General features: G+C 61.7%; 53 protein-coding genes and 2 tRNA genes (2 of these 55 only partly in view). 36 read left to right on the forward strand and 19 right to left on the reverse strand.

From position 1 onward, the window contains the following. The 3 genes in view from FBX99_RS14635 to FBX99_RS14645 are tightly spaced (each overlapping or abutting the next) and all read left to right on the forward strand, a layout consistent with a single transcriptional unit that may run on beyond the window. Window positions 1-344, forward strand: the end of a protein-coding gene (locus FBX99_RS14635; RefSeq protein WP_144928684.1) for a DUF692 domain-containing protein. 526 nt of this gene lie to the left of the window's left edge; 344 of the gene's 870 nt are visible here — the last part of the coding sequence; its start codon lies off the left edge, out of view; its stop codon occupies window positions 342-344. Then, on the forward strand, window positions 341-1099 hold the full coding sequence (locus FBX99_RS14640; RefSeq protein ID WP_145131866.1) for a DUF2063 domain-containing protein: 759 nt from the start codon (window positions 341-343) through the stop codon (window positions 1097-1099). Before FBX99_RS14635 ends, FBX99_RS14640 begins: the two co-directional genes overlap by 4 nt. Further along, the gene (locus FBX99_RS14645; RefSeq protein ID WP_144928680.1) at window positions 1096-1596 is read left to right on the forward strand and encodes a DoxX family protein; all 501 of its coding nucleotides are present in this window, start codon (window positions 1096-1098) and stop codon (window positions 1594-1596) included. The genes FBX99_RS14640 and FBX99_RS14645 overlap by 4 nt, the downstream gene beginning before the upstream one ends. Window positions 1597-1603: 7 nt before the next feature. Here FBX99_RS14645 and FBX99_RS14650 read toward each other — a convergent pair whose 3' ends face one another. Then, window positions 1604-2518: a LysR family transcriptional regulator gene (locus tag FBX99_RS14650; protein WP_144928678.1), complete on the reverse strand. Its 915-nt coding sequence runs from the start codon at window positions 2516-2518 to the stop codon at window positions 1604-1606. Window positions 2519-2622: 104 nt separating this feature from the next. Here FBX99_RS14650 and FBX99_RS14655 point away from each other — a divergent pair, with 104 nt between their 5' ends. From FBX99_RS14655 to FBX99_RS14665, 3 genes are all read left to right on the forward strand, one after another. Then, the gene (locus FBX99_RS14655; RefSeq protein WP_144928676.1) at window positions 2623-3222 is read left to right on the forward strand and encodes a short chain dehydrogenase; all 600 of its coding nucleotides are present in this window, start codon (window positions 2623-2625) and stop codon (window positions 3220-3222) included. Window positions 3223-3301: 79 nt separating this feature from the next. Further along, a complete protein-coding gene (locus FBX99_RS14660) occupies window positions 3302-3976 on the forward strand; it encodes a COG3650 family protein (RefSeq protein ID WP_144928777.1) in 675 nt (224 codons plus the stop codon). 217 nt (window positions 3977-4193) lie between these two features. Further along, complete coding sequence (locus FBX99_RS14665; RefSeq protein ID WP_144928674.1) at window positions 4194-5807, forward strand: NAD(P)/FAD-dependent oxidoreductase; 1614 nt, start codon at window positions 4194-4196, stop codon at window positions 5805-5807. A gap of 123 nt (window positions 5808-5930) precedes the next feature. Here the strand turns inward: FBX99_RS14665 and FBX99_RS14675 are convergent, their stop codons facing one another. Beyond that, window positions 5931-7025 (reverse strand): PLP-dependent cysteine synthase family protein, encoded by a 1095-nt coding sequence (locus FBX99_RS14675; protein WP_145131868.1) that lies wholly within the window; start codon window positions 7023-7025, stop codon window positions 5931-5933. Between the two features lie 256 nt (window positions 7026-7281). Between FBX99_RS14675 and nhaA the strand changes: the two genes are divergently transcribed. Next, window positions 7282-8469 (forward strand): Na+/H+ antiporter NhaA, encoded by a 1188-nt coding sequence (nhaA, locus tag FBX99_RS14680; RefSeq protein ID WP_144928670.1) that lies wholly within the window; start codon window positions 7282-7284, stop codon window positions 8467-8469. Window positions 8470-8724: 255 nt separating this feature from the next. Here the strand turns inward: nhaA and FBX99_RS14685 are convergent, their stop codons facing one another. Further along, complete coding sequence (locus tag FBX99_RS14685; protein ID WP_024776354.1) at window positions 8725-9189, reverse strand: glycine zipper 2TM domain-containing protein; 465 nt, start codon at window positions 9187-9189, stop codon at window positions 8725-8727. A 171-nt stretch (window positions 9190-9360) separates the two neighbouring features. Here FBX99_RS14685 and FBX99_RS14690 point away from each other — a divergent pair, with 171 nt between their 5' ends. Continuing rightward, window positions 9361-9645, forward strand: a complete 285-nt coding sequence (locus FBX99_RS14690; RefSeq protein WP_052126395.1) for a hypothetical protein — start codon at window positions 9361-9363, stop codon at window positions 9643-9645. Here the strand turns inward: FBX99_RS14690 and pdxH are convergent. The 4 genes from pdxH to dinG form a co-directional block, all read right to left on the reverse strand. Then, window positions 9593-10240 carry a pyridoxamine 5'-phosphate oxidase gene (gene pdxH / locus FBX99_RS14695; RefSeq protein WP_055127019.1) on the reverse strand — a complete coding sequence of 216 codons (648 nt, stop codon included), beginning with the start codon at window positions 10238-10240 and terminating at the stop codon, window positions 9593-9595. The two genes, FBX99_RS14690 and pdxH, sit on opposite strands and share 53 nt — an antisense overlap. A gap of 24 nt (window positions 10241-10264) precedes the next feature. After that, a complete protein-coding gene (locus tag FBX99_RS14700) occupies window positions 10265-11377 on the reverse strand; it encodes an OmpA family protein (protein WP_144928666.1) in 1113 nt (370 codons plus the stop codon). 117 nt (window positions 11378-11494) lie between these two features. Next, the gene (locus FBX99_RS14705; RefSeq protein ID WP_144928664.1) at window positions 11495-12640 is read right to left on the reverse strand and encodes a serine hydrolase domain-containing protein; all 1146 of its coding nucleotides are present in this window, start codon (window positions 12638-12640) and stop codon (window positions 11495-11497) included. Window positions 12641-12749: 109 nt separating this feature from the next. Further along, window positions 12750-14894 (reverse strand): ATP-dependent DNA helicase DinG, encoded by a 2145-nt coding sequence (gene dinG / locus FBX99_RS14710; RefSeq protein WP_145131870.1) that lies wholly within the window; start codon window positions 14892-14894, stop codon window positions 12750-12752. A gap of 98 nt (window positions 14895-14992) precedes the next feature. Between dinG and FBX99_RS14715 the strand changes: the two genes are divergently transcribed. Further along, window positions 14993-15457, forward strand: coding sequence for a CopD family protein (locus FBX99_RS14715; RefSeq protein WP_144928659.1), 465 nt, complete (start codon window positions 14993-14995; stop codon window positions 15455-15457). 119 nt (window positions 15458-15576) lie between these two features. Here FBX99_RS14715 and FBX99_RS14720 read toward each other — a convergent pair whose 3' ends face one another. From FBX99_RS14720 to FBX99_RS14730, 3 genes are all read right to left on the reverse strand, one after another. Next, window positions 15577-16335 carry a collagen-like protein gene (locus FBX99_RS14720; RefSeq protein ID WP_144928657.1) on the reverse strand — a complete coding sequence of 253 codons (759 nt, stop codon included), beginning with the start codon at window positions 16333-16335 and terminating at the stop codon, window positions 15577-15579. Next, the gene (locus FBX99_RS14725) at window positions 16328-16600 is read right to left on the reverse strand and encodes a DUF1145 domain-containing protein (protein WP_144928655.1); all 273 of its coding nucleotides are present in this window, start codon (window positions 16598-16600) and stop codon (window positions 16328-16330) included. Before FBX99_RS14725 ends, FBX99_RS14720 begins: the two co-directional genes overlap by 8 nt. Before the next feature lie 167 nt (window positions 16601-16767). Next, on the reverse strand, window positions 16768-17463 hold the full coding sequence (locus FBX99_RS14730; protein WP_047701917.1) for an OmpA family protein: 696 nt from the start codon (window positions 17461-17463) through the stop codon (window positions 16768-16770). A gap of 191 nt (window positions 17464-17654) precedes the next feature. On the opposite strand from FBX99_RS14730, the gene FBX99_RS14735 reads away from it, so the two are divergent. The 4 genes from FBX99_RS14735 (at window position 17655) to FBX99_RS14750 (ending at window position 19402) form a co-directional block, all read left to right on the forward strand. Next, window positions 17655-18152, forward strand: coding sequence for a DUF6231 family protein (locus FBX99_RS14735; RefSeq protein ID WP_144928653.1), 498 nt, complete (start codon window positions 17655-17657; stop codon window positions 18150-18152). Between the two features lie 14 nt (window positions 18153-18166). After that, complete coding sequence (locus tag FBX99_RS14740) at window positions 18167-18643, forward strand: YchJ family protein (protein WP_144928775.1); 477 nt, start codon at window positions 18167-18169, stop codon at window positions 18641-18643. A gap of 64 nt (window positions 18644-18707) precedes the next feature. Continuing rightward, window positions 18708-19193, forward strand: a complete 486-nt coding sequence (locus FBX99_RS14745; protein ID WP_144928651.1) for an LEA type 2 family protein — start codon at window positions 18708-18710, stop codon at window positions 19191-19193. Window positions 19194-19198: 5 nt separating this feature from the next. Continuing rightward, a complete protein-coding gene (locus tag FBX99_RS14750; protein ID WP_003198420.1) occupies window positions 19199-19402 on the forward strand; it encodes an SEC-C metal-binding domain-containing protein in 204 nt (67 codons plus the stop codon). Between the two features lie 179 nt (window positions 19403-19581). Here FBX99_RS14750 and FBX99_RS14755 read toward each other — a convergent pair whose 3' ends face one another. Next, window positions 19582-20139 carry a cysteine hydrolase family protein gene (locus FBX99_RS14755; protein WP_144928649.1) on the reverse strand — a complete coding sequence of 186 codons (558 nt, stop codon included), beginning with the start codon at window positions 20137-20139 and terminating at the stop codon, window positions 19582-19584. 157 nt (window positions 20140-20296) lie between these two features. Here FBX99_RS14755 and FBX99_RS14760 point away from each other — a divergent pair, with 157 nt between their 5' ends. From FBX99_RS14760 to pdeM, 11 genes are all read left to right on the forward strand, one after another. Then, complete coding sequence (locus tag FBX99_RS14760) at window positions 20297-20941, forward strand: glutathione binding-like protein (RefSeq protein ID WP_144928647.1); 645 nt, start codon at window positions 20297-20299, stop codon at window positions 20939-20941. A 263-nt stretch (window positions 20942-21204) separates the two neighbouring features. Beyond that, window positions 21205-23655, forward strand: coding sequence for a penicillin acylase family protein (locus tag FBX99_RS14765; protein ID WP_145131872.1), 2451 nt, complete (start codon window positions 21205-21207; stop codon window positions 23653-23655). Window positions 23656-23802: 147 nt separating this feature from the next. After that, window positions 23803-24828: a ligase-associated DNA damage response exonuclease gene (locus FBX99_RS14770; RefSeq protein WP_144928643.1), complete on the forward strand. Its 1026-nt coding sequence runs from the start codon at window positions 23803-23805 to the stop codon at window positions 24826-24828. Beyond that, a complete protein-coding gene (locus tag FBX99_RS14775; protein WP_144928641.1) occupies window positions 24825-26513 on the forward strand; it encodes an ATP-dependent DNA ligase in 1689 nt (562 codons plus the stop codon). The genes FBX99_RS14770 and FBX99_RS14775 overlap by 4 nt, the downstream gene beginning before the upstream one ends. Window positions 26514-26795: 282 nt before the next feature. Then, the gene (locus tag FBX99_RS14780; RefSeq protein WP_047701925.1) at window positions 26796-27578 is read left to right on the forward strand and encodes a transporter substrate-binding domain-containing protein; all 783 of its coding nucleotides are present in this window, start codon (window positions 26796-26798) and stop codon (window positions 27576-27578) included. A 57-nt stretch (window positions 27579-27635) separates the two neighbouring features. Continuing rightward, window positions 27636-28364: an ABC transporter permease gene (locus tag FBX99_RS14785; RefSeq protein WP_047701926.1), complete on the forward strand. Its 729-nt coding sequence runs from the start codon at window positions 27636-27638 to the stop codon at window positions 28362-28364. Next, window positions 28361-29071, forward strand: a complete 711-nt coding sequence (locus FBX99_RS14790; RefSeq protein ID WP_047701927.1) for an ABC transporter permease — start codon at window positions 28361-28363, stop codon at window positions 29069-29071. The genes FBX99_RS14785 and FBX99_RS14790 overlap by 4 nt, the downstream gene beginning before the upstream one ends. Before the next feature lie 18 nt (window positions 29072-29089). Continuing rightward, window positions 29090-30208 carry a succinylglutamate desuccinylase/aspartoacylase family protein gene (locus FBX99_RS14795; RefSeq protein ID WP_144928639.1) on the forward strand — a complete coding sequence of 373 codons (1119 nt, stop codon included), beginning with the start codon at window positions 29090-29092 and terminating at the stop codon, window positions 30206-30208. Between the two features lie 13 nt (window positions 30209-30221). After that, window positions 30222-30986 carry an ABC transporter ATP-binding protein gene (locus FBX99_RS14800; protein WP_145131874.1) on the forward strand — a complete coding sequence of 255 codons (765 nt, stop codon included), beginning with the start codon at window positions 30222-30224 and terminating at the stop codon, window positions 30984-30986. 260 nt (window positions 30987-31246) lie between these two features. Next, a complete protein-coding gene (locus FBX99_RS14805) occupies window positions 31247-33733 on the forward strand; it encodes a ligase-associated DNA damage response DEXH box helicase (protein WP_145131876.1) in 2487 nt (828 codons plus the stop codon). Further along, the gene (gene pdeM, locus FBX99_RS14810) at window positions 33733-34389 is read left to right on the forward strand and encodes a ligase-associated DNA damage response endonuclease PdeM (protein ID WP_145131878.1); all 657 of its coding nucleotides are present in this window, start codon (window positions 33733-33735) and stop codon (window positions 34387-34389) included. Before FBX99_RS14805 ends, pdeM begins: the two co-directional genes overlap by 1 nt. A 25-nt stretch (window positions 34390-34414) precedes the next feature. Here pdeM and FBX99_RS14815 read toward each other — a convergent pair whose 3' ends face one another. Together FBX99_RS14815 and dcd are read right to left on the reverse strand one after the other, a co-directional pair. Continuing rightward, window positions 34415-34630, reverse strand: a complete 216-nt coding sequence (locus FBX99_RS14815; protein WP_144928630.1) for a hypothetical protein — start codon at window positions 34628-34630, stop codon at window positions 34415-34417. 101 nt (window positions 34631-34731) lie between these two features. Further along, the gene (gene dcd, locus FBX99_RS14820; RefSeq protein WP_017126297.1) at window positions 34732-35298 is read right to left on the reverse strand and encodes a dCTP deaminase; all 567 of its coding nucleotides are present in this window, start codon (window positions 35296-35298) and stop codon (window positions 34732-34734) included. 341 nt (window positions 35299-35639) lie between these two features. On the opposite strand from dcd, the gene FBX99_RS14825 reads away from it, so the two are divergent. Continuing rightward, window positions 35640-35849: a cold-shock protein gene (locus FBX99_RS14825; protein WP_024780123.1), complete on the forward strand. Its 210-nt coding sequence runs from the start codon at window positions 35640-35642 to the stop codon at window positions 35847-35849. A 191-nt stretch (window positions 35850-36040) separates the two neighbouring features. On the opposite strand, the gene FBX99_RS14830 is transcribed toward FBX99_RS14825, so the two are convergent. Further along, a complete protein-coding gene (locus FBX99_RS14830; RefSeq protein ID WP_144928628.1) occupies window positions 36041-37048 on the reverse strand; it encodes a DUF481 domain-containing protein in 1008 nt (335 codons plus the stop codon). A 138-nt stretch (window positions 37049-37186) separates the two neighbouring features. Between FBX99_RS14830 and FBX99_RS14835 the strand changes: the two genes are divergently transcribed. The 4 genes from FBX99_RS14835 to FBX99_RS14850 all read left to right on the forward strand — a co-directional run bounded on the left by FBX99_RS14835 (window position 37187) and on the right by FBX99_RS14850 (window position 41984). Continuing rightward, a complete protein-coding gene (locus FBX99_RS14835) occupies window positions 37187-37564 on the forward strand; it encodes an MGMT family protein (protein WP_178111944.1) in 378 nt (125 codons plus the stop codon). A 44-nt stretch (window positions 37565-37608) separates the two neighbouring features. Next, complete coding sequence (locus FBX99_RS14840) at window positions 37609-39168, forward strand: AmpG family muropeptide MFS transporter (RefSeq protein WP_144928624.1); 1560 nt, start codon at window positions 37609-37611, stop codon at window positions 39166-39168. Between the two features lie 129 nt (window positions 39169-39297). After that, window positions 39298-41013 (forward strand): proline--tRNA ligase, encoded by a 1716-nt coding sequence (locus tag FBX99_RS14845; RefSeq protein ID WP_047701936.1) that lies wholly within the window; start codon window positions 39298-39300, stop codon window positions 41011-41013. Between the two features lie 17 nt (window positions 41014-41030). Continuing rightward, window positions 41031-41984: a hypothetical protein gene (locus FBX99_RS14850; RefSeq protein WP_144928622.1), complete on the forward strand. Its 954-nt coding sequence runs from the start codon at window positions 41031-41033 to the stop codon at window positions 41982-41984. Window positions 41985-42051: 67 nt separating this feature from the next. Here the strand turns inward: FBX99_RS14850 and dinB are convergent, their stop codons facing one another. Further along, window positions 42052-43113, reverse strand: coding sequence for a DNA polymerase IV (dinB, locus tag FBX99_RS14855; protein WP_145131880.1), 1062 nt, complete (start codon window positions 43111-43113; stop codon window positions 42052-42054). 283 nt (window positions 43114-43396) lie between these two features. On the opposite strand from dinB, the gene FBX99_RS14860 reads away from it, so the two are divergent. The 4 genes from FBX99_RS14860 to FBX99_RS14875 all read left to right on the forward strand — a co-directional run bounded on the left by FBX99_RS14860 (window position 43397) and on the right by FBX99_RS14875 (window position 47962). Continuing rightward, window positions 43397-43473 (forward strand) — tRNA-Met (locus FBX99_RS14860). 316 nt (window positions 43474-43789) lie between these two features. Next, a tRNA-Met gene (locus FBX99_RS14865) sits at window positions 43790-43866 on the forward strand. 167 nt (window positions 43867-44033) lie between these two features. After that, on the forward strand, window positions 44034-46673 hold the full coding sequence (gene mprF / locus FBX99_RS14870) for a bifunctional lysylphosphatidylglycerol flippase/synthetase MprF (protein ID WP_144928618.1): 2640 nt from the start codon (window positions 44034-44036) through the stop codon (window positions 46671-46673). Then, on the forward strand, window positions 46673-47962 hold the full coding sequence (locus FBX99_RS14875; RefSeq protein WP_144928616.1) for a virulence factor family protein: 1290 nt from the start codon (window positions 46673-46675) through the stop codon (window positions 47960-47962). The genes mprF and FBX99_RS14875 overlap by 1 nt, the downstream gene beginning before the upstream one ends. A 108-nt stretch (window positions 47963-48070) precedes the next feature. Here FBX99_RS14875 and FBX99_RS14880 read toward each other — a convergent pair whose 3' ends face one another. The 4 genes from FBX99_RS14880 to FBX99_RS14895 form a co-directional block, all read right to left on the reverse strand. Beyond that, the gene (locus tag FBX99_RS14880; RefSeq protein WP_144928614.1) at window positions 48071-49831 is read right to left on the reverse strand and encodes an L-tyrosine/L-tryptophan isonitrile synthase family protein; all 1761 of its coding nucleotides are present in this window, start codon (window positions 49829-49831) and stop codon (window positions 48071-48073) included. Window positions 49832-49858: 27 nt separating this feature from the next. Further along, window positions 49859-50542, reverse strand: coding sequence for an HAD family hydrolase (locus tag FBX99_RS14885; RefSeq protein ID WP_256664060.1), 684 nt, complete (start codon window positions 50540-50542; stop codon window positions 49859-49861). A 26-nt stretch (window positions 50543-50568) separates the two neighbouring features. Beyond that, window positions 50569-51564 carry an isocyanide synthase family protein gene (locus FBX99_RS14890; protein ID WP_144928610.1) on the reverse strand — a complete coding sequence of 332 codons (996 nt, stop codon included), beginning with the start codon at window positions 51562-51564 and terminating at the stop codon, window positions 50569-50571. 272 nt (window positions 51565-51836) lie between these two features. Then, window positions 51837-53678 carry a potassium transporter Kup gene (locus FBX99_RS14895; RefSeq protein WP_371921421.1) on the reverse strand — a complete coding sequence of 614 codons (1842 nt, stop codon included), beginning with the start codon at window positions 53676-53678 and terminating at the stop codon, window positions 51837-51839. 336 nt (window positions 53679-54014) lie between these two features. Here FBX99_RS14895 and rimO point away from each other — a divergent pair, with 336 nt between their 5' ends. The 3 genes from rimO to FBX99_RS14915 form a co-directional block, all read left to right on the forward strand. Beyond that, a complete protein-coding gene (rimO, locus tag FBX99_RS14900; RefSeq protein ID WP_047701945.1) occupies window positions 54015-55355 on the forward strand; it encodes a 30S ribosomal protein S12 methylthiotransferase RimO in 1341 nt (446 codons plus the stop codon). A gap of 225 nt (window positions 55356-55580) precedes the next feature. After that, a complete protein-coding gene (locus FBX99_RS14910) occupies window positions 55581-56054 on the forward strand; it encodes a GNAT family N-acetyltransferase (protein ID WP_144928606.1) in 474 nt (157 codons plus the stop codon). 75 nt (window positions 56055-56129) lie between these two features. Then, window positions 56130-56617, forward strand: the 5' portion of a protein-coding gene (locus FBX99_RS14915; RefSeq protein ID WP_144928604.1) for an rRNA pseudouridine synthase. The gene runs 223 nt beyond the window's last position; the window shows 488 of its 711 coding nt (coding positions 1-488); the start codon lies at window positions 56130-56132; its stop codon lies off the right edge, out of view.

Below are 56617 nucleotides of genomic sequence, written 5' to 3' on the forward strand. Positions count from 1 at the left end.
GCTGCGGCCTGCTGCTGGATGTGAACAACGTCTACGTTTCGTGCGTCAACCATTGCCGCGATCCATTGGCCTACCTCGACACCCTGCCTCTGCATGCCACCGGCGAAATTCACCTGGCCGGCTTCGCCGAAGATTCCGACAGCCTCGGCGCGCGCCTGTTGATAGACGATCACGGCGCACCCGTCGACCACGCGGTCTGGCAACTGTATCGCCAGGCACTGGAGCGGACCGGGCCGGTCGCGACCTTGATCGAGCGCGACAACCACGTCCCGGCATGGGAGGTACTGCTGGCCGAAGCACGCCAGGCCGATCAACTGTTGAGCGCCACGGGTGCCCGGCCATGAGCAACCAGCACGCCTTTGCCGCCGCCCTGCTAGACCCGCGCAAGGCGTGCCCGCCCGGCCTAGTCAGCGCCAATGGGGCGGCCCCGGAAAGCCGTTTCGCGGTGTACCGCAACAACGTGCTCAGCTCATTGATCAACGCCTTGGCCGACAACTACCCGGTGGTGGCACAACTGGTGGGCGAGGAATTCTTCCGGGCCATGGCCAGGGTCTTTGCCCAATCGACGCCGCCGCGCAGCCCGGTGATGAACGACTACGGCGGCGACTTTGCCGAGTTCATCGAACACTTCGAACCCGCCGCCAGCGTGCCTTACCTGGCGGACGTCGCTCGGTTGGAGCGACTGCACGTGCAAGCCTGGCATGCCGTCGACGCCGAGCCCATGGCGCAAGAGCGAATCGTGGCGGCGCTGTCGTCACCCACGCTGGCGGGACACCTGAAGGTCGGGCTTCACCCGTCATTGCGTCTGCTGCAATCCCCCTACGCCGTGGTGACGATCTGGGCCGCCCATCAGCACCAGGCGCCCGTACCGTTCGAAACGTTTCCCGCGCAAAACGCCTTGGTGTTGCGCAACGGCCTGGACGTGGAAGTGTTTGCGATCAGTCGGGCTGCCCATGGGTTCATCGCCGCCCTGCAACAGGGGTTTTCCCTGACGGCTGCCATTGAGGCCTCAATCGATCTTGACCTGGAACACACCCTGGCGGGGCTCATCCGCCACCAGGCCATCACCCATCTACTAGCCGAACAGGTATCCCCATGAACGCCCTGATTGCCGGTTTCATTCAATGGCTGGAGAAAATCCCCCACAGCCTGATCGCCTTCGTCGCACGCTTCTCGATTGCCGCCGTGTTCTGGAAATCCGGCCAGACGAAAATCGAAGGCCTGGCCATCGACCTGATCGATGGCACCTTCCAGCTCGGCTGGCCGCACCTGGCCGACTCAACCATTCCGTTATTCAAAAGCGAATACGCCCTGCCGCTGCTGTCACCGGAAATCGCCGCACACCTCGCCGCGTTCGCCGAGCATTTCTTCCCGGTCCTGATTCTGCTGGGATTGGCCACGCGGTTTTCGGCACTGGCATTGCTGGGCATGACCCTGACCATTGAGCTGTTCGTCTACCCCGATGCCTACCCGACCCACGGCACCTGGGCAGCGGTGTTGCTTTACCTGATGGCCCGCGGCCCCGGCGTGCTGTCCATCGACCACCTGATTGCCGTGTGGGAGCGAGCCCGCTCGCTCCCACACGGGCCGGTGTGATGCCTCGTTATTGCTGGAGCCGGTCCAGCGCCTCGCCACTGCGCTTGAACCAGTCAATCAGATAATCGGCCAGCACCTGGGTGCGCTTGGGCAAGCCGCCCTGATAGGGGTGCACCAGGTACATCGGCATACGACGGGTCTGAAAATCCCGTAGGAGCCAGCACAGGCGTCCATCGGCCAACTCCTCATTCAACAGGTAAGACGGCAGCCGGGCGATTCCGGCACCCGCCAGGGCGGCTTTTTTCAACAAGCTGTAGTGATTGCTGGCGAACGGCCCCGAGACGCGCACCCGCAGCAATTCGTGTTGCTGGTGATACAGCCACTCTTCCCGGCCACTGTAGTGGCTGTTGAGCAGGCAGCGATGCTCAGCCAGGGCCTGGGGCGTTTGTGGTTCGCCGTATTGATCGAGATAAGCCGGGCTGGCGCAGGTCATCTCGTGCCACGCCAACAAGGGTCGGGCGACCAGTCGCTCATCGATGGCGGCGTCGGAGCGGATCGCCAGGTCGAAACCGTCGCGGGTCAGGTCACGATAACCGTTGCTGAGTTCCAGTTCGATCTGCACGTTGGGGTACGTGCGGGCGAACTCCAGCAGCAGCCCCTCGAAGAAGGTTTCACCCAACGACACCGGCACCGTCATTCGCACCGGCCCGGATATATCGTCTTTCAACCGGGCGAGAGCCTGACGCGCCCTTTGCACCTGAACCAACAGCGCTTGGGCCTGTGGCAGCAAGGCCGCCCCGGCCGCGGTAAGGCTCAAGCGTCGAGTAGTGCGCTGCAACAACATCACCGAAAAGCGACTTTCCAGCAGGCTGATGCGCTTGGACAACTGGCCCTTGCTGCACCCCAATTGCTGGGCCGCCAGGGTAAAACTGCCGGCTTCGATCAACACGGCGAACGCCGCCAGGTCATCCATCTCGCTCATTGGGTTGTTTCCAATAGAAAACCAAAGGTTGCCTATTAGCACGCTTATCAATGGAAAAAACCACTCTAAACTGCAACCTCGTTCAACCCACTGAGGAACAGCCCATGAAGATCCTGTTGATCGGCGCCAACGGCACCATCGGTTCGGCCATTGCCAACGAACTGGCGCCACGCCACGAAATCATTCGAATCGGCCGCAGCAGCGGTGAATTGCACGTCGACATCAGCGACAGCGCCTCGATCCGCGCCCTGTTCGAAAAAACCGGGCGCTTCGATGCGCTGATCTGCGCCGCCGGCAGCGTCACGTTCGCACCGCTGGGTGATATGACCGAGGAAAGTTTCGCCCTCGGCTTGAAGGACAAGTTGATGGGCCAGGTCAACCTGCTGCTGATCGGTCGAGAATTCGCCAACGACGGCGCATCCTTCACGTTCACCACCGGTGTGCTGAGCCACGATCCGATCAAGAGCGGCGCTTCGGCAGCGCTGGTCAACGGTGCCCTGGACAGTTTCGTGCGAGCGGCGGCCATCGAGTTGCCGAGGGGCCTGCGAGTCAACTCGGTGAGCCCGAACGTGCTGCTGGAGTCCATGGACAAATACGCCCCTTATTTCCGCGGCTACAAACCAGTGGCGGCGGCCGACGTGGCATTGGCCTACGCCAAGAGCGTCGAGGGCCTACAAACCGGCCAGACTTTTCATGTTGGTTGAATAGCACTTTGCCTACGCTCCTGCTTGTGATGCGGGAGCAGTCTGAGTAACGTGACGGCACCTGTCTGGAGACCCGATGATGCGTGCCGCCCGTTCCCTGTTGTGTGTTGCCCTCCTTCCCCTGTTCGCCGGCTGCCAATTGCTCGATCCCCCGCGCGAGAGCGCTTCCCACGCCGGACAGACGCGCATGCAAGGCGAACTCACGGCGGCCGACGGCAAGCTGGTGTTCCAGCCCTGCCAGGAACAACGCCGCTACATCGTCAATGACAGCGGCGGCACCAGCGTGCTGCAACAAGCCGCCAGCCTGGCCGATGAGCGCGGCAAGTTGTTCGCCGACGTGCGTGGTCATATCGTCTCCGGCGCCACGGCGGGGGCCGACAGCCAATTGGACCTGGAGCAGTTGTACCGCCTGGAACGCTCGGGCACGGCCTGTGACGATGGCGACTTCAAACGGCTGGTGCTACACGCCACCGGCCACGGTCCAGAATGGAGTCTCAAGGCCAGCGGCAAGGGCCTCGTGCTGGAACGTGACGGCCAGCCTGCGCTCGCGGTGCCTTACGTTGAAGAGCAACTGGGGGACGGCCGTTTCGACCTGAGTACCGAAGCCAACGGCCAGAAAGTCGAGCTGTGGGTCGCGCCACAGCGTTGCGTCGACAGCACCAGCGGCAGTGTCCAGCACATGACTGCCGAGTTGCGGGTCAATGGCGTGGTCCAGCGTGGCTGCGCCTACTTTGGCGGTGCGCGTAACGACTGAGGCCCTCAATACCGACGGAGACAAGCTTCCGGTTAAGGGCAATACGGTTCACTTAAGCTTCATGAATCATTGTGGCGAGGGATTTATCCCCTCGCCACAGGTTCATCTGGTTCCTTGAGGTGAACACCACGGTAGGGGATCCGGGGATTGCAGCATATAATCGCCGGTTTGAAGCACGCCCTGGCGCAGTTGTGCGCCCCGCGAACCGGATCCCGTCATGTTACGAATCACCGAACTCAAGCTGCCGATCGACCACCCCGAAGAAGACCTGCGCGCGGCCATCCTGCAACGCCTGGGCATCGCCAGTGATGACCTGCTCGACTTCACCTTGTTCAAGCGCAGCTACGACGCACGGAAAAAGTCTTCCGAACTGTGCTTCATCTACACCCTCGACCTGACGGTACGCGATGAAGCCGGCCTGCTGCGCAAGTTCGCCGACGACCGTAACGTCAACGAAGCGCCGGATGTCAGCTACAAGATGGTCGGCCAGGCACCGGCAGGCCTGGGCGAGCGGCCGATCGTGGTCGGTTTCGGCCCGTGCGGCATCTTCGCCGCCCTACTGTTGGCACAGATGGGCTTCAAGCCGATCATCCTCGAACGCGGCCCGGAAGTGCGCCAGCGCACCAAGGACACCTGGGGCCTGTGGCGCAAAAGTGTGCTCAACCCCGAATCCAACGTGCAATTCGGCGAAGGCGGCGCGGGAACGTTTTCCGACGGCAAGCTCTACAGTCAGATCAAGGATCCGAGGTTCCTCGGTCGCAAAGTACTGCACGAATTCGTCAAGGCCGGTGCCCCGGAAGAAATCCTCTATGTCAGCAAGCCGCACATCGGCACCTTCCGCCTGACGGGCGTGGTGGAGACCATGCGCGAGCAGATTCGCACCCTCGGCGGCGAAGTACGCTTCCAGCAGCGGGTCACGGACGTGTTGATCGAAGACGGCCAGTTGGTCGGTGTCGAACTGGCCAGCGGTGAACGCATTCACTCCAGGCACGTGATCCTGGCCCTGGGCCACAGCGCCCGGGACACCTTCCGCATGCTTCACAGCCGTGGTGTATACATGGAGGCCAAGCCGTTCTCGGTGGGCTTCCGTATCGAACACCCGCAATCGCTGATCGACAGCGCGCGCCTGGGCAAATACGCCGGTCACCCGAAACTCGGCGCCGCCGACTATAAACTGGTGCATCACGCCAAGAATGGCCGTTCGGTATACAGCTTTTGCATGTGCCCGGGCGGCACCGTGGTAGCGGCGACTTCCGAGCCGAACCGCGTCGTGACCAACGGCATGAGCCAGTACTCGCGCAACGAACGCAACGCCAATTCCGGCATCGTGGTGGGCATCACCCCGGAAGTGGACTACCCGGGTGGCCCGCTGGCCGGAATCGAGCTGCAGGAACGCCTGGAATCCCACGCTTTCGTGCTCGGCGGCAGCAACTATGAAGCCCCGGCGCAACTGGTGGGCGACTTCATCGCCGGTAAACCGTCCACGGCACTGGGCAGCGTCGAGCCGTCCTACAAGCCGGGGGTTTCCCTGGGCGACCTGGCCCTGGCCCTGCCGGACTTCGCCATCGAAGCCATCCGCGAAGCCCTGCCGGCATTCGAGAAACAGATTCGCGGCTACTCGTTGCACGACGCCGTGCTGACCGGGATCGAAACCCGCACCTCATCGCCGCTGCGCATCACCCGCAACGAATCGCTGCAGAGCCTGAACGTGAAAGGCCTGTTCCCGGCAGGTGAAGGCGCTGGCTACGCAGGCGGGATTCTGTCGGCGGGAGTGGACGGGATCCGCATAGCCGAAGCGGTGGCGCGGGATATCCTCGGCCTGGAAGCCTGACAACACCGTCCCTGTGGGAGCGGGCTTGCTCGCGAATGCGGTGGATCAGTCAACCGATTATTTGACTGATCCACCGCATTCGCGAGCAAGCCCGCTCCCACAAAGGGTCTCGGCGCTTCAGTTTCAGATATTCGCCCGCAACACACTCTCCGGCAACGCCTCACCGCGCTCCACACTCGCCGCCACGGTATCCATCAATCCATCCAACTCATACCCCTGGGCCCTGAGCCACGCCGGGTCGTAATACGTCGTGGCATAACGCTCGCCGCCGTCGCACAGGATTGCCACGATCGAGCCCGATTCGCCGGCGTCCACCATCCGCTTCGCCGCGATCAGCGCACCGATCAGGTTGGTGCCGCTGGAACCGCCGACCCGGCGTCCCAAGCGCTGGGCCAGGTAATGCATCGCCGCCAGCGACAAGGCATCGGGTACCTTGACCATCGCATCAATGACTTTGGGCAGGAACGACGCCTCGACCCGTGGCCGGCCAATCCCTTCGATCCGCGAGCCGCACTCCAGGCGCAGGCTGGCATCGCCGCTGCGGTAGTAGTCGAAAAACACCGAACGCTCGGCATCGGCACACAGTACGCGGGTACCGTGCTGCCGATAGCGTACATAGCGGCCCAGGGTCGCGGTGGTCCCCCCGGTTCCCGGGCTGGAAATCAGCCAGCTCGGCTCCGGGTGCTGTTCGAAACGCATCTGCTGGAAAATCGACTCGGCAATGTTGTTGTTGGCCCGCCAGTCCGTGGCCCGTTCGGCGTAGGTGAACTGATCGATGAAATGCCCGTCATGCTCACGGGCAAGACGCTCGGACTCGGCGTAGATCTGGGTAGGATCGTCCACCAGATGGCTCTGGCCGCCATAGAACGCGATTTGTGCGATTTTTTCCCGGGACGTCGTCGCCGGCATGACCGCAATGAACGGCAAGCCCAGCAACCTGACGAAATAGGCCTCGGAAATGGCCGTCGATCCACTGGAAGCCTCGATCACCGGGGCGCCGGGCTTGAGCCAGCCATTACACAGCGCATAGAGAAACAGCGACCGAGCCAGTCGGTGCTTGAGACTGCCGGTGGGATGGCTGGACTCATCCTTGAAGTACAACTCAATGCCCGGAAAACCTGGCAGTGGCAGCGGGATCAGATGTGTATCGGCGCTGCGCTGGAAATCGGCCTCAATGATGCGAATCGCTTCGCGTGCCCACTGACGGTGGTCGTTCATGTGTTTTCTCGCAGGATAGGTTCGACGCGGGGAAAGCCTGGCGGTCAGGACTGGATATGGGAAAAACCAGTCACAAGCTTAGGAAAAAACCGACATCAGGCACAGATACAGCTAAGGTCCAATATGCCCTGCAACTGCCCGACCGCCTCGCCGGCCTTGTAACGACATATAACAAAAAAGAATATAACTTTTGTTTTAACAACTAACAGTACGGGTTAGGGTGTGACCACTTTTGTTTGACGAATGGAGAGCGAAATTGCCTCTACGTAATTCCCTGACACGTTTTTTCCAGCTGGAGGCAGCCAGTGGTCTGCTGTTGATCGCCGCCGCGGTGCTGGCCCTGGTCATCAACAATTCGCCCCTTTCCTGGCTGTACGGCGGTCTGCTGGATACCCCGGTGGTGGTCCAGGTCGGCGCGTTGAAAATCGCCAAGCCGCTGCTGTTATGGATCAACGATGGCCTGATGGCGATGTTCTTCCTGCTCATTGGCCTGGAAGTCAAACGCGAAGTGCTTGATGGGCAATTGTCGAAGCCTTCGCAAATCGTCCTGCCGGGAGCAGCGGCGATTGGCGGCATGGTCGTGCCCGCGCTGATCTACTGGTTCCTCAACCGTGACAATCCGGCGGCTCTTTCGGGCTGGGCCATTCCCACGGCCACCGACATCGCCTTCGCCCTCGGGGTGCTGGCCTTGCTGGGCAAACGAGTACCGGTTTCACTCAAGCTGTTCCTCATGACCCTGGCGATCATCGACGACCTGGGCGCCATTATCATCATCGCCATTTTCTATTCCGGCGCCCTGTCCACCTTGTCGCTGATGCTGGCGGCCGCATGCATTGCCGTACTGGTGGCGATGAACCGGATGGGTGTGGTCAGGCTCGGTCCCTACATGATCGTTGGCCTGATTCTCTGGGTTTGCGTGCTCAAGAGCGGGGTCCATGCCACCCTGGCCGGGGTTACGTTGGCGTTCTGCATTCCGTTGCGCACCAAAAACGCCGAAACCTCGCCGCTGTTGACCCTGGAGCATGCCCTGCATCCATGGGTGGCCTATGGCATCCTGCCGCTGTTCGCCTTCGCCAATGCCGGCTTGTCCCTGAGCGGTGTCACCATCGAGAGCTTCACCCATCACGTGCCGATGGGCATCGCGGTCGGCCTGTTGCTGGGCAAGACCGTCGGCGTGTTCGGCCTGACCTGGCTTGCCGTGAAAATCGGCATCGCCAACCTGCCCCTTGGCGCCAATTGGGGCCAGGTACTGGGGGTGGCAATCCTGTGCGGGATCGGTTTCACCATGAGCCTGTTCGTCGGCTCATTGGCCTTCGAGCCCGGCGTCAGCGAGTATGCCGGCATGGATCGGATGGGGATTCTCACGGGGTCGATCCTCGCGGCGCTGCTGGGCTACATGGTGGCAGCGGCGGCCAGTCGCAAGCCTTCTGCGTTGTCCTCCTGATACGCCCGCGCAAGAAGGGATCGCTGTATAGCGATCCCTTCTTCTTGAAGTAAACGCAATCCCGCTGTGGGAGCGAGCCTGCTCGCGAAAGCGTCGGCACATCCAGCATCTATTCAAGCTGACTCACCGCTATCGCGAGCAAGCTCGCTCCCACAGGGGAACGCGTACACTCAAAAAAACGGCGCTTCCTCCATTGGAGAAAGCGCCGTTTTTTGAGCAGACATTAAAACCAGAGAAACGCTTACCCAATCCAGCTTAGTGCGATACGCGACTCGTCCCGCCCACAGTGGAAATACGAACCCGCTCACCCACGCGGAACACTTCGTTTTCCTGAACCTGCTGCACGTAGGCACGCATGCTGCCGTCGTCTTCGCGAACGGTGATTTCCACGCCCTGGGTACGGGTCAGGCCTTCTTCAGTCGCAGAACCGATCAGGCCGCCGGCCACGGCACCGATAACGGCAGCAACGATGCTGCCACGGCCGCCACCGATGGCGCTGCCGCCTACACCACCCACCACCGCACCGGCAGCGCCGCCAATCGGGGTCTTGGTGCCTTCGATCTTGACCGGACGCAAGGATTCGATGGTCCCCATGCGAATGGTCTGCACGCGACGCGCTTCGTCACGGGAGTAAGAGTCACCGGTCAGGCTCGACTGACAGCCAGTGAGCAACATCGCCATCGTGGAAAAGGAAGCAACCAGTAAAACAGACTTACGCATAGCATCAAACTCCAAAAGACAGGGAACTATTAAACTCCGCAGCTTGACGCCTGTCACGGCCTGGCCGGGATAAAATTGTTTTCATTCAGGTGGGATACAGGCGCATCCGAAAAATTCACCCAACAGTAGCGTCAATTTCCGAAACCTGCGTCATCAGCCCAAGGATTTTGCATGGATTATTTCATCATCGTCGCGACCACCATCGCCGGACTGTACTTTCACTGGTGGTTGTACGTGCGGATCAAACGCTGGATGGACCGCGATCTGGCGCTGTCATTGGCGGGGCAGGACGAGCAAAAGAAAACCTACATGCTGCAACAGTTGGCCCGCGCCCGAGAACAAGGGATCAAGCGCCGGGACCTGCCGCAATGGCTTCAAGCCGCTGCGACAGGTTATGCCGATGCTAAGGCGCCAGGCGCTCGCGAGTCCAGTCCGTCCCTTGCAGACGGTAATTGAGGCGATCATGCAGGCGGCTCGGGCGACCCTGCCAGAATTCGATGCGCTCGGGCAGTAAACGATACCCTCCCCAATGCTCCGGACAGTGGGGCTGGCTATCGCTGAAACGTTGTTCGGTGGCCTTGAGCAGGTTTTCCAGCTCATCGCGACCGGCAATCACCCGGCTCTGGGGCGAGGCCCAGGCACCGAGACGACTGCCCAATGGACGAACCTGATAATAGGCGTCCGACTCCTGCGCCGTGACCTTCACCACCTTACCCTCGATGCGAACCTGACGCTCCAGGGTCGGCCAGAAGAACGTCATGGCCGCGAAGGGATTCGCGGCCAGTTGCTGGCCCTTGGCGCTGTCGTAGTTGGTGAAGAAGGTAAAGCCCTGGGCATCCAACCCCTTGAGCAACAGGATCCGGCAGTGCGGACGGCCATCGGCGTCCACCGTGGCCAGGGTCATGGCGTTGGCCTCCACCGGGGCCTGCTCGGTTTTCACTGCCTCGGCGAACCACTGGTGGAACAACGCAAATGGCTCGGCCGGGGCTTGCGCCTCGGCCAGGCCATCGCGGGTGTAGTCGCGGCGCATATCAGCCAGCGTTTGGGTCATGGCGCACTCCTTGTGGTTCGCCTATCACTGCTTGGGGGTATCGGTGGCCGCGACTTTCTTGGCATCGGTGGCGGCCTTGGCCGGCTGAGGTTTCTTCGTCGGGGTGGCCTTCTTGGCCGGGGCTTTCTTTGCTGGAGCCTTGGCGGCGGCTTTTTTGGCCGGCGCCTTTTTAGTGGCCGGGGCCGTGGCTTTCTGGGTGGCAGGCGCCGGGACAGCTGGCTTCACATCCTGGGCGGCCACCAGCGTAACCGGTGCCGGGACCGACATGTTGTATTTACCGACCAGTGCTAGCAAGGTGTCTTGCGGCGTCACCAGCAACTCCACGCGACGGTTCAAGGCGCGACCTTCAACGCTGTCGTTGGCCGCACGTGGTTCCACCGACCCCAAGCCCCGCATCATCAGGCGATCACGCTGCAAACCACTGAGACGGAAAATAGCCGCCACGGACTGGGCACGCTCCTGGCTGAGCTTCAGGTTCGCTGGCGCAGCGCCCGAGGTGTCGGCGTGGCCAAGAATCAGCACGGCGGATTTCGGGTCGGCTTCCAGGACCTTCGCCACGCGCGTGAACGGGCCAAGGGTCACCGGCAGCAGCATGGCCGGACGATCCGGGTTGAAGGAACTGTCCACGGGTGCCGTGACCACCAGGACGTTGTCGCGACGCTCCAGCTGGAACTTGCTGCCCTCGATGGCGGTGCGCAGCTTTGGCTCGTAGTCGTCGAGCCAGGCCTGGGTGACCTTCGGATCGGGCAACGGTGCCGCCTTGGCGGCCTCCTGGTCCTTGCCGCCGAATGGCCACCACCATTTTCCACCGTCTTGCGTTTCGGCCTTGGCAACAGGCGCCGGAGCCTTCGCTACAGGCTTGGCTTGCGCCTTGACCTGGTCTTTTGCGGCAGCGTCGTTGGCTGCATCATCAGAGGAGAACGGCCACCACCAGTGGCTGGCGCTCTCGGCCTTGGCCTGCGGCGCGACGGCCGCCGGCTTCAGGGGCGCCGCAGGCGCCATCTCTTTGACCGCAGCCTGGTCGGAAGAGCCGAACGGCCACCAGCCACTGCCGCCCTTGGCATCATTTTGTGGAGTTTGCGCGCAACCGGTGATCGCGAAGCACAGCGCCAGGGCGAGGGATTTATTCGATAACATTGGATATCCACAAAATGATGTAAATGAAAAATACAGGACCCAGTCCGGGGCACATAAACAGACGCTTTGAAACCGAAAAGGACACCAGGTTCCGATGCGTCCCCCTTCAGGAACGTTTTACAGACAAGTGGCAAGCACCCGCGCCAGATTCTGCGCGCGCGGATCCATCAATACGTAAGGCCCCAGCGTGTTCGTCACGAAGCCGAACGCCACGTCATGCTCCGGGTCGGCAAACCCGATGGAGCCACCGGCCCCCGGATGACCGAATGCCCGCGGGCCCAGGCCGTAGGTGGCGTTCGGTACATCCGGCTGGTCGAGCATGCAGCCCAGGCCGAAACGGGTCTGGGTCAGCAACGTCTTGTCCTCGCCGAAGCTATGCTGGCGGGTCAGCTCATCGAGCATTTCACCTTCCAGCAGGCTGCCATCCAGCAGACCGGCATAGAACCCGGCGATGCTGCGGGCGTTGCCATGGCCGTTGGCGGCCGGTTGCTGCATGCGTCGCCACTCAGGCTTGTTGGTGCTGGTCAGGACGGATGGCGGATTGGTGAAGGCCCGGGTGGTCATGGCGGTGGGCTCGCGCATCGTCACCTGGAGCAGGCGTTGCGCCGCCGCATCACCGACGTTGCCTTTGCCGCGGGCGATATGGGCCACGCGATGGAACTCCTGGTCCGCAAGACCGACATGGAAATCCAGGCCCAACGGCTTGGCAACACGTGCCACGATGGACTCCCCAGGGCCTCGACCGTCTGCCCTGCGCAATAATTCACCGACCAGCCAGCCGTAGGTGATCGCGGCATAACCATGGCCATCCCCCGGTGTCCACCAAGGCGTTTCGGCAGCCAGGGCGTCGACCATCGTGTTCCAGTCATACAAGGCGTCGGGCGCCAGCAATTCACGCAACGCCGGCAATCCGGCCTGATGGCAGAGCAGTTGGCGCAGGGTAATGGATTGCTTGCCGGCCGCGGCAAATTCGGGCCAGTAACGGGCGACCGGGGCATCCAGTTGCAACTTGCCTTCGGCGACCAATTGCAGGGCAGTGACGGCAGTGAAGGTCTTGGTGCAGGAAAACAGATTGGCGATGGTATCGCTGTGCCAGGCCTCATGGCCGTCCTTGTCAGCCGTACCGGCCCACAGGTCGATCACCGTCCGGCCGCCGACCTGGATGCACAGCGCCGCGCCGCGCTCCTGGGGATCATCGAACAGCGCTGCAAAGGCTTCGCGTACCGCCTCGAACTGAAGTTCATAATGGCCTTGAATCTGCACCCGCAACTCCTTTGAAACAAAGACTTTCTCAAGTGGCCGCATTGTTTCAGCCATTGGCGGTTTTGGAAACCGTCATGGGACGGCTGGCCAACCACAAAATCACGGCTTCCTAGGAAATCTCCCGCCGAAACGGCGGCAACGCATTGAGGATCGCCTTGCCGTAGCGTTGGGTCACCAGCCTGCGGTCAAGCAAGGTGATGGTGCCGCGGTCCTCTTCGGTACGCAGCAAACGACCGCAAGCCTGGACCAGTTTCAGCGAAGCATCCGGCACGGAAATCTCCATGAACGGGTTACCGCCACGGGCTTCGATCCATTCGGCCAATGCCGCTTCCACCGGGTCATCCGGGACCGAGAACGGGATCTTGGCGATCACCACGTGCTCGCAATAGGCACCGGGCAGGTCCACCCCTTCGGCAAAGCTCGCCAGGCCGAACAGCACGCTGGAATCCCCGCCATCGACCCGCGCCTTGTGCTTGTTCAGGGTCTCCTGCTTCGACAGGTTGCCCTGGATGAACACCTGCTTGCGCCAGTCACGGTCAAGGCCGTCGAACACGTCCTGCATCTGTTTGCGCGAGGAAAACAGCACCAGGGTGCCTCGCGACCCTTCCACCAACTGCGGCAGGTCACGGACGATCGCGGCGGTGTGCGCGGCGGCGTCCCGTGGATCAGCCTTCAGATCCGGCACCCGCAATACACCGGCGTCGGCGTGGTGGAACGGACTCGGAACCACGGCGGTCACGGCGGTTTTCGGCAGGCCGGCACGCATGCGGAAGCGATCGAACGTACCCAACGCAGTCAGCGTGGCGGACGTCACCAAAGCCCCATAGGCCACGTTCCACAGATTGCGACGCAACATATCCGCCGCCAGGATCGGGCTGGCATTGACCTCGATATCGAACAGCGAACCACTTTCGGCCAGGGTCAGCCAGCGCGCCATGGGCGGGTTGTCCTCCGGATCTTCAGTGGTGAAGGCCGTCCACAGCTCCCAGTTGCCCTGGGAGCGAGACAACAGGCTGCCGAACAGTGGGTACCATTCCTCGGCCTGGTTGCTGGCGATGCCGATATTGACCTCGCCATCCATCCCTTCCTTGAGGAGGTCGGTCAGGCGCGTGAACAGGTCGGTCAGGCGGGCGAAGCCCTTCTTCAGCTCGATGCCCATTTCACGCATGTGCTCAGGGATGATGCCGCCGACGAAACGATGACGTGGCCGCTCGCGGCCCTCGACGTCCTCTCCCGGCTTGAAGTCGGCCACCTGTTCGCAGGCGGTGAACATGAACTGCTGGTTCGTCTTGATCTCCCGCGCCAGCTCCGGCACTTGCTCGATGAACTTGCCCAGGTCGCCCGGCAGCGGATGCTGGGCCAACAGCTTGGTGAGGTTCTTGGCGGTGGTTTCCAGCCAGTCGGCGGTGGAACGCAAGCGGGTGTAGTGGGCGAAGTGACCGATGGCCTTGTCCGGCAGGTGGTGGCCTTCGTCGAATACGTAGATTGTATCGCGCGGGTCCGGCAGCACCGCGCCACCGCCCAGGGCCAGGTCGGCCAATACCATGTCGTGGTTGGTGACGATGACGTCGACCTTGCCCATGCCTTCGCGGGCCTTGTAGAAGGCGCACTGGCCGAAGTTCGGGCAATGACGGTTGGTGCACTGGCTGTGGTCGGTGGTCAGGCGCGCCCAGTCGGCATCTTCCAGGGTGGTCGGCCAACTGTCGCGGTCGCCGTCCCACTTATTGCCAGCCAGTTTCTCGATCATGCTGGTAAACAGCTTCTGGCTGGCCTCATCGACTTCGATCTTGAAGCCTTCTTCCTCGAACAACTGAGCCGTGGCCGTCTGCGCCTGGCCTTCCTGCAGCAGCATGTCGAGCTTGGACAGGCACATGTAGCGCCCGCGCCCCTTGGCCAACGCAAAGCTGAAGTTCAACCCGCTGTTGCGCATCAGGTCGGGCAGGTCCTTGAAGACGATCTGCTCCTGCAGGGCGATGGTGGCCGTGGCGATGACCAGGCGCTTGCCGGCGGCCTTGGCCGTGGGAATCGCCGCCAGGCTGTAGGCGACGGTCTTGCCGGTACCGGTACCGGCCTCCACCGCCACGACAGCGGGATCGCCACCGCGTCGGCCTTCGTCGTCGGTGGCGATGTCACCCAGGACTTTCGCCACCTCGGCGATCATCAGGCGCTGGCCATAACGCGGCTTGAGGCTCTTGGCTTCGAGAAAACGCGAATAGGCGCCCTGGATCGTGGTTTTGAGTTCGGTGCTGATCATGAATGTCGGGCGCTAAAAACGCTGGATAAATTTTCAGTGGTTCGGATCGGCGGCTATCATACCCCGCTAATGAATCCTGCGCAGAACGGAGTAACTCAATGACACCCTTTGCCTTCATCTACACCCTGCATTTGCTGGCGGCCCTGATCTGGGTCGGCGGCATGTTCTTCGCCTGGATGATCCTGCGCCCCGCCGCAATGACGGCGCTTGAGGGCCCTGCCCGGCTGAAACTGTGGGTAGAAGTGTTTCAACGTTTTTTCATCTGGGTCTGGGTGGCGGTGGTGCTTTTGCCGATCAGCGGTGTAGGTCTGATCCATGTACGCTTCGCCGGTTTCGAAGCGACACCGCGCTATGTACAGATCATGATGGGGCTGTATGTGGTGATGACGGCGCTGTTCATCCGTATCCAGGGCTTGCAGTTGCCGGCACTGCGCAGTGCCGTGGCAGCGCAGGACTGGCCGACGGCTGCGTCGGTGCTGGGGAAAATCCGCAGACTGGTGGGCATCAACCTGCTGATCGGATTGCTGGTGGTGGCGATTGCCGCGGCCCGGCCGATGTTCTGAAGACTTACATCCCCCTGTGGGAGCGGGCTTGCTCGCGAAGAGGGTGTATCAGGTTAATAAATGCAAACTGATCCACCGCATTCGCGAGCAAGCCCGCTCCCACAGGTTTTCCTTCTGACTTAGAACCGTTGTACGGTCACCGTCCCCGCTGCGCCGGCAGGTCCTGGTTGGCCGGCAGCGCCCGGTTTGCCACTTCTGCCGCCGTCAGCGGTATAGACGAAACATCCCTTGGCCTTGCCGCCGGCGCCAGGCTTGCCACCGGGACCCGCCACACCGCCGGCACCGCCATCGACCGCCACCTTGATCAGCTCAGCCGGGTAATCCCGGGGCAGCTCGAGGCGCACCAGCGCACCGGCCGCCCCCGGCTGGCCATCACTGCCATTGCTGCCATCGGCACCGCGTCCGGCCGAACCCCAGGTGCAACCCGGAGCCTTCCCGTTGGCGCCGTCAAGGCCCACGTAGCCTGGCGCACCTGTACCGCCACGGGCATCCACAGACAGCACTGGCGCATTCAATGCATTGAAACGCAGGTTGAGATCGCGGCCTGGCCGCGCAGCCTTGGTATAAGTGCCCGGAGCGCCACGGGAAGTGATCTGGCTGCCATCAGCCAGATCAGCCTGGATAACGCTCATCGCCAGCGGCTGTTGCGCAGGCACGATGGCGATCCGCGCTTCGCGCCCCAGATGCAATTGGCCGATGGACAATTGAGTGACGTTCGACGGCACCAGCAACGTGCCGTAATCGGCCACGTCCAGCCGCTCAAGGGTCAAGGTGCTGGCGGTATTGGGCAGGCGCATCAACGAGTGGGTTTCTACCTGGAGTACCTGGGCGCATGCCCATGGGCACACGAATGCAGCGAGCAGACACAATTTACGCATGGGAGGCCTCTGCGGCAGTCGGGAGGGTTTGCAGATGAAAGATGCCGAACAGCAGCACTCGGAGGCGTTCACGACCGGGAGAGGGCAAGCCACGGAAACTGGCCCGGAACAACAGCAGCTCAAGCAAATGGACTGCCAGCAACACTGCCCCGGCAAGGTTGACCAACACATGCAGCGGATGGACGAACGGCACGACCAGATTGACCAGCACCACCAGCCAGAACAGCAGGGTCAACAAGCGCCCCAGCCCCCAAAACACCTTCATACGCCCCCCGGGTGAACATTATTCTTTGCACGCACAGTAACGGCTTGCGCGCAGGTTAAGCCAGAGGGCCAAGCAAATTTAATCCATGGGACAAGCGCGCAGGTATTGGCTGGAAAACCTGTCGTGGCGAGGGAGTCCTCACCACGACAGGCCCCACATCGCAGGGGTCAGCGGTTTATCTTGATTTCAGTCCGACGGTTCATGGCGCGTCCATCTGCGGTTTTGTTGTCGGCCACCGGCTGACTCTCACCGGCACCGGCGACCGAGACGAAACTGGCGCGAGGCACGCCGCTTTCGACCAGGTACTGCACCACCGAATTGGCCCGTTTCTCCGACAGTCGTTGGTTGTAGGCATTGCTGCCAACACTGTCGGTATGACCGGTCACCCGAAGCTGGGCAGTGGACGACTCTTGTTTCAGGCGGGTCGCAACGCCACTCAGCACTTCTTTGTCGGCCGCGGTCAGCGTGGACTTGTTGAATTCGAAATGCACATCGCGAACCACGATGGTTTCCTCTTTGACGACAACCGGCTCCTCGGCCATCGGCGCTGGAGCGGGCGGTGGGCAGCCATCTGCGTCGACTTGCACACCTTTCGGAGTGCCCGGGCACTTGTCGCGGCTGTCGGGCACGCCATCGCCGTCTTCGTCACCGTCTCCATGCACCCAGCAATAGGCTGCTGCCATGCTGCCGGCGAACAGTGCACCGTAGCCGGCCCAGGAGGTGCTTTCAGTGGCGCCCAATCCCGCACCAACCACGCCGCCGACGGCCGCACAGGTCGGCCAGTCGGTTTTTTGCAAACCTGCGCAACCAGTCAATACACCGGTTAGCAGAACCAGGGGTAACGCTGTCCGAACTATGCTCATGGGGTTTCTCCTTGAGGGATCGGCTTTGCGCCGATTCTGGGGAGTAAAGACCCGAGTTCGGATCTGCGCCAGCACCGCGCTATCGGGGATTTTGCCCAATGTTTGCGGCCGTTCGGCACGTTTTAATGCAAACCGCTCTAGGCCACGTTGTCCAGGCAGGCTATCGTGGTGGTTCTGACCGAGGAATCTCAATGACCGTTGCCATTTCATCGCGCACACCCCAGCAGGCACTGGCCGCCGTGCTTGACCGTTATGCCCCGCGAAAACTGCTGTTGGTCGGCGCCAGCAGCTTCCCCGCCCTCGAGGCGTTCCAGCAGGCGCATCCCGACACCGAAGTGGTCCAGGTCGCTCCCGGCCCGCTGCCGGTGGAGGTGGCTGGACAGCGCTTCGACCTGGCCCTGGCACTCGATTGCCTGGAACATCTGCCCAAGCGCGACGGTCTGAACCTGCTGGGCGGGATCCGTAATCTCAACGCCAGCCGTATCACCGTGCTGGCTGACCTCGATGCCTGCGGCTGGCAGGAAACGGACTTCTTTTCCCTGGCCCTGCAAGCCAGTGAACGGTTCCAGCGCGAGAAACAGGTGCTGACCCTGTTTACCTACGATCTGCTTGAATACAAACAAGTCCCCGATTGGCTCAATTCACGTTTTTGGGCCAACCCCGAGAACTTCGGAAAATATTGGTGGTAGCCGTGAACACAAGCCTGAACGCAACCATTTGTCCCTGCGGCAGTGGCAACCCGTTGAACGCCTGCTGCGGTCATTACCACGACGGTCACCCGGCGCCCTGCGCCGAAGCCCTGATGCGCTCACGCTACAGCGCCTATGTGCTGGGACTGGTGGATTACCTGGTGAGCACCACCCTGCCCGCCCAGCAGGAGGGGCTCGATCGCCTGTCCATCAGTGAGTGGAGCAGCAAAAGCACGTGGCTGGGACTGGAGGTGGAAAGCAGCGAGGTGTTCGGTGGGCAGCCGGAGCATGCCTTTGTCACCTTCACCGCGCGCTGGCACGACGGCCAGGGGGAACACGCCCATCGCGAACAGTCGTCATTCGTGCAGAACGAGGGGCGCTGGTATTTCATCGATCCGACCGTGCCGGTCAAGACCGGGCGCAACGACAGTTGCCCGTGCGGCAGCGGGCACAAATTCAAGAAATGCTGCGCAGGCTACTTCGCTCGCTGATTTCGGAAATGTCCGACGCTTGCCCCTGTATCAGCGGGCTAGACTGGAAGCAGAGGCGCGGACAATGACCCATCCATTACACACGCTACGCATCACCTGCCTGCTGCTGTTCATCGGGCTTGGTGGCTGTGCATCCTGGCAAACCGACGAGACTGCTGAACCGCAGGTGCACCTGGTCAAGGTCGAGGTGGTGCGGGCCCGGCTGCTGGAACAGCGGTTCATGCTGCATTTGCGAGTCGACAACCCTGGCGACAGCGACCTGACCGTGCGCGGCCTGACCTACCAGATCCATCTGGGCGACCTGCTGTTGACCGAAGGCGAGCATGAGCACTGGTTCACCGTCCCTCCCGGGCAAAGTGGCTACTTCAAGATACCGATCCGCACCAATTTGTGGCCGCAGGTGCGGGAAGTGGTGAAACTGCTCGAAAAACCCCACCAGCAGATCCCCTATCGTCTGGAAGGTGAGCTGGAAACCGGATTATTCATCGCTCACTACGTGCACCTGAAACGCAATGGCGTGATAATCGCCGCCGATTTTATTGCGGAGTAACCCCGATGACCCAACAACCCCACGTTCACGGTCCTGATTGCAACCACGATCACGATCATCACCACGATCATGACCACGGCCACGTCCACGGTCCGAACTGCGGCCATGCCCATCAGGAGCCGGTGCGCAACGCCTTGAAGGATGTCGGCCGCAACGACCCTTGCCCCTGCGGCAATGGCAAGAAATTCAAAAAGTGCCACGGCGCTTGATAGCCGCGGCGGAGCGTGTCTTCGCCAGTTGAATCGTCATCGCGAGCAGGCTCGCTCCCACCGAGTGACCTGCGGTACCAAGTGGGTGTGGGAGCGGGCTTGCTCGCGAAAGCGGTTGGCCGGCCAACCTATGCGCCGAATGTGATGGCCTCTTCGCGAGCAAGCCCGCTCCCACACGATCAACCCGCCTCCAGAATCCGCTTAACGCTGACCACCGTCGCATACTCGCCATGCAAGTTGCCCAGGGACATCGCATGGACCTCGTCGGCCGACCGGGGCCGGCCGAAATAATCGGCCTTGTCGAAGGTAAAACAGGCGTCTTCGGCCACCCAGCTATCGAAACCCAGGTTGCCTGCCGTACGCGCCGTGGACTCCACCGAGTTGTTCGTCGCCACGCCGACGATCACCAGTTGTCCGATCCCCGCCTGGCGCAGGTCAGCCTCCAGGTGAGTGGCGCAGAACGCGTCCGGCACGTCCTTGTGGATCAGCCACTCCCCTTCCTGCGGTTCGAAGCGCTCCTGGACTTCCACGCCCTGCTGCCCAGGCCAGAATACTGAATCCGGCGAACGGGAAAGATGATGGACATGGATCACTGGTCGCGCCGAAGCTCGCCAGAAAGCCAGCAATTCGAGCATGCGCAGCTCTGCCTCGGGGTTGTTGCGAGAACCGAGCCTGGGATCCAGGATGCCTTTCTGTTGATCGATGAGAATCAACGCTGCGTTGTTCTCCAGCTCCATGTCTATCACTCCATTCCGATTTTTCGCTTTCCTGATCATTGAATTTTCCACACTGGAGCATCACCTCTGCCTACAGGCAAGCCTTCGGGCAAAAAGAGGACGACCTCCTGCCGTCGTTTGTTGTCCATCCATCACGCTGTCTCATCTGGAGCCTTCCATGATCGACTTGTACTACTGGACCACCCCCAACGGCCATAAAATCTCGCTGTTCCTCGAAGAAGCCGGCCTGCCCTACAAGGTACATCCGGTCGACATCGGCCAGGGCGAGCAATTCAAACCGGATTTCCTGAAGATCGCCCCCAACAACCGCATCCCGGCCATCGTCGACCATGAGCCCGCCGACGGTGGCGAACCGATCTCGCTGTTCGAGTCGGGCGCGATCCTGCTGTACCTGGCGGAAAAGACCGGCCGTTTCATTCCACAGGACCTGCGCGGACGACAGCAAGTGCTGCAATGGTTGTTCTGGCAGATGGGTGGCCTGGGGCCGATGGCCGGGCAGAACCATCACTTCAGCCGGTTCGCTCCGGAAAAGATTCCCTACGCGATCAAGCGCTACGTCGACGAAACCGCTCGCCTGTATGGCGTGCTGGATCGGCGCCTGGCGGACCGTGATTACGTGGCGGGCAGCGAATACAGCATCGCCGACATGGCGATCTACCCCTGGACAGTGTCCCATCAATGGCAAAGCCAGCGCCTGGAAGATTTCCCGAACCTGCAGCGCTGGTTCAATCGCATCAAGGAGCGCCCGGCCACGGTGAGGGCCTATGCGCTGGTGGATAAGATCAATCCGCCGAAATCCTGAGCAACCTGTGGCGAGGGGATTTATCCCCGCTGGCGCGCGCAGCGGGCCCCAACCCCAGCAACTCGGTGTGCCAATCTGAGTTTGGAGGGGGCCGCTTCGCAGCCCAGCGGGGATAAATCCCCTCGCCACAGAAAACCAGGCGTAAACTCGAGAACGGAGTTTCATCCAAATCCACAAATAACCCCCGCCCCCGCTTGCGCGCCCCCCGCCTGCTCACTAACGTAGCGCCTTTATTTGCCGCCCCCTCCCGCAGGAGCTTTGTCATGGCCTCGCCAGCCTCTAATTTCTTCTTCTCCCGGCTCGGCGTTGCCGCCGCCGTGGCCAGTGTGCTCGGTTTGAGCGGTTGCCAGGCCTGGAATACCCAGGACAGCGTCCCGCCGACTTCCGGCGTGCAACCACTCAAGGGGCTGGCGCAGAACGTCTCGGTTCGACGCAATGCCATGGGCATGCCGCTGATCGAGAGCAACAGCTTCCATGATGCGCTGTTCGCCCTCGGCTATGTCCACGCCAGCGACCGCATCACCCAGATGGTGACCATGCGCCTGTTGGCCCAGGGTCGGCTGGCGGAAATGTCCGGAGCCGAACGGCTGGACGTCGACCGCTACATGCGTGCGGTCAATCTGAAGAAAAGTGCCGACGAGCTGTACAAGGCTTCGTCGCCGCGGCTCAAACGCTTCTTCGAAGTCTACGCCCGTGGCGTCAACGCCTACTTGTTCCGCTACCGCGACAAACTGCCGTCGGACCTGGCCACCACCGGTTACAAGCCCGAATACTGGAAGCCGGAGGATTCGGCGCTGATGTTCTGCCTGCTGAACTTCAGCCAGTCGGCCAACCTGCCGGAAGAAATCGCCGCCCTGGTCATGGCCCAGACGGTCAACCAGGACAAACTGGCCTGGCTGACCCCATCTTACCCGGACGAACCCCTGCCCCAAGGCGAGGCCGACAAACTTCAGGGTCTGCGACTCAACGGCCAGATCCCGGGCCTGAACGAAATCAGCAACGCCACTCGCCAATTGGCCGAACTGAACCTGTTGGGTGCCAGGTCTTCGAACAGCTGGGCCATGGCCCCGCAACGCAGCCGCAACGGCAAGAGCCTGCTGGCGAGCGACAGCCATGGACCACTGGGCGTGCCGTCGTTGTGGAGTGTGGTGCAGATTCGCGCGCCCAAATATCAGGCGGCCGGTGTTTCCCTGGCCGGCATCCCGCTGATCCTGGCCGGCTACAACGGTGATGTGGCCTGGAGCATGACCAGCGTCCAAGGGGACAACCAGGACCTGTTCCTGGAAAAAATCCGACGCCAGGGCAATGGCTTGTCCTACGAGGTCAACGGCAAATGGCAGCCGGCGATGTTGCGCAACGAAACCTACTTCGTCAAAGGTCAGCGGTCGATTCGCGAAGCCGTGTACGAAACCCGCCATGGCCCACTGCTCAACAGCGTCCAGGGTCTGGCCACGGCCAATGGCTTTGGCCTGGCCTTGCAGACGCCGAGCCTCACCGACGACAAGACCCTGGACGCATTCTTCGACCTGTCCCGGGCCCAGAGCGCCGAGAAAGCCTCCGACGCAAGCCGTGAAATCCGGGCCATGGCGGTGAACCTGGTGTTTGCCGATGCCAGCCACATCGGCTGGCAGGTCACCGGGCGCTATCCGAACCGCCGTGAAGGCGAAGGCCTGTTGCCGTCGCCGGGCTGGGACGGTCGCTACGACTGGGAAGGCTACGCCGACCCAATGGCGCACCCTTACGATCAGGACCCGAGCCAGGGTTGGCTAGGCAACGCCAACCAGCGGGTCATTCCCCATGGCTACGGCATGCAGCTGTCCAACTCCTGGGCCGCACCGGAACGTGGCGAGCGCCTGGCCGAACTGGCCGGCGCCGGCAAGCACGACGTCCGCAGCCTGACCGCCATGCAATACGACCAGACCACGACGTTCGCGGCCAAACTCAAGAAAGTCTTTGAGGCCCCGGGCATGGCTCAGCCCCTCAAGCAGGCCATCGAAGCCCTGCCAGTGGCTGACCGGGCCAAGGCCCGCGAAGCCTATACCCGCCTGATGGCGTTCGATGGCCGACTCAGCCCGACCTCCGCCGATGCAGCGCTCTATGAACTGTTCCTGCAAGAAAGCATGAAGCAGATTTTCCTCGACGAACTGGGCCCGGAGAGCAGCCCGGCGTGGAAAGCACTGGTTGCCAACGGCGAACTGTCCTATTCGGCCCAGGCCGATCACTTGCTGGGACGCGAGGACAGCCCGTTCTGGGATGACGTGCGTACGCCGCAAAAAGAAGACAAGGCCGTTATCCTCGCCCGCAGCCTGGCCGCGACCATCAGTGCCGGTGACAGCCAATTGGGTAGCGACCATAAGGCCTGGCAGTGGGGCAAATTGCACAACTATGCATGGAAGAATGGCAACGGCCAGGTCGTAAGCGGTCCGCTATCTGCCGGCGGCGACGCCACCACGCTCAATGTTGCGGCATTCGCCTGGGGCCAGGACTTCAACGCCACCCAGGCGCCGGACATGCGCTTCATCGTCGATCTCGGCCAGCCCGAACCGTTGATGGTCCAGGGCGGTGTCGGCCAGTCGGGCAACCCGGCCAGCCCCAACTACCTCATCGGCGCCGATCCGTGGATCAAGGGGCAATACCAGAACCTGCCGCTGCAACCGCAGAACTTTGACCGGGCGTATGGCAAGACTCGTCTGACCCTCGTTCCCGGTAAGTAACAGCAATACTCCTCCCTGTGGCGAGGGGATTTATCCCCTCGCCACATTTGTCTATCTTGTCTGCTGATCTTGTCGTACCCAAACCCGATAGAACTTCTCCCCCCGCCCTCGCCTCTACCTGACAAGCCCATCGCCACGGTTGTTTGCATGGACCTTGTCATTGCCCGCCCCGAAGGCCTGTACTGCCCACCCGGGGACTTCTACATTGATCCCTGGCGCCCGGTCGAGCGCTCGGTCATCACCCACGCCCACGGTGATCATGCCCGCGGCGGCAATCAACACTACCTGGCAGCGGCCCCCGGCGAAGGCATCCTGCGTTCGCGGCTGGGCCAGGACATCAATCTGCAGACCCTGCCCTACGGCGAGCGCCTGCAACATCACGGCGTGACCTTGAGTTTTCATCCCGCCGGCCATGTGCTGGGATCGGCCCAGGTGCGGTTGGAATATGAAGGCGAGGTCTGGGTGGCATCCGGGGACTACAAAGTCGAACCCGACGGCACCTGCACGCCGTTCGAGCCTGTGCAATGTCATACGTTCATCACCGAATCCACGTTCGGCCTGCCCATCTATCGCTGGCAACCTCAAGCGCAGATATTCGACGAGATCAATCAGTGGTGGCGCGCCAACATCGCTGCCAACCGGGCCAGCGTGCTGTTCTGCTATTCCTTCGGCAAGGCCCAGCGGATTCTCCACGGCATCGACGCCAGCCTCGGCCCCATCCTCGCCCACGGCGCGGTGGAGCCGTTGAACCGGGTCTACCGCGAGGCCGGGGTTCATTTACCGCCGACGATTTATGCCGGTGACATCAAGAAGAACGACCCGATGATGGGCCAGGCCCTGGTCATTGCCCCACCGTCGGCCGGCGGCAGCACCTGGATGCGCCGTTTCGGCGACTACAGCGATGCCTTCGCCAGCGGCTGGATGCGCCTGCGGGGCACTCGACGGCGGCGTGGCGTGGACCGTGGCTTCGTGCTCTCCGATCACGCCGACTGGCCCGGCCTGCTCTGGGCCATCGAGCAGACCGGCGCCGAGCGGGTCATGGTCACGCACGGGTCGGTGGGTGTGCTGGTGCGACATTTGTGCGAGCTCGGCCTCGACGCCCAGGGTTTCAGCACCGAATACGGCGACGATGAAGAAGACGTCATCGCCGCCACTGGCGAGGACGCATCGTGAAAGCCTTCGCCGACCTCTACGCCGACCTGGACGCCACCACCTCCAGCAATGCCAAGCTGGCCGCCATGCAGCGCTACTTCACCCAGGCGCCGCCCCAGGATGCAGCGTGGGCTGTGTATTTCCTGTCCGGTGGCCGTCCCCGGCAATTGGTGCCGGTGAAAATCCTCCGGGACCTGGCCGTACAGGTCTCCGGTTTGTCGCCCTGGCTGTTCGAAGAAAGCTATCAGGCCGTGGGCGACCTGGCCGAAACCATTTCTCTGGTGTTGCCGGAGTCCCCCCACACCAGCGCCGAAGGATTGGCACTGTGGATAGAAGAGAAACTGCTGCCGCTGCGTGGCGAAACGCCGGAGGTATTGGCGCTACGATTGCCCACCTTATGGGCACAACTCGACCGTTCGAGCCTGATGCTCTGTATCAAGCTCATCACCGGCAGTTTCCGGGTCGGGGTGTCCAAGCTGCTGGTGACCCGGGCGCTTGCGGGGATGGCCGGGCTGGACAGCAAACGGGTCGCCCAGCGCCTGGTGGGTTACACCGACCTGTCCCATCGCCCGACGGCCGAGGGATATCTCAAACTGATCGCCGCCGAATCCGAGGATGAACATGCCCAACGTGGCGGTCAGCCGTATCCGTTTTTCCTGGCCCACGCCTTGTCCGCTCCGGTAGAGCAATTCGACGCGCTGCTGGGGCCGGCCAGCGATTGGCAGGTGGAATGGAAGTGGGACGGCATCCGCTCCCAGGTGATCAAGCGCGACGGCCATCTGTGGGTCTGGTCCCGGGGCGAAGAGTTGGTGACCGAGCGCTTCCCTGAATTGCATTCCCTGGTATCGATGCTGCCCGACGGCACGGTGATCGACGGCGAAATCGTGGTATGGAAAACCTCGCAACCGGTGACTGAGGAGGTCTTCGCTGCGGATGCGCCGCTGCAACCGGCCGTACAGCCGTTCGCCCTGTTGCAACAGCGCATCGGTCGCAAGATCCTGAGCAAGAAGGTCCTCGAAGACGCGCCGGTGGTGGTGATGGCCTACGACTTGCTGGAATGGCAAGGAGAAGATTGGCGCAACCGTCCCCAGGCCGAACGCCGTGATCAGTTGGAGGCACTGATCGCAGGTATCCAGAGCCCGGTTCTGCTGCCGTCGCCGATCGTCTCCGGCCAGGACTGGCTCGACCTCGCCCGCCAGCGCGAAGCGTCCCGTAGCCTCGGCGTCGAGGGCATGATGCTCAAGGCGCGCAACGCGCTGTATGGCGTCGGCCGGACCAAGGACATGGGTGTGTGGTGGAAATGGAAAATCGACCCGTTCAGCGTCGACGCCGTGTTGATCTACGCCCAACGCGGTCATGGTCGGCGCGCCAGCCTGTACAGCGATTACACCTTCGCCGTCTGGGACAATCCGCCGGGCAGCCGCGAGCGCAGCCTGGTGCCGTTCGCCAAGGCCTACTCGGGGCTGACCGATGAGGAAATGCGCCAGGTCGACAGCATCGTGCGCAAGACCACCGTGGAGAAGTTCGGTCCGGTCAGCAGCGTCACGCCCACCCTGGTCTTCGAGTTGGGCTTCGAGGGCATTGCCTTGTCCAACCGCCACAAGAGCGGGATCGCAGTGCGGTTTCCGAGGATGTTGCGCTGGCGCCAGGACAAGACCGTGGAAGAGGCCGATACCCTGGCAACGCTTCAGGATCTGCTGAAGTAAGCTCTGCGTGGTTGCACTATCAATTGTGGCGAGGGGATAAATCCCCTCGCCACAGAACATACTTCTTGCCAGTCCCATGAAGCACCATCCCGGTGCACCTTTTGTTGTACGATCTCATCCGCGCACCAACGCGTTCCACCACTGCTCGCCGAAGCTTTTAAAACACTTGTTCGGCACTCTGGTTCGGAAATTGCTACCTTTATGCCGTCTTACCGTTCTTGCCTTCACCGGTAACAAAACTTATGCGCCACAAGCGCCCATCATGGTTTTAGGGACTCGATAATGAAAAAAGCACTGCTGACCCTTTCTGCACTGGCATTGTGCATGGCCGCCGGCGCCGCTACGGCCAAGGAATACAAGGAACTGCGTTTTGGTGTCGACCCGTCCTATGCTCCATTTGAATCCAAGGCCGCCGATGGCAGCCTGGTAGGTTTCGATATCGACCTGGGCAATGCGATCTGCGCCGAATTGAAGGTCAAATGCAAATGGGTCGAAAGCGACTTCGACGGCATGATCCCAGGCCTCAAGGCCAAGAAATTCGACGGCGTGATCTCGTCCATGACCGTGACTCCAGCGCGGGAAAAAGTCATCGACTTCTCCAGCGAACTGTTCTCGGGCCCAACGGCTTATGTATTCAAGAAAGGCTCGGGCCTGAGCGCAGACGTCGCCTCGCTCAAAGGCAAGACCGTCGGCTATGAACAAGGCACCATCCAGGAAGCCTATGCCAAGGCCGTGCTCGACAAGGCCGGTGTCAAGACCCAGGCCTACGCCAACCAGGACCAGGTCTATGCCGACCTGACCTCCGGCCGCCTCGATGCGGCAATCCAGGACATGCTGCAAGCCGAACTGGGCTTCATGAAAACGCCGAAAGGTGCCGACTATGAGGTCAGCAAACCGGTGGACAGCGAACTGCTGCCGGCCAAGACCGCCATCGGTATCAACAAAGGTAACAAAGAGCTGAAGGCTCTTTTGGATAAAGGTATCAAAGCGTTACACGACGACGGCACGTACGCCGAAATCCAGAAAAAACACTTTGGCGATCTGAATCTGTACAGCGGCAAATAATGCGCGGCGCCCATCCGCTCACGGATGGGCGCTTTTTGACTGCCAAAGGCCTCTTTCATGTTCGAACAACTCCTACAAAATCTGGGGCTCTCCGCCTTCAGCCTGCAGGGCTTTGGCCCGCTGCTGATGCAAGGCACCTGGATGACCATAAAACTGGCGGCCTTGTCGCTATTATTGAGCGTCTTGCTCGGCCTGCTGGGCGCCAGCGCCAAGCTGTCCCCGGTCAAACTGCTGCGGATCCCGGCCCAGCTCTACACCACGCTGATTCGCGGCGTACCAGACCTGGTGCTGATGCTGTTGATTTTCTACAGCCTGCAAACCTGGCTGACCTCTTTTACCGACTTCATGGAATGGGAATACATCGAGATCGACCCATTCGGCGCCGGGGTGATCACCCTGGGCTTCATCTATGGCGCATACTTCACCGAGACCTTTCGCGGCGCGATCCTCGCGGTACCCAGGGGCCAGGTCGAAGCCGCCACCGCATATGGCCTCAAGCGTGGCCAGCGTTTCCGCTTCGTGGTGTTTCCGCAGATGATGCGCTTTGCCCTGCCGGGGATCGGCAACAACTGGATGGTGATGCTCAAGGCCACCGCGCTGGTATCGATCATCGGCCTGGCCGACCTGGTCAAGGCGGCCCAGGATGCGGGCAAGAGCACCTATCAGCTGTTCTACTTCCTGGTGCTGGCGGCGCTGATCTACTTGCTGATTACCAGCGCGTCCAATTTCATTCTGCGCAGGCTTGAACGCCGCTACGCCGCCGGAGCACGGGAGGCGGTGCGATGATCGAACTTCTACAAGAGTACTGGCGGCCGTTCCTCTACAGCGACGGCGTCAACGTCACGGGCCTGGCGATGACCCTGTGGTTGCTCAGCGCTTCGTTGCTGATCGGCTTCCTCGTCTCGATCCCGCTGTCCATCGCCCGGGTTTCGCCCAAGCGCGCCGTGCGCTGGCCGGTGCAGTTCTATACGTACCTGTTCCGTGGCACACCGCTCTATATCCAGTTGCTGATCTGCTATACCGGTATCTACAGCATCGCGGCGGTGCGCGCACAGCCCTTGCTCGACAGCTTCTTTCGCGATGCGATGAACTGCACGATCCTGGCCTTCGCCCTGAACACCTGCGCCTACACCACGGAGATCTTTGCCGGGGCGATCCGCAGCATGAACCACGGCGAAGTCGAAGCGGCCAAGGCCTATGGCCTGACCGGCTGGAAACTCTATGCCTATGTGATCATGCCCTCGGCGCTGCGGCGCTCGCTGCCTTACTACAGCAACGAAGTGATCCTGATGCTGCACTCGACGACCGTGGCATTCACCGCTACCGTTCCAGACGTGCTGAAAGTGGCCCGGGATGCCAACTCGGCCACCTTCCTGACCTTCCAGTCGTTCGGGATCGCCGCGTTGATCTACCTGACCGTCACGTTCGCACTGGTAGGCCTCTTCCGCCTCGCCGAGCGCCGCTGGCTGGCCTTTCTCGGGCCGACTCATTAGTCCAGGACACACAAGCAAATGCGCCACCAGATCCATGACCTGCTGGCCCCATTGCCGGGGACCGCACGCAAGATCCACAGCTTTCACTTCGGCCCGGAAAAAGCCGTCGGCAAGATCTACATCCAGTCGTCCCTGCATGCCGATGAACTGCCCGGTATGCTGGTGGCCTGGCATCTCAAGCAACGCCTGGCGGAACTCGAGGCGTCCGGCCATCTGCGACACGAAATCGTCCTGGTGCCTGTGGCCAACCCCATCGGCCTCGAACAAGTGCTGATGGACGTGCCGCTGGGTCGCTACGAACTGGAGAGTGGGCAGAACTTCAACCGTCGCTTCATCGACCTGAGCGAGGAAGTCGGCAACGAGATCGAAGAGCTGCTCACCCAGGATCCACAACACAACCTGATGCTCATCCGCACCAGCCTGCGCGATGCCCTTGCCCGGCAGACCGCGACCACGCAACTGCAATCCCAGCGCCTGGTCCTGCAGCGACTGGCCTGTGACGCCGACATGGTGCTGGACCTGCATTGCGATTTCGAAGCCGTGGCGCACCTCTACACCACGCCGGAAGCCTGGCCCCAGGTCGAGCCGCTGGCCCGCTACATCGGCGCCGAGGCCAGCCTGCTGGCCACCGACTCGGGCGGCCAGTCGTTCGATGAATGCTTCACCCTGCTCTGGTGGCAACTCAAGGAACGTTTCGGCGAACGCTTCGAGATTCCCCTGGGCAGCTTTTCGGTCACCGTCGAATTGCGTGGCCAGGGCGACGTCAACCATGGGTTGGCGAGCCTCGATTGCCAGGCCCTGATCGAATACCTGATCCATTACGGCGCCATCGATGGCGAACCGGTGCCCCTGCCCGAGCTGCCTTATCCAGCCACGCCGCTGGCCGGCGTCGAGCCCGTGGCGACGCCCGTGGGCGGGCTGCTGGTCTACAGCGCCCTGCCTGGCGAGTATCTGGAAGCCGGTCAGTTGGTGGCGGAAATCATCGACCCGGTCAACGACACCGTCACCCCAATTCATTGCTGCAATGCCGGGCTGATGTATGCCCGCTCGCTGCGTCGCATGGCCTCCGCCGGCATGGTCATCGCCCATGTCGCCGGTGCCGAAGCCTACCGCAGCGGCTACCTACTTTCGCCTTGAGGATGCCTGTTCCATGTACAAACTGACCATCGAAGGCCTGCATAAAAGCTACGGCGAACATGAGGTGCTCAAGGGCGTTTCGCTCAAGGCCAAGACCGGCGACGTCATCAGCCTGATCGGCGCCAGCGGCTCGGGCAAGAGTACCTTCCTGCGCTGTATCAACTTCCTGGAACAACCCAACGACGGCGCCATGAGCCTGGACGGCCAGACGGTCCAGATGATCAAGGACCGCCACGGCATGCACGTGGCCGATGCCGATGAACTGCAACGCATCCGCACACGCCTGGCCATGGTGTTCCAGCACTTCAACCTGTGGAGCCACATGACCGTGCTGGAGAACATCACCATGGCACCTCGCCGGGTGTTGGGCATCAGCAAGCAGGAAGCCGACGAGCGGGCCCGTCGCTACCTCGACAAGGTCGGCCTGCCCGCGCGCGTGGCCGAGCAGTACCCGGCGTTCCTGTCCGGCGGCCAGCAGCAACGCGTGGCTATCGCCCGAGCCCTGGCGATGGAACCGGAAGTGATGCTGTTCGACGAACCGACCTCGGCCCTGGACCCGGAACTGGTGGGGGAAGTGTTGAAGGTCATCCAGGGGCTGGCCGAAGAAGGCCGGACCATGATCATGGTGACCCACGAAATGAGCTTCGCCCGCAAAGTGTCGAACCAGGTGCTGTTCCTGCACCAAGGCCTGGTGGAGGAAGAAGGCGCACCGGAAGACGTGCTAGGCAATCCCAAGAGCGAGCGGCTGAAGCAGTTTCTCAGTGGCAACTTGAAATAAAACTGTTTTATCAGGACAGGGTGAAGAAGTTGTGGCGAGGGGATTTATCTCCGCTGGGCCGCAAAGCGGCCCCTCAATCTGGCACCTCGGTGGGTCGGGCAGTTTGTCTTCAAGCTATCAGGGGCTGCCTCGCAGCCCAGCGGGGATAAATCCCCTCGCCACAGATGCCTCTCCCGCCGCAATAATCTGCACAAGCCTTCAAACCTTTCCCCTGCCGCCGTGGTCACTGAGAGAACACTCCCAGGGCGCACGCGGCAGGCATGGCGACATCCAACAACTTCGCAAACCAGTGGTTCCGCGCCCGCGGCTGGAAACCGTTCGCCTTTCAGAAACAAGTGTGGGCCGCGGTCAAGCGCGGGGAGTCGGGGTTATTGCACGCCAACACCGGAGCCGGTAAAACCTACGCGGTATGGTTTGCCGCCCTCAACCGTTTCGCCCGTGCCACCCCGCCCCCGGATAAGCCACGCAAACGCAAACCTGTCGCCGAACCGCTGACCATCCTGTGGATCACGCCGATGCGTGCACTGGCCGCCGATACGGGCAAAGCCCTCGAAGCGCCACTGGTGGAACTGCAGATACCCTGGAGCGTCGGCCTGCGCACCGGCGATACCAGCGCCAGCGAACGGGCCCGGCAGGGCCGGCGCCTGCCCACGGCGCTGATCACGACCCCCGAAAGCCTGACCCTGATGCTCGCCCGTGCTGACGCGCAAACGGCGACGGCAACGCTGCGCATGGTGGTAGTGGACGAATGGCATGAACTGCTGGGCAACAAGCGAGGCGTGCAGTTGCAATTGGCGTTGGCGCGCCTGCGGCATTGGCACCCCGAGCTCGTGGTCTGGGGCGTGTCCGCCACCTTAGGTAACCAGGCCCATGCCGAGCAGGTGTTGATCCCCCAGGGCAACGGGGTCAGCATCCAAGGCGCCAACGACAAGACATTGCGGGTCGATACGCTGCTGCCCCCCGCTCTCGAACGTTTTCCGTGGGCCGGGCACATCGGCTTGAAAATGCTGCCTCAGGTCATCGCGCAAATCGACGACAGCAGCAGTTGCCTGGTGTTTACCAACACCCGGGCGCAATCCGAAATCTGGTACCAGGCGCTTCTTGAGGCACGCCCGGACTGGGCCGGACTGATCGCACTGCATCACAGCTCGCTGTCCCGCGATACCCGGGACTGGGTCGAACGTGCGCTCAAGGACGGTCAACTCAAAGCGGTGGTGTGCACCTCCAGCCTGGACCTGGGCGTGGATTTCCTGCCCGTCGAGCGGGTGTTGCAGATCGGCTCTGCCAAGGGCGTGGCGCGATTGATGCAACGCGCCGGGCGTTCCGGTCACGCGCCGGGACGAACCTCGCGGATCACCCTGGTGCCGACCCACAGCCTGGAGTTGATCGAGGCCGCCGCCGCCCAGGATGCCGTGGCCCAGCGGCGCATCGAACCTCGCGAGTCGCCTCACAAGCCCTTGGATGTGCTGGTGCAACATCTGGTCAGCATGGCGCTGGGCGGCGGTTTCGTACCCGATGAACTGTACCGGGAGGTGCGTGGCGCTTGGGCCTACCGTGACCTGAACGAAGCGCAATGGTCTTGGGCCCTGGCCTTCGTGCGCCATGGTGGCCTGTCATTGACCGCCTACCCCGATTACCGTCGGGTCGAGCCGGACGAGCACGGCATCTGGCGAGTCCCTGATGCACGCCTGGCCCGGCGTCACCGCATGAGCATCGGCACCATCGTCAGCGATGCCAGCCTGCAGTTGAAATTCTGGAGCAAGGGCGGTGGCGGCAAGACCCTGGGCAGCGTGGAGGAAGGCTTCATTGCGCGCCTGCGACCGGGGGACGGCTTCCTGTTTGCCGGACGCTTGCTGGAACTGGTCCGGGTCGAAAACATGACTGCCTACGTGCGCCGCAGCCAAGCGAAAAAAGCCGCCGTTCCGCGCTGGAACGGTGGACGGATGCCGCTTTCCAACGAGCTGGCTGCCGCCGTCGTGGCGCGCCTGAGCAAGGCCGCCACGGGACGTTTCGAAGGGCCGGAGATGCAAGCCGTACAGCCCTTGTTGCTGACCCAGCAGCGCTGGTCCGGCCTGCCCACGCAAACGTCATTGCTGGCTGAAGCCCTGAAGTCCCGGGAAGGCTGGCACCTGTTTCTGTACCCGTTTGCTGGACGCCAGGTGCATCTGGGGCTGGCGAGCCTGCTGGCTTGGCGCGTCAGCCAGCAAGAGTCGGTGACCTTTTCCATTGCGGTCAACGACTACGGCCTGGAGCTGCTCAGCGCCACGACACTGGATTGGTCGCACTACCTGACCCCCAAGCTCTTGAGCACCGACAATCTGCTGGCCGACGTGCTCGCCAGCCTGAACGCCGGCGAGTTGGCCCTTCGCCGCTTTCGCGAAATCGCTCGAATCGCCGGCCTGGTATTCGCCGGCTACCCCGGCGCACCGAAAAGCACTCGACAGGTCCAGGCCTCCAGCGGGTTGTTCTTTCAAGTATTCAAGCAATACGACGCCGACAACCTGTTGCTGGTCCAGGCCGGGGAAGAAGTCTTGCGTGAAGAATTGGATATCCGTCGCCTGGAGCAGACCTTGGAACGCCTCAACACCTTGCAGCTGGATTTGCACATCATCAAGCGCCCCACCCCGCTAGGCTTCCCGTTGCTGGTGGAGCGGTTCAGGGAAAGCCTGAGTTCGGAGAAACTGGCCGATCGCATCCGGCGAATGGTCAGCGAGCTGGAAAAAACCGCCGATCGGGGTGATGCCTGATGCCCGCGCCTTATCCAGTCAATCTGGCCGGTGAGGAACTCTGGCTGCTACCGGAAAAAGCCTTGTATTGGCCGGCCCAGGAAACCCTGATGGTGGCCGATGTGCATTTCGGCAAGGCTGCCGCCTATCGCAGCCTCGGCCAACCGGTGCCCCACGGCACCACCGCCAGCAACATCGAGGTATTGGATGGATTACTCGCGAGCCTGCCGTGTCGACAGCTGATCTTTCTAGGGGATTTTCTCCACGGCCCTGGCTCCCATGCGCCAGGCACCTTGAAGGCCCTTTCCGAATGGCGTGACAGGCATCCGCACCTGGCCATGACGCTGATTCGCGGCAACCATGACAAACGCGCCGGTGACCCGCCGCCCTCGCTGAACATTCGCGTCGTACCAGAGCCCTTGCTGCTCGGCCCTTTCGCCGTACAACACGAACCCGACCCACACCCGAGTCGCCACGTGCTGGCCGGCCACGTACACCCGGTGTATCACCTCAGCGGCAAGGGCCGGCAACGCCTGCGCCTGGCGTGCTTCCGGCTGGGCAGCGAGATCAGCCTGCTACCCGCCTTCGGCGCCTTCACGGGCGGCTATCGGGTCGAGCAGGACAATAATTGCCGGATTTTTGTCATTGGCGATGACGAAATATGGCCCATCAATTGAAAGAGACGGATGGGCCAGCATTCGATCAGGCAGTAGGCACAGGAGGCGGCTCGTCCGGCCGCGTGGGTATGCCGGTCTCGTCAGGGTCAGCCGGCTCTTCGTTGGGGGTATCGGGATCGGGCTGGCCGGGAATGCCCCCCGCCGCTTCGACAGGGTGGGCCAGCAAGGACCAAGCCAGGACGCCGATCTGATTGGGCTCAAGCCTTGCCAGTTCGGCACTGATTCGCGGATCGATCTTCATAGAGCAACTCCTGAGCGAAGCCCGTTGCGCTGGCGCAAAAAAACGGGCAGTACACACAATAGAGTGTCTGCCCGCTCAGGAATTCCCACTGTTCGTCAGAATCAGGTGCGTGGAAGTGTCACACCACGCTGGCCCTGATACTTGCCGCCCCGATCCTTGTAGGACACTTCGCACTCTTCATCGGATTCGAGGAACAGCATCTGTGCCACACCTTCGTTGGCGTAGATTTTCGCCGGCAGGGTCGTGGTGTTCGAGAACTCCAGGGTCACGTGGCCTTCCCACTCCGGTTCCAGCGGCGTGACGTTGACGATGATGCCGCAGCGGGCATAAGTGCTCTTGCCCAGGCAGATGGTCAGCACGTTGCGCGGGATGCGAAAGTACTCGACGGTGCGGGCCAGGGCGAAGGAATTCGGCGGGATGATGCACACGTCGCTCTTGATGTCGACGAAGCTCTTCTCATCGAAATTCTTCGGGTCGACGGTGGCCGAATTGATGTTGGTGAACACCTTGAATTCGTCGGCGCAGCGCACGTCGTAGCCGTAGCTGGAGACGCCGAAGGAAATCAGTCGGTCGGCGCCTTCACCGCGCATCTGGCGCTCTACGAAGGGCTCGATCATGCCGTGCTCTTGCGCCATGCGGCGAATCCACTTGTCCGATTTGATGCTCATGGCGGTGTCCTGAATAGCGAGGGTGGAGAAAACTGTCCGGCATCTTACCGGGGCCAGGGGCAGGGTTCAAAGCGTGGGAAGCAATTCTCGCCGAACCGCCGTGTTTTCCCGGGCCTGGACGCCGTCAGTCACCAAAATCGAGAAACCTTCGCAAAGACCATTGGCACGTTTCGGAAAAAGGGTTAAGGTGGCGTCACTGTGCTGCTTGTGTCACTGAGAATCTCTACACGATATGTTGAATTTCGATCCAACCATCTACAAGAATTTTTCCTGCTCTTTGCACTCAGTCTCGGCCAGGGTTCTTCCTGAGTCGCAGTTATCTTTGTCCAAGGAGTTACACCATGTCTAATCGCCAAACCGGTACCGTCAAGTGGTTCAACGATGAAAAAGGCTTCGGCTTCATCACCCCACAATCCGGTGACGATCTGTTCGTACACTTCAAAGCTATCCAATCCGACGGCTTCAAAAGCCTGAAAGAAGGCCAACAGGTTTCTTTCGTCGCTACCCGCGGTCAGAAAGGCATGCAAGCTGAAGAAGTAACAGTTATCTAACTGTTCCTGCTTTAGCAAAAGCCCCGCCCTCAAAAGCGGGGCTTTTTTGTGCCCGCCAGTTTCTGCCAGCACACAAAAAACCTGTGGGAGCGGGCTTGCTCGCGAAGGCGTCAGGTCAGCTACATCACATCGACTGACATTCCGCCTTCGCGAGCAAGCCCGCTCCCACAAAGAATCTTCTCGCCCGGGGCTTACCAGGTCACGCCGAACCCGGCCGTGTAGCGCGTCTTGCTCAGGTCACTGTCCTCGGAACCTTCAATCACGTCTTTCTCGGCTTTGAGGTTGAGCGACGCCCAATCGGTGACCTTGTAGCGCAAGCCCATCTCCGCGTCGTAGGCATACTCCGCAACGCCGGACAGCGGCTTGCCCACTTCGCCATTGGTGAAGAACTCGACACGCTTGCCGACGAGGTAGCGGTTGTAGTCCCACTTCATGGCGACGGAATAGAAGTTGTCCTTGCCCCCGTCCTGATACTCGTAATCGGTGCGGTTCAACAGCGAACCCAGCGAGAACGCGCCCAATTCGTCATCCCAGAACTGGTAGCCCGGACCGGTACCCACCACCCGCTGACGGGCCAGGTCTTCGACCTTGTCCCGCTTGTAGTTCAGGCGCCCCTGCCAGAACCATTTGTCCGTCAGGAAGCGGTCAAGGGAATATTCCAGTTTCCAGTTGTCGGCCGAGACCACGTCATCCTGGAATTCGCGGTTGTATTCGCCCTCGGCGGTGTGCCGCCATCGGCCGTGGCGCGCGGATGTCTTGAAGTCGATGTCGTAATCGTCGACATCTTTTTCCGCTCGTTGGTAATCCAATGCGGCGTCGACATTGCCTTTCCACACCAGATCCTCGACCACCGGCTTGGGCTTGAGGATCTGCTGGATACTGGCCAGCTCGACGGTCTTGGGCGCGTCACCGTTGGCCAGGGTCACCTTGCCCTCCTCGGCGGCGTGCAGGGCCTTGGCTTTCTCGCCGGTGTAGGCGTCCTGCTTGACCAGCAACTGCTGGTCACTTTCAAGGGTCTTGACCTGTTTCCAGTCAATGGGAACAGCGCCGGCATAGTCGGTCTGGATCAACAACTTGCCGCCATCGAAAACGGTAATCTTGCCGCTTAGTTTGTCTCCGTTCTTCAGCCAGACAGTATCGGCGAGCAAGGGCGTGGAGGCGCTGGCAACAGCCAGGCAGAGCAGGGTTCTGGACAACATAAGCGTATAAAGAGCTCGGGTTTGCGGTGAAAAGGCGGCATTATCCCCCAGGACGACACCTCAGCAAGGACTGACCCAAAGATGGCGGATGAGTTCATTTCTCAATCAGCTCTGCCAGAATAAACCTACGAACGGCATATACTTTTCCTAGGAACCCTACCCGTGACCGATAGCCCAGTGGGCCCCGAAGACCCCGCGCAGGTACGCCGCACCACGCTCTACCTGACCCTTGCGCAAGTGCCGCCCGGCAAGGTCGTCACCTATGGCCAGCTCGCCGAGATGGCCGGCCTGGGTCGGGCGGCGCGCTGGGTGGGCCGTACCCTCAGCCAACTGCCCGACGATACCAGCCTGCCCTGGCATCGGGTATTGGGCGCCGGTGGTCGGATCAGCCTGCCGGCGGGCAGCGCCTCTGGGGATGAACAGCGCGCACGACTGCGCATGGAAGGGATCAGTATCCTGAACAATCGTGTTGATATTCGGTGCCATGGCTGGCGCCCGGTAGAGGACAGCGGTTAGAGTGCGCGCTTTGTTTTCGCAATTTTTGAGGCAGACTCCAGCCCATGCCCCGTAAAACCTGGCGCGCCGCCCTCGCCGCCTATGCCAGTCCTTCGACGCTCGTGCTGTTGCTGCTTGGCTTCGCTGCAGGCTTGCCCTACATGCTGGTGTTTTCCACGCTTTCGGTCTGGTTGCGCGAAGCCGGCGTGGCCCGTGAAACCATCGGCTACGCGAGCCTGATCGGCCTGGCCTATGCCTTTAAATGGGTCTGGTCGCCGCTGCTCGACCAATGGCGCCTGCCGGTACTGGGCAAACTCGGGCGTCGCCGGTCATGGCTGGTGCTTTCCCAGGGCCTGGTGATCCTTGGCCTGGTAGGCATGGGCTTCTGTGACCCGCAGAAACACCTCTCATGGTTGATCGCCATTGCCGTGCTCGTGGCGTTCGCTTCGGCCACCCAGGACATCGCGGTCGATGCCTATCGCCTGGAAATCGTCGATGACACCCGCCAGGCCGCCCTCGCTGCCAGCTATATGTCCGGCTACCGAGTCGCTGCGCTGTTGGCGACCGCTGGCGCGCTGTTCTTCGCCGAAGGTTTCGGCTCCACCGGTTTCAGCTACAAGCACTCGGCCTGGGCCGGTACGTATCTGTTGTTCGGCGTGCTGATGGTCCCGGCATTGCTCACCTCGCTGTTCATGCGCGAACCACCGGTACCATTGCGCACACAGCTACAGGCCGGGCGCTACACGTTCGTTCATCAATTGGCGTCGGTGTTCGTGCTGATCGTGCTGCTGGTGTCGGTCCCGGCGATGTTCACCCAGCTCTACAACACCGACTTCGCCAGCGTGCTGTTCGAGGGGGTCAGCCTGCTCGACCTGCTGCTCGAAGACCGTGCCTTCCTGCGAGCCATTCTCTATATCCTCCTGACGGCCATGTGCCTGTCGGCCATGGGCCGTCGCGGCCTGGCGCCGGTGCTCACGCCGATCAACGACTTCATCCTGCGCTACCGCTGGCAGGCCTTGTTGCTGCTGGGGCTGATCGCCACGTATCGGATGTCCGACACAGTCATGGGCGTCATGGCCAACGTGTTCTACATCGACCAGGGCTTCACCAAGGACCAGATCGCCAGTGTCAGCAAGATTTTCGGGCTGATCATGACCCTCGTCGGCGCCGGCATGGGCGGCCTGTTGATCGTGCGTTTCGGCATCCTGCCGATCCTGTTCATCGGTGGCGTGGCCTCGGCCGCCACCAACATCCTGTTCCTGATGCTCGCCGACATGGGCCCCAACCTGAAAATGCTGGTGCTCACCATCTCCCTGGACAACTTCAGCTCCGGCCTTGCCACCTCGGCGTTCGTGGCGTACCTGTCGAGCCTGACCAACCTGAAGTTCTCCGCCACCCAATACGCCCTGCTCAGCTCGATCATGCTGTTGCTGCCACGCTTGATCGGTGGCTACTCCGGGGTGATGGTGGAGAAGTTCGGCTACCACAATTTTTTCCTGATCACCGCCCTGCTAGGCGTCCCGACCCTGTTGCTGATCGCCCTGCACTGGTTCCAGGAAAACCGTCGCCAGGGCTTACCCTCCGCCCCGGAACCGACCTCCACCCGACCGGCGGAAGAGTCGTAGGAAAGGTCAGCAAGCGCCGGCGAAACCGGCATTCGCACCTGGCGACCGGCCACGCGCCTGTACGCCAGGGCATCTCGCCCGTACAATGCTCCGTCACTTCTCGTCATCAGCAACCGACAACGGCCAACCATGCGCACCAGCCAATTCTTGCTCGCCACACAGAAAGAAACGCCTTCCGACGCCGTCGTGATCAGCCATCAGTTGATGCTGCGTGCCGGCATGATCCGCAAGCTCGCCTCGGGCCTGTACACCTGGCTGCCGATGGGCCTGCGGGTGATGCGCAAGGTGGAAGCCATCGTGCGTGAAGAAATGGACGCCGCCGGTGCCCTGGAAGTGCTGATGCCGGGAACCCAACCGGCCGAGTTGTGGCAGGAGTCGGGACGCTGGGAAGAATACGGCCCTGAACTGCTGCGCCTCAAGGACCGTCACGGCCGCGACTTCTGCGCCGGCCCGACCCACGAGGAAGTGATCACCGACCTGATGCGCAACGAGCTGAGCAGCTACAAGCAGTTGCCTATCAACCTGTACCAGATCCAGACCAAATTCCGTGATGAGATCCGTCCACGCTTCGGCCTGATGCGCGGTCGCGAGTTCATCATGAAGGACGCCTACTCCTTCCACGCCGACCTGGCCTCGCTGCAAGTCACCTACGACCGCATGCACCAGGCGTATTGCAATGTGTTCACCCGCCTGGGCCTGAAATTCCGTCCGGTCGAAGCCGACAACGGCTCCATCGGTGGTGCCGGCTCCCACGAGTTCCACGTACTGGCCGAGTCCGGCGAAGACGACATCGTCTTCAGCAGCGGCTCCGACTACGCCGCCAATATCGAGAAAGCCGAAGCCGTGCCACGGGAAACCTCCCGTCCTGCACCGTCGGAAGAACTGCGCCTGGTGGACACACCGAACGCCAAAACCATTGCCCAGCTCGTGGAAGGCTACAACCTGCCGATCGAACGCACGATCAAGACCCTGATCGTCCGCGCCGAAGAAGAAGGCAAGCTGATTGCGCTGATCGTCCGTGGCGATCATGAGCTGAACGAGATCAAGGCCGCCAACCAGCCAGGCGTCGCCAGCCCGCTGGTCATGGCCACCGACGCCGAACTGCGCGATGCCATCGGCGCCGGCGCGGGCTCCCTCGGTCCGCTGAACCTGCCACTGCCGATCATCATCGACCGTTCGGTGGCACTGATGAGCGACTTCGCCATCGGCGCCAACATCGATGACAAGCACTACTTTGGCGTGAACTGGGAGCGCGACCTGCCGGTTCCGGCCATTGCCGACCTGCGCAACGTCGTGGCCGGCGACCCGAGCCCGGACGGCAAGGGCGTGCTTGAAATCAAGCGCGGCATCGAAGTCGGGCACATCTTCCAGCTGGGCAACAAGTACAGCAAGGCGATGAAATGCGAAGTGCTGGGCGAGAACGGCAAGCCGGTGACCCTGGAAATGGGCTGCTACGGCATTGGCGTGTCCCGCGTGGTGGCCGCCGCCATCGAGCAGAACAACGATGAAAAAGGCATCATCTGGAGCGACGCCCTGGCACCCTTCCAGATCGCCCTGGTGCCGTTGCGCTACGAAACCGACCTGGTTCGCGAAGCCACCGACAAGCTCTACGCCGAACTGAAGGCCGCCGGCTTCGAGGTATTGCTGGATGATCGCGACAAGAAAACCAGCCCCGGCATCAAGTTCGCGGACATGGAATTGATCGGCATCCCGCACCGGATCGTCGTCAGTGACCGTGGCCTGGCCGAAGGCAACCTGGAATACAAGAGCCGCACCGAGGCCGAGCCGCAAGCGCTGCCGGTCGCCGACGTGCTCTCCTTCCTCCAGGCCCGTATCCGCCGCTGACACCAGATAGAGACGTCATGTTCAAGCGAAACACCTTAGGCCTCGGTGGCGCCGCGCTCTGCGGCGCCCTGCTGGTCAGCGGCTGCGCCAACCAGATGTCGCAACGCAGCGAGCACGAAGAGCGGGTCGAGCGTAAATTGCTCGACCATAGCCTGCAGATCGATGTGGGCGAACCCAAGGTGCTCGACCTGCCGCAGCGCCGGGTACGGATCCATGAGCAGAAGACCTTCGAAGTCACCGAATTCGAAGTCACGCGTCGTTACGATCGCTACACGCCGTACCAACCCTGGCGGGAAATCTACGAGATCCCTTTGGGTGCGGTAGCGGTAGTGGCCGGCATCGGCGCCAACGTGGTCAATGTGTTTGCCCTCGGCAACCTGCCGGAAACAGCTACCCATGACTGGCTCAGCTACGGTATCGCCGGGCTGAACCCGTTCATGAACGCCCCCTCCCACGGCCGCGCTCAACAGAACCTGGCGGGCATCGATGAAGTCCAGCGCGACAAACGCACGGAGCACTCGAGCCTGCCTTGGAACGAGCGCCCGGTTGAGGTCAAGGCCGGCCGGCAGACGTTCGAACTGAGCACCGACCGCAATGGCGTGCTACGCCTCAACCTGTTGGAAAGCCCGTTCGCCGAGCAGGACCTGAGCCAATTCGGCAAGTTGCAGATCAGCGTGACAGACGCTCAGGACGAGGTGCACACCGACTCATCCCTGAGCATCAGCAGCAGCCTGCGCAGCAAGCTGATGGAAGCCCATGCATTGATCTACGACGATCTGGAAGACGACGAGGTGAGCCAGTGGGTTCATCGGGTCAAGCGCCTGTCGGAACTGGGCCTGGAAGAAGAAGCCAGCGAGCTGGAACAGAGCCTGATCGAACTGACCCGCAACGATCCGGAATTGCAGGCCGAGTTCATGAAGGCACTGACCAAGGATGGCGGCCGGCTGGTGGCGGATCCGGGCGCCCACTGAAATACACATCCTTGTGGCGAGGGGATTTATCCCCTCGCCACAAGGATCACTCACCTGCTCGGCGGCTTCACCGCTCAAACAACTCCAACTGCTCGAACCCGCCGCGCAAATCCTCCAGCCGTACCCCGATCCCCAGTAACCGAACCGGCTTCGCACCACGCTTGAACGCCTGGGTCAACAACGACTGGTAACTGCCCAGATCCCGTCCTGCCCCTGCTTGCTCCAGGGTGGTCTGGGTAAAGTCGTGGAATTTGACTTTGACGAATGGCTTGCCGGGGCGATAGCTACTGTCGATTCGCGCCATGCGCCCGCTCAGGGTTGCCATCAGCTCCGGCAGTTTATCGAGGCAGCTCGCCAGATCGGGCAGGTCGACATCGTAGGTGTTTTCCACACTGATGGACTGACGTCGACTGTCATTGTGCACCAGGCGCTCATCGATCCCACGGGCCAGACTCCAGAGTCGCTCACCAAAACTGCCGAATTCGCGCACCAGCGCCAGTTTGTCCCACTGGCGCAGCTGCAGACAATCGGCAATCCCGAGCCTGTTCAGCTTGTCAGCCGTGACCTTGCCGACGCCGTGGAGTTTGCTGACCGGCAGGGCCGAGACGAAGTCCTCGACCTGGTCCGGGGTGATAACGAACAGGCCGTTGGGCTTTTTCCAATCGCTGGCAATCTTGGCCAGGAACTTGTTCGGGGCGACACCGGCGGACACCGTGATATGCAACTGATTGGACACGCGTCGACGAATGTCCTGGGCGATGCGGGTGGCGCTGCCGCCAAAATGGGCGCTGTCGGAAACGTCCAGATAGGCCTCGTCCAGGGACAGCGGCTCAATCAGGTCCGTGTAGTCGCGGAAGATGCCCTGGATTTCCTTCGATGCCTCGCGATAGGCGTCCATCCTGGGCTTGACGATGATCAGGTCCGGGCAGAGCTTCAAGGCATGCCCGGAGGACATGGCCGAGCGCACACCGTAGGCCCGTGCTTCGTAGTTGCAGGTCGCAATGACGCCCCGTCGGTCCGCCGAACCGCCGACCGCCATGGGTTTGCCGGCCAGCCGCGGGTCATCGCGCATCTCGATGGCGGCATAGAAACAATCGCAGTCGACATGGATGATTTTGCGTTGCGTCATAAAGAAAGCGGGATGCGGGACGAATCGGACCGTCAGTATCGCATCGGCAACTGTATATAGCACCAGTAGTTTGAAAGATCCGACGCTTAGCTTGGAAAAGGGCTACGTTGAATGTATTTCCTCAATCGAACTGAACCACCCAATAGAGCCGCAGCCCTTGCCCCGCCTGCGTCACAGCACAGTCACAATGTTTTTTCAGCGGCTAAGCGCTTGAAGCGGAACAGTTTTTTCTAAGGGAAGGGTTGACAGCCCGGCGATCCTCTGTAGAATGCCGCCTCACAGACGCGGGATGGAGCAGCCTGGTAGCTCGTCGGGCTCATAACCCGAAGGTCGTCGGTTCAAATCCGGCTCCCGCAACCAAACATCAGGAAAGGCTACTCGAAAGAGTGGCCTTTTTTGTGCCTGTCAGGTTTTCAGTCACGAATTCCTGTGGGAGCGGGCTTGCTCGCGAAGACGATGTACCAGTCACCGATGATATCGGCCGACGGTCCGCTTTCGCGAGCAAGCCCGCTCCCACAAGGAAAGACCGGTGAGTTGGAAATCCAGGTTGTAGGACAATTTCCTTTTTGATTTCGCGCATTTAGCTACGCCGGAAGCCCATCGGCCGCTAATTTGAACTTGCGGTCTTTTAAAGGTTGACACTCAAGCGTTCGCCTGTAGAATGCCGCCTCACAGACGCGGGATGGAGCAGCCTGGTAGCTCGTCGGGCTCATAACCCGAAGGTCGTCGGTTCAAATCCGGCTCCCGCAACCAAACATCAGGAAAGGCTACTCGAAAGAGTGGCCTTTTTTGTGTCTGCTATTTTTTGGCTTGTCTAAAATCGGCCTCATTACAAAAGTTTTGTAATTATTTTCTGCCGAAGGGATTGGTAACTTGGCTGGATACCCCCATCCTGTCGCGCATAGCTCAAGAGGTGATTGATGCGCGCAAATTCTGACCCGCAAGACACTGTTACCGCGACACAACCGATCAAGGCCGAACGACTGCGTTGGCTGGACCGGATCAGCCAGTACCGGCAACCCATCGGCCTCGCCGTCACGCTGTTACTGTTTGCGATCGCGCTCGTTGCCTGTCGCCATCTTTTGAGTGAACTCGATCTTTACGCGCTGCACGACTCGATTCTCGATGTGCCCCGGCCGGCCCTGCTCGGCGCCATAGCCGCCACGGTTGCAGGCTTCATCATTCTGCTGGGCTACGAATGGTCGGCGAGCCGCTATGCCGGCGTGACGTTGCCACCACAGACCCTGGTCCTGGGCGGGTTCACCGCGTTTGCCATCGGCAACGCCATAGGACTGTCGCTATTGTCGGGCGGTTCGGTTCGCTATCGTCTGTATGCCCGTCATGGCCTCGGGGCTTCGGACGTCGCCCACATGACCTTGTTCGCCAGCCTGTCCCTGGGTTGCGCACTGCCGCCACTGGCCGCCCTGGCCACCCTCAGCAACCTGCCTGCCGCTTCCGCCGCGCTGCATCTACCCGCCAGCTTGCTGGCAGGTGTCTCGCTGGCGGTGCTGCTGCTCATGGGCGTGTTGGCCCTCGGCATCTATCGTCGCCGCCTGCCGGAACAACCTCATCGGGATGCGCTCCTGGTCAAGGCCGGACGTCGCACCCTGCGCCTGCCGAGCCGACGCCTGACCTTGCTGCAACTGATCATCACGGCGCTGGATGTCGCGGCCGCCGCCACGGTGCTGTATCTGTTGCTGCCCGAGGCGCCGCCGTTCGGCGCCTTCCTGCTGGTGTACCTGCTGGCGTTGGCTGCGGGTGTGCTCAGCCATGTTCCCGGTGGCGTCGGCGTATTCGAAGCGATCCTGCTGGCGGCATTTGCCGACAAACTCGGTGCCGCGCCGCTGGCCGCCGCCCTGCTGCTGTATCGCTTGATCTATGTGCTGTTGCCGATGCTGGTGGCCTGCGTGCTGTTGTTGATCAACGAGGCCCAGCGACTGTTCCAGACGCGCCAGACCCTGCGGGCGGCATCAGGCTTTGCGGCGCCGATCCTTGCGGTGCTGGTGTTCCTTTCGGGCGTGGTGCTGCTGTTTTCCGGCGTGACCCCGGAGATCGATACACGCCTGGAGCACATCGGTTTCCTGATTCCTCATCGTTTGGTGGACGCTTCGCACTTCGGCGCCAGCCTGGTGGGTGTGTTGTGCCTGTTGCTGGCCCAGGGCCTGCGCCGTCGCCTGTCGGCCGCCTGGATGCTGACCACCGTTTTGCTGCTGGTGGGCGCCCTGCTCTCCCTGCTCAAGGGTTTCGACTGGGAGGAAGCCACGCTGCTGACCTTGACGGCCGCCCTGCTGGCGGTATTCCGGCGCTCCTTCTATCGTCCGAGTCGCCTGACCGAACTGCCTTTTTCCCCGCTGTTCCTGATCGCCAGTCTCTGCGTGCTCGGCGCCTCGATCTGGCTGCTGCTGTTTGCGTACCAGGACGTGCCCTACAGCCATCAACTGTGGTGGCAGTTCACCCTCGATGCCGACGCTCCCCGTGGCCTGCGCTCGCTGCTGGGGGCCGCCGTGCTGCTGGTGGTGGTGTCCCTGACCTGGCTGCTGCGCACCGCGCGCCCGGTGATTCATCTGCCTACGGCAGAAGAGCTGGAGCGGGCCAGGATGATCCTCATGGCATCCTCGCAGCCTGACGGCGGCCTGGCGCTGACCGGTGACAAGGCATTGCTGTTCCACCCCAACGACGAAGCGTTCCTGATGTACGCCCGCCGTGGTCGCAGCCTGGTGGCGTTGTATGACCCGATCGGTCCGACCCAGCAACGGGCCGAGATGATCTGGCAGTTCCGCGACCTGTGCGACATCCACCACGCCCGCCCGGTGTTCTATCAGGTACGCGCCGAGAACCTGCCGTACTACATGGACATCGGCCTGACGGCGATCAAGCTGGGTGAGGAAGCCCGGGTCGACCTCAAGCGTTTCGACCTCGAGGCCAAGGGCAAGGAGATGAAGGACCTGCGCTACACCTGGAACCGCGGCACCCGGGACGGCCTGTCGCTGGAGATCCATGAACCGGGGCATGCACCGATGGATGAGCTCAAGGTCATCTCCGATGCCTGGCTGACCGGCAAGAACGTACGCGAGAAAGGCTTTTCCCTGGGCCGCTTCAGCGATGACTACCTCAAGCATTTCCGCATCGCCGTGATTCGCTTCGAGGGCCGTCCGGTGGCGTTCGCCAACCTGCTGGAAACCCACAACCATGAGCTGGCCAGCCTCGATCTGATGCGTGCCCACCCCGAAGCACCGAAGCTGACCATGGAATTCATGATGGTCGGCTTGATCCAGCATTATAAGAACCATGACTACGCCCGCTTCAGCCTCGGCATGGTCCCATTGTCGGGCCTGCAACCGCGTCGCGGTGCGCCATTGACCCAGCGCCTGGGTTCAATGGTGTTCCGCCGTGGCGAGCAGCTCTACAACTTCCAGGGGCTGCGCCGCTTCAAAGACAAATTCCAGCCTGACTGGGAACCTCGTTACATGGCCGTGCCCGCCGGACTCGATCCGTTGGTGGCACTGGCCGATACTGCCGCCTTGATTGCAGGCGGCCTGACTGGACTGGTGAAACGCTGATGATGCAACGCTCCTGGCGATACGTAGTGGCCGCCCTGCTGATGCTGGCGGTGATTCTCGGTGGCGGTTATTGGTATTGGAACCGCCCGGCCCCGCAACCCACCCTTGAACAACTGACACCCGCCGACGGCGTGCCGATGACCCGTGTCATCCCCGGCACCAAGCCTCGCGCCCAGGTGCTGGTGGCGGTTAATGAAGACCAGAAGCTCAGCGACACCCAGTTGACGACCCTCAGCCGCAGCGGCTCGGCGCAGATCGTCCAGGTGATCCTGCCCAAGGACTGCATGCTGCAGGGTCGCGCCTTACAGGCAGGCCTGAGAGAACTTCAGGGGCCGGCGACACTGGTCAGCGGCATCGGCCCGGGCGCCGTGCTCGCCTGGCGCTGGCTGGCCGAGCAGAAGGACGACAAGGCCCAGGCCATTTCGGTGGACCTGGCCCTGGAAAAACCCGGCTGCACACACCTGCTGCCCAAAACGGCGGCCCACGGTCATTGGCTGGTCGCCTGGAACGACAACCCTGACGACACCAGCGCCGCTTTCGTGCGGGATCAGAAGAATGCCGAAACCAGCATCAGCGACTACGACATCAACCTGGCGCAAGTGCTGAACAACGAATTGCGCAAGATCCTTGTCGGCACCGACAAGGCCAAGGGTGGCCTGGCCATTCCGGTGGTCGAGGTGCCTGCGAGCCAGGCCCGGGATACCGTGACCCTGTTCCTCTCCGGCGATGGCGGCTGGCGTGACCTGGACCGCGACGTCGCCGACGAAATGGCCAAGATCGGCTATCCGGTGGTCGGCATCGACACCCTGCGCTACTACTGGCAGCACAAGAGCCCGGAGCAGAGCGCGCTGGACCTCGCCGAGCTGATGCAGCACTACCGCCAGGTCTGGGGCACCAAGCGCTTCATCCTGACCGGCTACTCCTTCGGCGCCGACGTGCTGCCGGCGATCTACAACCGCCTGCCGGCCACCGAACAGCAACGGGTCGACGCAATCATCCTGCTGGCCTTCGCCCGCACCGGCAGCTTCGAGATCGAAGTCGAAGGCTGGCTCGGCAACGCCGGTACCGAAGCCGCCACTGGCCCGGAAATGGCCAAGCTGCCGCCTGAGAAAGTGGTGTGCATCTACGGCGGCGAAGAAGCCGACGAAAGCGGCTGCACCGACAAGACTGCCGTGGGTGAAGCTATCAAGTTGCCGGGCGGCCACCACTTCGACGAAAACTACCCGGCCCTGGCCAAGCGCCTGATCGATGAGATCAACAAGCGCCAGCCCAAGCCTGCCGACCAGTAATCCGATGCTGGCTTAACAAGAAGCCCCTGCTGCCTTCCGGCATGCAGGGGCTTTTTGTTGTGACAGTGCCGCCGTCTCTCGAGCAGGCTCCCACAGACGAGACTGGCCTTAGTAGACCTGCACCCGCCACAGCTCCCGCGAAGCAGACCCCGCCGACATCGGCAACCGACCGTGCAGCGTTCGATAGTTGTCGATCAACACCAGATCGCCTTCGCTCCACGGATGGGCAATCAGGCATTCCGGGTCGTAGACCAGGCTGTTGACCTGATCCAGCAAGGCCTGTTGAGCCGTCTCGTCATGATCCTGCACAGCCTGGCTGAGGGTCTGCAGCGTCGAATCGGTACCTTCCTGGTAACGCAGGATGAGTTCGCCGCTGCGGGGGTGACGATCCACCAGACTGTACATGCGTGGCGAACCGCCGAAGTACGTCATCTTGGTGTAATAGGTGATGTTCACCGCTTGCCATTGCCGAGCGACGCGCTGCCCGACCTTGCGCAGCACGTTCCGGCTGTCGACGACGGTGGTCTGACCTTCGCCCGGCAGCGGCGCCGTCTTGCAATACAACATGAACTTGCTGGCGCAGAATTTCGGGTTGCGCTGCACCTGGGCATCGCTGTCGGGCAGCATGTTCAAGTCCCAGTGCAACGGCGTTTTTTCCAACGAGTGCACCACGCCTTGGGGTTTGTCCGCCGGCTTGACCACGTGCACCGCGCCGAAGGCCCATTCGTACAATGTGCCGAAACGTTCGCAACTGCGGGCGAAACTGTCCTGGTCCTCAAAATGACAGCCCTTGAGACAAACGAAGCCGAAGGTTTCCACCAATGACTCCAACAACCCCGTGGACAGTCGCTCGAAACCCAACCCCAACGGATCCCGTACCACCAGGCCGAAGAGCGGGAGCTTTTGCAGCTCGTACTCGAAGCCTTGTGCCTGAGGACCTTCTGTCTGATGGTAAAGCCACGGCCGCCCCTGCCAGGTGATCAGCACATGTTGTTCCAGGTCGACCTGGGCCCGCGCGCGCAGGCTCTGGCTCCCATCGAGGTTGCACACAGGCACGGCATGCCAGGGACTGTCAACGCGGCTCAGCCCTTCGGCCAGCCCGACGGTAAACTTGGGCCCGGCATTGCTGTACTGATGGACAGACAGTCGAATGTCATCGGGGAAGAAGCGATCCACCGCCGCATTCAAGGCCTGCCCGCGCAGCATCATCTGGTAGGCCTTGTAGTTGATCTGCTGCAGGTACTCGTCCTCGCTCTGCCCATCCTCGCGACACAGACGCAGGTCGTTGTAGAGATGACTGCAGAGATTGTCATGGGTCCGTCCGAGACCTTCGTCATGCCGGCTCTGCTCGATCAGGTCCCCCAGGTTTTTCCAGGGCAACCGGGCCTGCTTGACCAGGCTGGCACGCACCGCCTCGGCACTTTGCGCCTGCGGGAACAGGTCTTCCATGCTGACCCACTCGATCGTGTGGGTCGTACACAGTTTGCGCAGCGCCTGGTTATAGGCCGCACGAACATCGTCGCTCACCCCGACGATGTCGTTGAAAGTCGTACCATCGCTGAGGATCGATACCACGCACCCCGGCTCATGCAACGCGGCAATCGCCTGGCCCATCTGGTCGAGGCGCTCGATGGCCATGAACTCACCGTAGTCCGGCAGCACGCCGAAGGTCTGGTCGATGGCATTGGGTGATTTGCAGGGAAAACCCGGCAGGATCAGTCGCACCGGACGGCGCTGATCGAAGCATTGCCCCAGCCGGTGCGCCAGGTGGTCCCGGCCCTGTGTTTCGAAACGATCATCCGTACCCTTGAACAGGTAACCAGCCAGCAAATCGCTGACGGCCGTGATCCAGGCTTCTCTATGTTCCATGGAACAGCTTCCTTGAGAGTGGGTGTATCAACAGGATTTGACGGTATCGCCATGCTCGGTGGATGCCTGCGCGGCGCCACCGTGTTGCTTGAGGATGTGTAACAGCCCCGCCGGCTGTTCACAGTAGAAATCCGGGGCCTGCCCAGTACGCGTAGCGCCATAGCCCCAGGCGACCAGTGCCGAGGGCATACCCGCGGCATGGGCTGTCTGCAGGTCGATCTCCGTATCGCCGACGAACAGGCAATGGCGAGGATCGACCGACAACCGTCGGGCCGCTTCCCACGCCACGTCCGGCTGGGGTTTGAGGGACCGGCCTGCGCGGTGCCCCAGGATCGCCTTGAAGACCGTGGGCGCAAACAGCGCATCAGCGACCTGGCAGGCCATGGCCTCGGCTTTGTTGGTGACGATCGCCAGGGGCACCTGCAATTCCCGGCAGCCCTCGATCATTGCCAATACACCGCTGAAGGGCTTGGAAAACTGCACCAGATGATCCTGGTACACCCTTGCATAACGCTGCTGCAACGTGGCCGCATCGCCGATGCCAAACCGCATCGCCACCGCCTCGATCATCGCCGTGGCGCCGCCGCCGATATAGTCCCCCACCGCTTCCGCGGTCAGCGCCGGACAGCCGTGCTCCAGCAATACCTGATTCAGGCTCCAGGCGATGTCCGGCAAGGTGTCCACCAGGGTCCCGTCCAGATCGAAGAGCACGGCATCGATCCGCAACCGAGGCGTCCTCATTGGGCACTGGCGTAGTGACAAGGACGCCCCTTGCGAAAGACCAGTCGATGGAAGCGCTCGTCGACATTGCTGCGTTTTTCGAGGGTGACCACACCCCGTCGCTTGATTGCCACCGAATGCCAGGGCGTGCGCCACAGGTCACTGGTTGGCACGAGGCGGATACCGATTTTCGTCGACACCGCCAGTTGCGGATGGATCGACAGGCGCAGGCAATCCGGATAGCGCGCCTGTAGTAACGCGCTCCAGGCTTCACTGCGCTGGATCACCCGCTGCGAGGCCGGCTTGGCGATCTTCTTCACCGCGTTGAGGCTCATGCCGGCGAATGCCTCAAGCCCTGAATAATCCTCGGACAGGAAACGATGGATACCGCAGTACATCAACATCATGTGCGGGTCATCCTTGAAGCGCTGTTGCAACAGGATCAACGACTGCCCGTGCTCGATCATCATTTCTTCGCGCATGGCGTCCAGACAGTCGAGCTGAGGATAGGCATCTCTGAGGTCGAAATGGGCGAACATACCGCCGTAGTGCTGCTCGGCGTAATCCTGGATCGCGTCGGTGTAGGCCTTGACGTCCGCATCGGGAACACGCACCAGATCGGCAAACACATAACCATCGGAACAGATGTGGATCAACGCGCCGGGCGCGTAGATCGCCTGGATCTCCGCACATAGCTGATGGAGCTCGTCGATGGCATGGTATTCAGCCAGGTCAGGCAAGTGACTCAGGGTCTTCTTGCGGCTGGGGGACTTTCCGGGAAAGGCCGGCAGGACCATTTCAACTTTGCGACCGCTCTCGACCGCCCGCATGACTTTCGCCAGATGGGGCTCCAGTACCTGCAAAGAAAGTTCATCGCTTTCCCCGGGGGCGAGGCTGCGACGGCGAAACAGGCATTCGAGAATCTGTTGGGCAATGTTCCGGGGCGAGACGGGCTGATGCTCGTGCACGCGCTGACCGCCCACCTGTTGAGCAACGGTAGTTGAACCCTGCATAGACAATCCCTTGTTTGATGGTGACGGCAGCCAAAATCCTTGGCCACCGGCAGATACTCCTTGATCTGCGATCCGGTAAAAAATCCTACAGAAAGCGAACACCTGTCAAATTTTCCGTAGCACCACAGGACAGTGCTGTCATGGAATACCGGGACAAATGCCGCAAAAAAGCCCCCGCCTGCCGCAAGGCAACGGGGGCTTTGATTGACGGCTCCCACGTTCGGTCAGGAACGTTCTACGCGCCAAGGCACTGAACCGGATGCCGGTGGACGCTACATCTCGACCTGCGTCCCCAACTCGATCACCCGGTTCACCGGCAGGTTGAAGAAGCGCAGGTTGCCGTTGGCATTTTTCAACAAGAATGCGAACAGCAACTCGCGCCAGCGGGCCATGCCCTCGAGCTTGGAAGCGATGACCGTCTCGCGGCTGAGGAAGTACGTCGTGCGCATCGGGCTGAAGTCCAGGTCATCCAGATGACAGAGCTTGAGTGCCTGGGGCACATCCGGCTCGTCGGTAAAGCCGAAATGCAGGATGACCCGGAAGAAACCTTCCCCATAGGAATCAACCTCGAAGCGCCGCTGCAGCGGAACCCGCGGGATGTCTTCGTACACCACCGTCAACAGGACGACTTGCTCGTGCAGCACCTGATTGTGCAACAGGTTATGCAACAGCGCGTGAGGCACGGCATCGGAGCGCGCGGTCAGGAACACGGCGGTGCCCTGCACGCGATGGGGTGGCTGCACACGGATGCTGCTGATGAAGATCGGCAGCGGCAACGCGCCCTCGTCCAGACGCTCCACCAACAGCTGCTTGCCGCGCTTCCAGGTGGTCATCAACACGAACAAGGCGATACCGGCGATGACCGGGAACGCGCCGCCCTGGATAATCTTCGGCACGTTGGCGGCGAAGTACAGGCCGTCCACCAGGAGGAAACCGAGCAGCACCGGCACCGCCAGCAGTGGCGGCCATTTCCACAACAGCAGCATCACGGCAGATACCAGGATGGTGGTCATCAGCATGGTGCCGGTCACCGCCACACCGTAGGCCGAAGCCAGCGCACCGGAGGATTCGAAGCCCAGCACCAGCAGCACTACACCCACCATCAGCGACCAGTTCACCGCGCCGATGTAGATCTGGCCCTGTTCGGCGCTGGACGTATGTTGGATGTACATGCGCGGGATATACCCTAGCTGGATCGCCTGGCGCGTCAGGGAGAACGCGCCGGAAATCACCGCCTGTGAAGCGATCACCGTGGCCAGGGTCGACAGGCCCACCAGCGGGATCAGCGCCCAGCTTGGCGCCAGCAGGTAAAACGGGTTGCGCGCCGCCTCCGGGTCGCCCAGCAGTAACGCCCCCTGGCCGAAATAGTTGAGCACCAGCGCCGGCAGCACCAGGATGAACCAGGCACGGGCGATGGGTTTGCGACCAAAGTGGCCCATGTCGGCGTACAGCGCTTCGGCGCCGGTCAGCGCCAACACCACGGCGCCGAGAATCGCCACTCCCATGCCAGGATGGACCACGAAGAAACGCACGGCCCAGGCAGGGTTCACGGCCAGCATCACCTCCGGTTGCTGGCTGATGCCATAGACACCAAGGGCGCCGAGTACCAGGAACCAGGTGACCATGATCGGGCCGAACAGGATACCGATTCGCGCCGTGCCGTGGCGCTGGATAATGAAGAGCGCCACCAGCACCACCAGCGACAGCGGCACGACCCAATGGTCGATACCTTCGAACGCCAGGCCGAGGCCTTCGATCGCCGAGAGCACGGAAATCGCCGGGGTGATCATGCTGTCGCCGTAAAACAGCGCGGCGCCGATCAACCCGCAGATCACCAGGCATGTGCGCAATCGCGCCCGTCCCGCCGCTGCCCGGCGCGCCAGGGCGGTGAGTGCCATAATCCCGCCCTCGCCCTGGTTGTCGGCGCGCAGGACGAACATCATGTACTTGATCGACACGACCCAGATCAACGACCAGAAGATCAGCGACAGGATCCCCAGCACGCCATCGTGGTTGACCGGTACGCCATAGCCGCCGGAAAACACTTCTTTGAGGGTGTACAACGGGCTCGTGCCGATGTCGCCATAAACCACCCCGACCGCCGCGACCAGCATGCTCAGCGACTTCGTGGCCGAATGCTCGGCACCTGCCGCCTGACTACTTGCATGACCCATCCAGCACTCCTGATTCCCAGATCTGTCTTCTTGTTCAACGAAGCCTTATGCCCCGTTACGCAGCATGCGCTGTTTTACATGCCGTAACAGGTCTTTAGTTGACTGTAACGGCCGTTAAAGCACAAAGGCGCGCAGCATAGCGCAGCACTCGTCGCTTTTCCCCGTATAAAGCTGGTCAAGTGCCTCGCCCATCGCTAGAATTGCGCACTTTTTGATCAGAGGCGCGTCAGGCGCTCTGTCTCGGCAAGAGACGATCCCCCTACACCGAGGTTAGACATGTCCACCACTACTACGCCAGCCAATCCCAAGGTCGGCTTCGTATCCCTGGGTTGCCCGAAGGCTCTAGTCGACTCCGAACGCATCCTGACCCAGTTGCGCATGGAAGGCTATGACGTCGTGTCCACCTACCAGGACGCCGACGTGGTGGTGGTCAATACCTGTGGCTTCATCGACTCGGCCAAGGCCGAATCCCTGGAAGTCATCGGCGAAGCCATCAAGGAAAACGGCAAGGTCATCGTCACTGGTTGCATGGGCGTGGAAGAAGGCAACATCCGCGACGTGCACCCGAGCGTGCTGGCCGTGACCGGTCCGCAGCAGTACGAGCAGGTGGTCAACGCGGTGCACGATGTGGTGCCACCGAAACAGGACCACAACCCGCTGATCGACCTGGTACCGCCGCAAGGTATCAAGCTGACTCCGCGGCACTACGCCTACCTGAAGATTTCCGAAGGCTGCAACCACAGCTGCAGCTTCTGCATCATCCCGTCGATGCGCGGCAAGCTGGTGAGCCGCCCGGTGGGCGATGTGCTCGACGAAGCCCAGCGCCTGGTCAAGGCCGGCGTCAAGGAACTGCTGGTAATTTCCCAGGACACCAGCGCCTACGGCGTCGACGTGAAATACCGCACCGGCTTCTGGAACGGCGCGCCGGTGAAGACCCGCATGACCGAACTGTGCGAAGCCCTCAGCACCCTTGGCGTCTGGGTCCGCCTGCATTACGTTTACCCGTACCCACACGTCGATGAGCTGATCCCGCTGATGGCCGCCGGCAAGATCCTGCCGTACCTGGACATCCCCTTCCAGCACGCCAGCCCGAAAGTCCTCAAGGCCATGAAACGCCCGGCTTTCGAAGACAAGACCCTGGCCCGCATCAAGAACTGGCGCGAAATCTGCCCGGACCTGATCATCCGCTCGACCTTCATCGTCGGCTTCCCCGGCGAAACCGAAGAAGATTTCCAGTACCTGCTGGACTGGCTGACCGAAGCCCAGCTCGACCGCGTCGGCTGCTTCCAGTATTCGCCGGTCGACGGCGCACCGGCCAACGACCTGGACCTGGACGTGGTACCAGACGACGTCAAGCAGGACCGTTGGGAGCGCTTCATGGCGCACCAGCAGGCCATCAGCTCGGCGCGCCTGCAAATGCGCATCGGCCGTGAAATCGAAGTACTGGTGGATGAAGTGGACGAGCAAGGCGCCGTCGGCCGCTGCTTCTTCGACGCCCCGGAAATCGACGGCAACGTGTTCATCGACAACGGCAGCAACCTCAAGCCCGGCGACAAGGTCTGGTGCAAGGTGACCGATGCCGATGAGTATGATTTGTGGGCTGAACAGATCAACTGATCGAGCCACTGCAATACCTTGTGGGAGCGGGCTTGCTCGCGAAGGCGGAGTATCAGTTGACAGTAATTTCGACTGACACACCGCCTTCGCGAGCAAGCCCGCTCCCACAGGTTTTTCGAAACCCGGTAAAAATTGACAAGCCCCGCCCTTGCGACAAGATGCAGGGCTTTTTTACGGCTATCGTATGGATAAACCCAGGACATCCAGCACAAGGAACAGGCGGGCATGCGCCAGCATTCGGTCATCCATACACCCAAACCCAGCGACTACCAGGAACTGACCCAGGTCTGGGAAGCGTCGGTACGGGCCACCCATGATTTTCTGCCGGACAGCTACATCGAGCTGCTGAAGAACCTGGTGCTCACTCGCTACCTGGACGCCGTGATGCTCATCTGCACGCGGGACAGTCGCCAGCGCATCACCGGTTTCGCCGGCGTCGCGGCCGGCAAGGTCGAGATGCTGTTCATCGACCCGCACCACCGCGGACAAGGCCTGGGCAAGCAATTACTGCGCTATGCCATGGATCACTTGAATGCCCATCAGCTGGACGTCAACGAACAGAACCCGCAAGCCCTGGGCTTCTATCTCAAGCAAGGCTTCGAAGTGGTCGGCCGCTCGGCACGGGACGGCATGAACCAGCCCTACCCGTTGCTGCACATGCGCTACAGGCAGCCCGACCTGAAGGCCCGCCGCGGGTAGCCGAGACAAATGGACACGCGATTAACCGGCGCCAGGCAGGTACAATGTCCACCCTCTTTTTGTTACGGCCTTGTCATGACTGACCCGATTCGCCTCTCCAAACGCCTCATCGAGCTTGTCGGCTGTTCCCGTCGGGAGGCCGAGCTGTTCATCGAAGGTGGCTGGGTCACCGTGGACGGTGAAGTCGTCGACGAGCCGCAATTCAAGGTCGGCGCCCAGCACGTCGAGCTCGACCCCGAAGCCAAGGCCACCGCGCCGGAACCGGTGACGATCCTGCTGAACGTCCCGGCCGGCATGGATCCAGAGGCGGCGATGGCTACCCTCAAGCCGGAGACACTGAGCGAAGAACACCGCTTCGGCAAGCGCCCGCTCAAGGGGCATTTCCTGCGCCTGAGCGCCAGCGCCGACCTGCAGGCCAACGCCAGCGGGCTGCTGGTGTTCACTCAGGACTGGAAGATCCTGCGCAAGCTCACCGCCGACGCCGCCAAGATCGAGCAGGAATATGTGGTGGAAGTCGAAGGCGAAATGGTCGCCCATGGTCTGAATCGCCTGAACCATGGCCT

The organism is Pseudomonas sp. SJZ074 (assembly GCF_007828215.1).
GTDB lineage: Bacteria > Pseudomonadota > Gammaproteobacteria > Pseudomonadales > Pseudomonadaceae > Aquipseudomonas.

Bases quoted from the DNA above. Each gene is read 5' to 3' on its own strand.
- FBX99_RS14640 (WP_145131866.1), top strand. From the start codon at position 341: ATGAGCAACCAGCACGCCTTTGCCGCCGCCCTGCTAGACCCGCGCAAG.
- FBX99_RS14750 (WP_003198420.1), top strand. From the start codon at position 19,199: ATGACCCAACAACCCCACGTTCACGGTCCTGATTGCAACCACGATCAC.
- FBX99_RS14690 (WP_052126395.1), top strand. From the start codon at position 9,361: ATGGATTATTTCATCATCGTCGCGACCACCATCGCCGGACTGTACTTT.
- dinG (WP_145131870.1), bottom strand. From the start codon at position 14,894: ATGATCAGCACCGAACTCAAAACCACGATCCAGGGCGCCTATTCGCGT.
- FBX99_RS14765 (WP_145131872.1), top strand. From the start codon at position 21,205: ATGGCCTCGCCAGCCTCTAATTTCTTCTTCTCCCGGCTCGGCGTTGCC.
- FBX99_RS14770 (WP_144928643.1), top strand. From the start codon at position 23,803: ATGGACCTTGTCATTGCCCGCCCCGAAGGCCTGTACTGCCCACCCGGG.
- FBX99_RS14780 (WP_047701925.1), top strand. From the start codon at position 26,796: ATGAAAAAAGCACTGCTGACCCTTTCTGCACTGGCATTGTGCATGGCC.
- pdeM (WP_145131878.1), top strand. From the start codon at position 33,733: ATGCCCGCGCCTTATCCAGTCAATCTGGCCGGTGAGGAACTCTGGCTG.
- rimO (WP_047701945.1), top strand. From the start codon at position 54,015: ATGTCCACCACTACTACGCCAGCCAATCCCAAGGTCGGCTTCGTATCC.
- FBX99_RS14910 (WP_144928606.1), top strand. From the start codon at position 55,581: ATGCGCCAGCATTCGGTCATCCATACACCCAAACCCAGCGACTACCAG.
- FBX99_RS14825 (WP_024780123.1), top strand. From the start codon at position 35,640: ATGTCTAATCGCCAAACCGGTACCGTCAAGTGGTTCAACGATGAAAAA.
- FBX99_RS14645 (WP_144928680.1), top strand. From the start codon at position 1,096: ATGAACGCCCTGATTGCCGGTTTCATTCAATGGCTGGAGAAAATCCCC.
- FBX99_RS14815 (WP_144928630.1), bottom strand. From the start codon at position 34,630: ATGAAGATCGATCCGCGAATCAGTGCCGAACTGGCAAGGCTTGAGCCC.
- FBX99_RS14890 (WP_144928610.1), bottom strand. From the start codon at position 51,564: ATGCAGGGTTCAACTACCGTTGCTCAACAGGTGGGCGGTCAGCGCGTG.
- pdxH (WP_055127019.1), bottom strand. From the start codon at position 10,240: ATGACCCAAACGCTGGCTGATATGCGCCGCGACTACACCCGCGATGGC.
- dcd (WP_017126297.1), bottom strand. From the start codon at position 35,298: ATGAGCATCAAATCGGACAAGTGGATTCGCCGCATGGCGCAAGAGCAC.
- FBX99_RS14660 (WP_144928777.1), top strand. From the start codon at position 3,302: ATGCGTGCCGCCCGTTCCCTGTTGTGTGTTGCCCTCCTTCCCCTGTTC.
- FBX99_RS14785 (WP_047701926.1), top strand. From the start codon at position 27,636: ATGTTCGAACAACTCCTACAAAATCTGGGGCTCTCCGCCTTCAGCCTG.
- FBX99_RS14880 (WP_144928614.1), bottom strand. From the start codon at position 49,831: ATGGAACATAGAGAAGCCTGGATCACGGCCGTCAGCGATTTGCTGGCT.
- FBX99_RS14875 (WP_144928616.1), top strand. From the start codon at position 46,673: ATGATGCAACGCTCCTGGCGATACGTAGTGGCCGCCCTGCTGATGCTG.
- FBX99_RS14675 (WP_145131868.1), bottom strand. From the start codon at position 7,025: ATGAACGACCACCGTCAGTGGGCACGCGAAGCGATTCGCATCATTGAG.
- FBX99_RS14715 (WP_144928659.1), top strand. From the start codon at position 14,993: ATGACACCCTTTGCCTTCATCTACACCCTGCATTTGCTGGCGGCCCTG.
- FBX99_RS14745 (WP_144928651.1), top strand. From the start codon at position 18,708: ATGACCCATCCATTACACACGCTACGCATCACCTGCCTGCTGCTGTTC.
- FBX99_RS14720 (WP_144928657.1), bottom strand. From the start codon at position 16,335: ATGCGTAAATTGTGTCTGCTCGCTGCATTCGTGTGCCCATGGGCATGC.
- FBX99_RS14650 (WP_144928678.1), bottom strand. From the start codon at position 2,518: ATGAGCGAGATGGATGACCTGGCGGCGTTCGCCGTGTTGATCGAAGCC.
- FBX99_RS14840 (WP_144928624.1), top strand. From the start codon at position 37,609: ATGCCCCGTAAAACCTGGCGCGCCGCCCTCGCCGCCTATGCCAGTCCT.
- FBX99_RS14800 (WP_145131874.1), top strand. From the start codon at position 30,222: ATGTACAAACTGACCATCGAAGGCCTGCATAAAAGCTACGGCGAACAT.
- FBX99_RS14725 (WP_144928655.1), bottom strand. From the start codon at position 16,600: ATGAAGGTGTTTTGGGGGCTGGGGCGCTTGTTGACCCTGCTGTTCTGG.
- FBX99_RS14735 (WP_144928653.1), top strand. From the start codon at position 17,655: ATGACCGTTGCCATTTCATCGCGCACACCCCAGCAGGCACTGGCCGCC.
- FBX99_RS14760 (WP_144928647.1), top strand. From the start codon at position 20,297: ATGATCGACTTGTACTACTGGACCACCCCCAACGGCCATAAAATCTCG.
- FBX99_RS14665 (WP_144928674.1), top strand. From the start codon at position 4,194: ATGTTACGAATCACCGAACTCAAGCTGCCGATCGACCACCCCGAAGAA.
- FBX99_RS14795 (WP_144928639.1), top strand. From the start codon at position 29,090: ATGCGCCACCAGATCCATGACCTGCTGGCCCCATTGCCGGGGACCGCA.
- FBX99_RS14790 (WP_047701927.1), top strand. From the start codon at position 28,361: ATGATCGAACTTCTACAAGAGTACTGGCGGCCGTTCCTCTACAGCGAC.
- FBX99_RS14845 (WP_047701936.1), top strand. From the start codon at position 39,298: ATGCGCACCAGCCAATTCTTGCTCGCCACACAGAAAGAAACGCCTTCC.
- FBX99_RS14685 (WP_024776354.1), bottom strand. From the start codon at position 9,189: ATGCGTAAGTCTGTTTTACTGGTTGCTTCCTTTTCCACGATGGCGATG.
- FBX99_RS14700 (WP_144928666.1), bottom strand. From the start codon at position 11,377: ATGTTATCGAATAAATCCCTCGCCCTGGCGCTGTGCTTCGCGATCACC.
- FBX99_RS14830 (WP_144928628.1), bottom strand. From the start codon at position 37,048: ATGTTGTCCAGAACCCTGCTCTGCCTGGCTGTTGCCAGCGCCTCCACG.
- dinB (WP_145131880.1), bottom strand. From the start codon at position 43,113: ATGACGCAACGCAAAATCATCCATGTCGACTGCGATTGTTTCTATGCC.
- FBX99_RS14755 (WP_144928649.1), bottom strand. From the start codon at position 20,139: ATGGAGCTGGAGAACAACGCAGCGTTGATTCTCATCGATCAACAGAAA.
- FBX99_RS14805 (WP_145131876.1), top strand. From the start codon at position 31,247: ATGGCGACATCCAACAACTTCGCAAACCAGTGGTTCCGCGCCCGCGGC.
- FBX99_RS14655 (WP_144928676.1), top strand. From the start codon at position 2,623: ATGAAGATCCTGTTGATCGGCGCCAACGGCACCATCGGTTCGGCCATT.
- FBX99_RS14895 (WP_371921421.1), bottom strand. From the start codon at position 53,678: ATGCTGGTCGCGGCGGTCGGGGTGGTTTATGGCGACATCGGCACGAGC.
- mprF (WP_144928618.1), top strand. From the start codon at position 44,034: ATGCGCGCAAATTCTGACCCGCAAGACACTGTTACCGCGACACAACCG.
- FBX99_RS14850 (WP_144928622.1), top strand. From the start codon at position 41,031: ATGTTCAAGCGAAACACCTTAGGCCTCGGTGGCGCCGCGCTCTGCGGC.
- FBX99_RS14730 (WP_047701917.1), bottom strand. From the start codon at position 17,463: ATGAGCATAGTTCGGACAGCGTTACCCCTGGTTCTGCTAACCGGTGTA.